The organism is Streptomyces sp. NPDC058051 (assembly GCF_042885475.1).
GTDB lineage: Bacteria > Actinomycetota > Actinomycetes > Streptomycetales > Streptomycetaceae > Streptomyces.
The window spans coordinates 1-56346 of sequence record NZ_JBHVRW010000033.1 but is presented as its reverse complement, the minus strand read 5'-3'; the positions used below and the strand labels follow the sequence as shown (position 1 = coordinate 56346).

Here is a 56346-nt window from a genome sequence, read left to right as displayed (position 1 = left end):
AACGGACAGCCCGGAGCGCGCCTATGTACGGGACACACTCATCGAGCTCAACCTCCCGCTGGTGCGCTACGCCGCGGCGCGGTTCCGGAGCCGCAACGAGCCGATGGAGGACATCGTCCAGGTCGGCACGATCGGCCTGATCAAGGCCATCGACCGGTTCGACTGCGAACGGGGCGTGGAATTCCCGACGTTCGCGATGCCGACCGTCGTCGGGGAGATCAAACGCTTCTTCCGCGACACCTCGTGGTCGGTGCGCGTCCCGCGCCGGCTCCAGGAGCTGCGGCTCGCGCTGACCAAGACCAGCGACGAGCTCGCCCAGAAGCTCGACCGCTCGCCGACCGTGCCCGAACTGGCCAAGGCGCTCGGCGTCTCCGAGGAGGACGTGGTCGACGGACTGGCCGTCGGCAACGCGTACACCGCTTCCTCACTGGACTCCCCCTCGCCCGAGGACGACGGCGGCGAGGGCTCTCTCGCGGACCGGCTCGGATACGAGGACTCGGCACTGGAGGGCGTCGAGTACCGCGAGTCGCTCAAGCCCCTGCTGGCCAAGCTCCCGCCCCGCGAACGCCAGATCATCATGCTGCGGTTCTTCGCCAACATGACGCAGTCGCAGATCGGCGAGGAGGTCGGCATCTCGCAGATGCACGTCTCCCGCCTGCTGACCCGCACGCTCGCACAGCTCAGGGAAGGGCTCATCGCAGACTGACCGCCGTGGAACGCCGCACCGTCACGCGAGGGTTCATATTTGACGGCCCGTCAGCCACACTGGCGCGATGCGACGTCAGATGCTCCACTCGACCGGCCGCCGAGGCACCGTGATCGCCGCCTCGGCGGCCGTGCTGTGTCTGGGCGGTGCGCTGGCCGCCTGCGGCGGCGGGACGGCGAACGACGGATACGTGGCGGTCGGCGCGGCGGGCACGGACGCCGGGAGAGCGCCGTCGGGGGCCGCGGCGCCGTCGGGAGAGGTGACGCTGGTGCCGCTGGACAAGGGTGGTGGGGGCGGCGGGAGCACCGGGGGCCGGGCCGGCGTCGACGGACCCGCGTCGGCTGCCTCCGCCACGGGCGAGGGCCCCGCGGATGCGAGCACCGCGGAGGGCGGGGCCGCCCGGTCGCCCGCAACGGACGGCAAGGGCGGCGCTACCGGCGAGAGCGGCGGCACGGGCCCTTCCACGGCCCCGTCCCCGTCGGCTCCCGGCTCCACGGCCCCCGCGACCCCGTCGGCTCCCGGCTCCGGCGCACCCGCGGGGCCTGCCGTGCTGGTGGCGGGCGCTCCCGAGCGGGCGGCCGCGGACGAGCGCTGGTGCGAGAAGGTGACCGTGGAGTTCCGCAACACCGGAGGATCGCCGGCGTCGTCGGGGACCGTCACCTTCGCCACACACGTCGTCGGCGGGCTGGGGATCGACTGGGCGACCGTGGAGACGTCCGGGCCGCTGCCCGCGCCGATCGACGCGGGAGCGGCCCGGACGAAGACGTACACCGTCTGTGTGGACGCCTGGCGGGTGCCCCTGGGCATGCATGTCGAGACCCGGGAGGTCACCGCCGTATCGGAGTGACAGGTGGAAGCGGAAGGTACGGAGGAATCGGTACGCCGGTCAGCCGAGCGCGAGCCAGGCGACCGCCGCGAGGACGACGACCACCGCGACGACGGTGACGATCACCCCGGTCCTCGGTCCGGACGAGGCGGCCGGCTGCTGCCGACGCTGCGGCTCGCCCTCGTCGACGAAGGCGCGGAACATCTGGGTGCTGCCGGCCGGGTCGTGGTTGCCCTCGGGGCCCTGCGGGGCGTGGGGGTTGTGTGCCATGGGCCAGGACCCTAGCGAACTCGGCGTGGGGGCCCAACCCCCGGGTCGCCGGAGGGCCGTGGCCGAGGGCGGCGGGCCCGCGCGGGCGCTCCGTACCCCTGCGCGCATCGCCCGTGCCCGACCGCCCGGTACCTCCGCTCGTCCACGCGACGGGGCCGTCCGACAAATCAACCCTTATCGAACACTCGACTGCCCCACCTGTGGCACGAGACACACTCGCCGCGATTCACCCCCGCACACGCTGGGGCTTTGACTCAAGCCCTACGGAGCCTTTTGCGTTCCTTTACTCCTGCAAGCCCTTTTTCGTTTGCCTTCAGCAACCAACGGCTTCTATGGTTGCCCTAAGCAACAAGATGAACCGGTGAAATGTCTGGGGGGCCCGTGGCCGTACGAAGTCAGTACGAGGAACTGGCCCGGCAGCTCAGCGCCATCGGGGTCGTCAAGCGAGGACTCGCCCGCACACTGCCCGCCGAATGCCCCGCCGGCTCCGCCGCCGTACTGGCGCTTCTCCGTGAACACGGTGAGATGCGGATCAGCCGACTGGCCGAACTGATGGCCATCGACATGTCTGTGACCAGCCGACATGTCGCCCATGTGGCAGAGCGCGGCTGGATCGAGCGATCCCACGACCCCGCGGACAAGCGGTCCCGGATCCTGCGGCTGACCCCCGCCGGACGCGACCTGCTCAGCGGCCTGAACCAACGGGTCACCGAAATGTTCGTCCACAACCTCTCCGACTGGTCCGACGACGACGTCGGCCGGCTCAACACGCTGCTGGCCCGGCTGCGCGACAGCTTCGCCTGTCGCGGCCCCGGCGGTTGCGCCCCCGGGAAGCACATCGGCGACTGCCGTACCCGGGCCGCCGACAGCGACAGTGACAACGAATCGCACACCCGTACACCCGTGTAACAGAAGCAAAGACAAGGAACTCAATGGCTACGACCACACCGACCGGTGTGCGGGGCGGCCACGCCAAGCACGGGGGATCATCCGATACCTCGTCCGGCGCGCCGATGACACACCGGCAGATCATGGAAGCACTGGCCGGGCTCATGCTCGGCATGTTCGTCGCGATCCTGTCGTCGACCGTCGTCTCCAACGCCCTTCCGGAGATCATCTCCGACCTCGGCGGCGGCCAGAGCGCCTACACCTGGGTCGTCACGGCCTCGCTGCTGGCAATGACCGCCACCACCCCCCTGTGGGGCAAGCTCTCCGACCTGTTCAGCAAGAAGCTGCTGGTCCAGATAGCACTCGTCATCTACGTCGCGGGCTCGGTCGTCGCCGGTCTGTCGACCAGCAGCGGCATGCTGATCGCCTGCCGTGTCGTCCAGGGCATCGGCGTCGGCGGTCTCTCCGCCCTCGCGCAGATCGTGATGGCGGCGATGATCTCCCCGCGCGAGCGCGGGCGCTACAGCGGATACATCGGTGCGGTGTTCGCCGTCGCCACCGTCGGTGGTCCGCTGCTCGGCGGTGTCATCACCGACACCAGCTGGATGGGCTGGCGCTGGTGCTTCTACGTCGGTGTGCCGTTCGCCGTCATCGCGCTGATCGTGCTCCAGAAGACCCTGAAGCTCCCGGTCGTGAAGCGTGACGTCAAGGTCGACTGGTGGGGCGCCTTCTTCATCAGCGCCGCCGTGTCGCTGCTGCTCCTCTGGGTGACCTTCGCGGGCGACAAGTACGACTGGCTCTCCTGGCAGACCGCGGCGATGCTCATCGGCTCGGCCGCGCTCGTGGCGCTCTTCGTCGCCGTCGAGTCCAGGGCCAGCGAGCCGATCATCCCGCTGCGCCTCTTCCGCAACCGCACCATCACGCTGGCGTCGGTGGCCTCGCTGTTCGTCGGTATCGCGATGTTCGCGGGCACCGTCTTCTTCAGCCAGTACTTCCAGCTGGCGCGCGGCAAGTCGCCGACGATGTCCGGCGTCATGACCATCCCGATGATCGTGGGCCTGTTCGTCTCCTCGACGGTCTCCGGCCAGATCATCACCAAGACCGGCCGCTGGAAGGCCTGGCTGGTCAGCGGTGGCTTCCTGGTCACCGCCGGGCTCGGACTGCTGGGCACCATCCGGTACGACACGCAGTACTGGCACATCGCGATCTACATGGCCGTCATGGGTCTCGGCATCGGCATGATGATGCAGAACCTGGTGCTCGCCACGCAGAACCAGGTCGCTCCGTCCGACCTCGGGTCGGCCAGCTCCGTCGTCACCTTCTTCCGTTCCCTCGGCGGTGCGATCGGCGTCTCGGCGCTGGGCGCCGTCATGGCGAACCGCGTCACGCACTACGTCAAGGACGGCCTCGCCGAGCTCGGTCCCAAGGGCGCGGCCTTCGGCCACGGCGGCACCGGCGGCGGGGGCATCCCCGACCTGGACAAGCTGCCCGCGCCGTTCCGTACGGTCGTGGAGAGTGCCTACGGGCACGGTGTCGGCGACGTCTTCCTGTACGCAGCCCCGGCCGCGCTGATCGCCTTCATCGTCACGATCTTCATCAAGGAGGTCGCGTTGAAGACGAACTCCGCGAACGAAACCGCGGCCACGGCCGAGGCCCCCGTCGCGGAGCCGGTCGACGCACTGGTGGCCGTCGGTGCCGCGGCCCCGGCCGTCGCCACTGCCGCCGTCGCTCCGGTCGCGTCGGCCTCGCCGGTCGCCACCCTGGAGGCCCCGGTCACCACCCGGCAGGGCACGGCCGTCCACGGTGTGGTGCGCGGCGCCGACGGCGCACCCGTCGCCCGGGCCGCCGTCACGCTGATCTCGCTGGCCGGCCGACAGCTGGGGCGCTCCGTCGCCCAGGCCGACGGCAGCTACGGTCTGGACGCGCCGGGCACCGGCAGCTACGTCCTGATCGCCTCCGCCGACGGCTTCCAGCCGCAGGCGTCCACCGTGGTCGTCGCCGAGGAACCGCTGGCGTACGACATCCTGCTCTCCGGTACGAGCGGCCTGGCCGGGACCGTGCGGACCGCCGAGACCTCCGCACCGGTCGAGGGCGCCATGGTCATCGTGACCGATGTGCGCGGTGATGTGCTGGCCACCGGCAAGTCCGGCGAGACGGGCGAGTTCACCTTCGGTGAACTGGTCCCCGGTTCGGTGACCGTCGCGGTGAACGCCACCGGGTTCCGTCCGCTGGCGCTGCCGGTGGAGATCGCCGCCCAGGGTGTCACCCGGATCGAGGCCGCGCTGCAGTCCGGTGCGCTGGTGCAGGGCGTCGTGCGGGCCGGTTCCGTCCGGGCCCCGCTGCCGGACGCCCGGGTCACGCTGGTCGACGCGGCGGGCAATGTCGTCGCCACGGCCACGACCGGCCAGGACGGGGCGTACGCCTTCGCCGACCTGGACGCGGGCGAGTACTCGGTCATCGCGACCGGCTACCCGCCGGTGGCCGGCGCGCTCACCGTGGCCGGTCGCGGGGTCGACGGCCACGACATCGAGCTCGCCCACCCCGGCGAGTAACCACAGACCCCTGGCGGGTCGGCGTTTCGAGCGGAGACGCTGTACCGGCCGGTGGAAATGGGCCCCGGTGGCGGGGACGGCAGGCAGGGGACGGCCTGCCGTCCCCGCCCCGGGGCCCGACTCATTGAGTCATGGAGCAAGGAGAGAAAACGGGATGGGACTTCGCGCACAGGTACGGACGCGGGACGGCTGGGCGGTCCAGCACGCGGTCGTGACGGTCACCGACATGACCGGCACACAGGTGCTGCGGGCCGCCGCCGACGAGGACGGGGCGGTGCTGACCGACACCCCCCTGCAGGCCGGCGCGTACACAGTGATCGTCACCGCGGTCGGGTACGCCCCCGCCGCCTCCACCGCGCTCGTCACGGCGAGCGGGCGGGTCGAGGCCGGCACCGTGGTGCTGACCCGCCAGGGCGGTGTGGAGCTCCCGCCGCCGGGCGCCTGGTCGCTGGACCCGGCGCACTGCTCGGTGGCCGCGGTCGCGCAGCACCTGGGCATCTCCAGCGTGCGCGGCCGGTTCACCGAGTTCAGCGGCCGGATCGAGATCGCGGACGACGTGCAGCGGTCCCGGGTCGACGCCGTGATCAGCGCGGCCAGCATCGACACCGGCAACGGCATGCGCGACAAGCACCTGCGCTCGCCGGACTTCCTGGACTCGGACCGGTTCCCGGAGATCACGTACCGCTCCGAAGGGCTGGAGCCGGCCGGTCCCGACCGCTGGACCGTGCACGGCGAGCTGACGATGCACGGTGTCGCGCGCGCCGTCGACCTGGACCTGAGCTACCTGGGCACCGGCCCCGACCCGTGGGGCGGTACGCGCGCGGCGTTCGGCGCCACGGCCGAGCTGCGCCGCGACGACTTCGCGATGAACTACAACCAGGTGGTGCAGGCGGGCATCTCGGCGATCGGAACGACGCTGCGGGTGGAGCTGGACATCCAGGCCGTGCAGGGTGACTCCCTGCCGTCGTAGTCTGCGGACATGGCACCCCACATCGCGACGAACACCGCCGTGGAACTCGACGAGTTGCTCGCTTTCGTACGGCCCAGGCACCGGGCGGTCCTGCTGACCACCCGGTCCGACGGCCGCCCCCAGGGCTCCCCGTTGACCTGCGGCGTCGACGACTCGGGGCGGATCGTCGTCTCGACCTACCCCGAACGGGCCAAGACCCGCAACGCGAAACGGGACGCACGCGTCAGCGTGATCGTCCTGTCCGACGACTGGAACGGGCCGTGGGTACAGATCGACGGCTCGGCCGAGGTGATCGACTCACCGGACTCGGTCGAGCCGCTCGTCGAGTACTTCCGGAACATCTCGGGTGAGCACCCGGACTGGGACGAGTACCGGGCGGCGATGGTGAAGCAGGGGAAGTCGATCATCCGGATCACTCCGGAGCGCTGGGGCCCCCTGGCCACCGGCGGCTTCCCCGCCCGCCTGGCGTCCGACGGCTGACCGCTTCCCGGATGCGTTCCCGGATCCCGTCCCCGATGTCCTCCCCGCCGCGTGAACACGTTCCGGCGCCGGCCCTGCTCGCGCGGGCCCGGCTGCTGGCGGCACCGACGGTGAGCGCCGACGTCGTCCGCGAGCTGGAGCGGATCACCGGCCGCCCCGTGGAACAGGGCTTCTCCGGCACGGCCCCGGAGGAGCCCTTCCTCTGCGTCGGGGCCTCGCTGCCGGACGCGCTGCGGAACGGTCCGCTGGTGTGGTTCCACAGCGTGAACGCCGGCACGGACGCCCTGCTCGCCGCCGGACCGTGGCCGTCCGGTGCGCTGCTCACCCGGACGGTGGGCCGCATGGGGGAGCGGATCGCCCAGTACGTACTGGCCTGGGTCCTCGCCGACTGCCAGTCCGTCCCCGAGTTCGCCGCCCAGCACGCACGGGCCGAGTGGCGCCGTATCCCCTCCGAGCTCGCCGCCGGCCGGACGGCCGTGGTCTACGGGACCGGCCGCATCGGCTCGGTTGTCGCAGCCGCGCTGCGCGGCTGCGGCATCCGGACCGTGGGCGTGGGGCGCGAGGCGCGTACGGCGCCGCCGGCGGGCTTCGACCGGGTCGTCGGGGCGGCCGACGACGCGCGGCCACTCGCCTCCGCGCGATGGGTGGTCTCCACGCTGCCGCTGACCCCCGCCACGGACGGGTTCTTCGGAACGGACCGCTTCGCGGCCATGGGCGGTGCCACCTTCGTCAATGTCGGCCGGGGCGCGACGGTGGACATGCGGGCACTGGAGGCCGCGCTGCGCTCCGGTGCGGTGGGGCGAGCGGTGCTCGACGTACTGCCCGAGGAGCCCGCCCCGCCCGGCGACCCCTGCTGGCGGCTCCCCCGTACGGTGATCACCTCGCACTCGGCGGGCATCACGACGGACGAGGACATCGTCGTCGACTTCGGCGCGTGCTGGGAGGCGGTGACGCGGGGGCGGCTGCCGGAGACGGCGGTGGATGTGGCGCGCGGGTACTGAGGGGGCCGGGGAGGCCGGGCCCTAAGGGCGGTCCCTCATCGCCTCGATGCCCGCGATCAGCAGGTCGAGGGCGAAGGTGAAGTCCCGCTCGCGCATCTCCTCGACCGTGTCGCCGCCCCGCGCGTCCATCAGGTCCTGCGAGGACTCGACGATCCGGCTGAGCCGGGGCTGGGACCGTATGGTGCTCAGCGCCTGCTGGAAGAACTCGTCCTGGCTGATCCCCGACTCCGCGCTGCGCTGGACGAAGTGGGCCTCGATGGTGCCGAATCCGTACACGAACTGGAAGACCGCCGACAGGGCGCCCGTCTGCCGGTGCAGCGGCAGACCCGTCGCCCGGACCACGTCCTGCATGGCGTGCGAGAACAGCATCGAGTGCGGGCCCATGTTGAGGAAGTGACCGGCGAGCGGCGACACCCAGACGTGCCGGACCAGCAGTTCCCGGTAGGAGACGGCGAGTTCGCGCAGCCGGTCGTGCCAGTGCGCGTCCTCGTGAGGAGGCCCGATCTCGCTGTAGACCGAGTCGAGGGCCAGTTCCAGCAGATCGTCCTTGGTGTCCACGTACCAGTAGAGGGACATCGCGGTGACGTTCAGTTCGGCGGCGAGCCGGCGCATGGAGAACTTGGCGAGGCCCTCGGCGTCCAGCAGCCGTACCGTCGCCGCGATGATCCTGTCCCGGCCGAGGCCGGCCGGCTGGTCCGGTCTGCGGGCGCGCGACGGCGTCCGCTCGTCCAGCCACACACTGGTCCTGGCGGGGCTCTTCACACGGTCGGCCGCGGACACCATGGCGCACTCTCCTCGTCTTGCCGGCGGGACGGATCGGATACGTACCCGTGCGCACGAAGCGGACTCATACGGTCCGAGGCGCCCCGCGTCGATGCTATGCCGCCGCCTCCGACCCGGCCGGGCCCACCCGGGCGGACTCGGTCCGCTCCGCCCGGCGCAGAAGCACCGCGGCCAGCAGCCCACCGGCCAGCACCGCCACGGCTCCGACCAGTTGGCTCGTCTCCAGTCCCGAGGCGAAGGCGTCCGCGATCCGCACCCGCTCGCCGGCGTCGGTGGCCGACGCGAGCGCGGCGGGCAACGAGGCGGCCCCGACGGCCGCGGGCACGAGCGTCGCGAACCGCGAGTTGAGCACCGCGCCGAGAACGGCGACGCCCAGGCCGTTGCCGAATTCGGCGAGCGTGCCGTTGACCCCCGCGCCCACGCCCGCCTTCTCCGGCGGAATGGCACTCATGATCGCGTTGGCCATGGCGGGCGCGGCGGTCGCGATGCCGGCGCCCATCACGACCAGGCCGAACAGCATGCCTCCGTAGCCGTCGCCGCCGAGCAGCGCGATCGCGGCGAGACCCGCGGCCAGCAGGCTCATCCCGGCTCCGATGGTGACGGGCGTGCCCAGCTTCGACACCAGCCTGGCCCCCAGTCCGGTGAGGTTGAGCGCGATGACGCTCAGGGCCAGCGGGGCCGTGCGCAGGCCCGCCTCCAGCGGCCCGTATCCGAGGACGAACTGGAGCTGCTGGGTCAGCAGGAACAGCGAGCCGCCCATCCCGAACGCGACCAGGATCGCGCCCGCGACCGCCCCGATGAACTTCTGGTTCCGGAAGAAGTGCATGTCCAGCATCGGATACGGGATGTGCAGCTCCCACAGCACGAACCCGGTGAGGACGGCGACCCCGACGAAGGCGGTCAGCAGCACCCGGCCCGACGTCCAGCCGTGCTCCGGGCCGGAGATGATCGCGTACACGACGGAGGCCATGCCGATGGTGGAGAGCAGCGCGCCGAACAGGTCGGGACGTTCGCCGTGGGGGTTCTTGGACTCCGGGACGAGCCGGACGACGGCGGCCAGACCTACGATCGCGACGGGAATGTTGATCAGGAAGATCGCGCCCCACCAGAAGTGGTCGAGCATCACTCCGCCGATCAGCGGTCCGACGGCGAAGCCGAGCGAACTGACGGTGGACCAGATACCGATCGCCTTGACCCGCTCCGTGTCGTCGAAGATCTGCACGACAACGGCCAGGGTCGTCGTCATCAGCAGCGCACCGCCGATGCCCATGCCCGCCCGGGCGGCGATCAACTGGGCGGAGGACTGGGCCAGTCCCGCCACCAGCGAGCCGGCACCGAACAGGGCGAGCCCCGCGACGAGCATCTTCTTGCGGCCGTAGCGGTCGGCCGAACTGCCCGCCGTGAGCAGCAGACCCGACTGGACCAGCGAATAGGCGTTGATCATCCACTGCACATCGGCGGTGGAGGCGTCCAGCTCCCGGGTGAGGGAGGGGATCGCGACGTTGAGCACGGTGTTGTCGAGCAGCACGGTGAGCTGGGCGAGGCAGATCACTCCGAGGATCAGCCAGCGCTGCGGATGTCTCGGTGGCGGGAGGTGGTTCTGCTCGGCGGCGTTCGCCGTCATGCGGACTCCTGATGCCTTATACGGTGTACGAGGATGAGATGTACACCGTAGAGCCGCCTTCGTGCGGTGCACAGCTCATTTCCGCGCGATACCGTGCTCGCCGCTGATCCGACAAGGACTGGAGTGGTATGTCACTGCGTCGTCGCACGGTGGAAGTACTCGTCACGGCGGGCCTGTTGGGGGCCGCCCTCGCGCCCCCCGCATCGGCCGCCGGAGAGGGGAACACGGTGCCGCTGCGCGTGGCCACGTACAACATCCACGCGGGCGCGGGCATGGACAACGTCTTCGACCTCGACCGCCAGACGGCCGCACTCCGCTCGCTGGACGCCGATGTGATCGGGCTGCAGGAGGTCGACGTCCACTGGGGCACCCGCAGCGAAGGGCGCGATCTGGCGGCCGAGTTGGCCGATCGGCTGGGCATGCACGTCTCGTTCGCCCCGATCTACAGCCTCGATCCGGAGGCGCCGGGCGAGGCCCGGCGCGAGTTCGGGGTCGCGGTGCTGTCCCGGTACCGGATCGTGAGCGCCGAGAACCACGACATCACCCGGCTCTCCACCCAGGATCCGAACCCGGTTCCGGCCCCCGCGCCCGGCTTCGGCGAGGTGGTCCTGCGGGTGAAGGGGCTGCCCGTGCACGTGTACGTGACGCATCTCGACTACCGCGCCGACCCCTCCGTACGCACCGCTCAGGTCGCCGACACCCGCCGGATCATGGCCGAGGACACAGCACCGGGACGGCAGAAGGTGCGGCAGATCCTGCTCGGCGACTTCAACGCGGCACCCGCCGCTCCCGAACTCTCGCCGCTGTGGCGGGAACTGACGGACATCGAGCCCGGCGGGCCGACCTACCCGGCGCAGGATCCGGTGCAGCGGATCGACTACGTGGCGGTGTCGAAGGATTCCGTCCGGGTACGCGACGCGGCGGTGGCCGAGACACTTGCCTCGGACCACCGCCCGGTCGTCGCGGATCTGCTGCTGCGGCGCTGAGCCCGATGTGCCGCGCTTCGGGCGGGTCAGGTCGCCGGGCCCTGTCGGGCCGGACCGCTGAGCCCTGTGTGCGGCTCTTCCGAGCCCTGTGTGCGGGCTCTTCGGCCGGGTCAGGTCGCTGAGCCCTATGTGCCGCTCTTCGGCTGGGTCAGGTCGTAGAAGGTGGAGCTGCCGACCGTGACCTCCTCGAAGTTCTCCTCCACCCAGGAGGAGATCTGGGACGAGGTGCCGCTGTCGCCGCCGCCTCCGCCCATTCCGCCCGCGATGAAGTAGTGGATCCTGCCGTCCTCGACGTACTTCTTGAACTGGGAGAGCGTCGGGGACGGGTCACTCCCGTTGAAGCCGCCGATCGCCATCACCGGGTCCTCGGTGGCGAGTTGGTAGCTCGCGGCGTTCTGCGAACCGATGGCGGCGGCGACCCAGGTGTAGTCCCCGGCGTTCTTCTCCAGCAGTTTCTCGGCCTCGGCGCTGACGGACGAGCCGTTGAGGAGACCGCCCATGCCGCCGCCGGCACCGCCGGGACCGCCGGCTTCGCCCATGCCACCGGGTGCGGTGCCAGTGCCGGTGCCGGTGCCGGGCATGCCTCCGGGCTGCTGCCCGTTCTGCTGATTGCCGCCCTGGCCCTGCCGGCCGGTGGGGCCGCCGCCCTGGCCGCCGGTGGGAGGCTGTCCCATCCCTCCGCCCTGCCGGCCTCCGCCCTGCTGGTTGCCCTGGCCGGGAGGCTGCATGCCACCGGGCATCCCACCGCCGCCGGGGCCACCCCTGCCGCCGCCGGGTCCGCCCATGCCGCCGCCGGACGGGCCGGCCGTGACGATCGATCCCTGGTGCCCGGTGTTCAGCGTACTGAGGGTGTACGCCGCCGGACCCGCCAGCGACGCCGCGCAGCTCACCATCACCACCGCGAACGCCAGCCGGCGCCCGAGACGCGCGACGAGCAGCAGACCCACCGCACCCACCAGCCCGCCGACGAGGACACTCCAGCGCAGCCACGGCAGGTAGTCCGGGGTCCGCCCCAGCAGGACGTACGACCAGAGCGCGGTCACCGCGACGGTGACACCGAGCACTGCGCCGGCCCACCACCTGGCCCGCTCCTCCCACAGCACCGTGGCACCCATGCCGACGAGCGCCGCGAGGTACGGGGCGAGGGCGACCGTGTAGTACTGGTGGAAGATGCCGGCCATGAAGCTGAAGACGAGGGCCGTCATCAGCAGCGAGCCGCCCCAGGCGAGGAACGCCGCGCGAGCGGTGTCGGTCCGCTTCGCCCTCCAGGTCAGCCAGACGCCCGCGACGAGCAGGATCAGCGCGGCGGGCAGCAGCCAGGAGATCTGGCTGCCGATCTCGGAGTTGAACATCCGGCCGATGCCGGTCTCGCCCCACTGCCCGCCGGCCTGGCCACCGCCGCCGCCTCCCCCGCCCACGCTGCCGGTCTCGTCACCGTTGATCCGGCCGAGGCCGTTGTAGCCGAAGGTCAGCTCCAGGAAGGAGTTGTTCTGCGAACCGCCGATGTACGGACGCGACGAGGCGGGCCACAGTTCGACGATCGCCACCCACCAGCCGCCCGCGACGATCATCGCCAGCGCGGAGAGCCCGAGCTGGCCGAACCGTTTGCGCACGGAGACCGGCGCGAACACCGCGTACAGCACGGCCAGCGGCGGCAGGATCAGGAACGCCTGAAGAGTCTTGGACAGGAACGCGAAGCCGACCGCGACACCCGCCCACACCAGCCACTTGGTCCGGCCGTTCTCCATCGCGCGCAGCACGCAGTAGACGGTGACGGTCATCAGCAGCGCCAGCAGCGCGTCCGGGTTGTTGAAGCGGAACATCAGCGCGGCGACGGGCGTGAGCGCGAACACCGCCATCGTGATCAGTCCGGCGGCGGCGTTGAACCGGCGGCGTACGGCCGCGTACAGCACCCCGGCCGTGGCCACCCCCATCAGCACCTGCGGGACCAGGATCGCCCACGAGCTCAGGCCGAAGATCCGCACCGACAGGGCCATCGGCCAGAGCGTGGCCGGCGGCTTGTCGACCGTGATCGCGTTGGCCGCGTCCAGCGAACCGAAGAAGAAGGCTTTCCAGCTCTGGCTGCCCGCCTGGACGGCGGCGCTGTAGAAGGAGTTGGCGTACCCGGAGGCGCTGAGGTTCCACAGATAGGCGAGCCCGATGACCAGCAGCATGACCAGGAAGGCGGGCCGCGCCCAGCGCGGGTCCTCGGGCCTGCCGCGCCACAACCGTCGCGTCGGAGGCATGTGCGGGCGTGCGTGGCCGGCCCCGGCGGAGGGTGTCGGTGGCGGGGGCGCCGGCGCGTCCGGCGGAGCCGGGAGGTGGTCGGGGTGCAGCGTGGTCATCGGACGTTCCCCAGTTCGTGGTGAGTGTCGTCGGCGCGCCCGGCCGGGGCCGGGGCCCCGGGAGCCGTGTGAGCTGTGTGAGCCGTGTGGCTCCCGGCCGGGGCGGGGGCTGCGGAGGCCGTATGAACGGTGTGAGCCGTGTGGCTCCCGGCCGGGGCGGGAGCTCCGGGGCCTGCGGGAGCCGTGTGCCGTCCGGCGGCCCGCTCCGGGAAGACCCAGGCGCGGAAGAGCAGGAACCGCAGCACCGTCGCCGCGAGGTTGGCCGCGATCAGCACGGCGAGTTCCGTGGTGTGCGACGGCGATCCGGACGCCGTTCCCAGAGCGGCCAGCGAGCCGCTGGTCAGGGCCAGACCGATGGCGAAGACGACCAGGCCCTGTGCCTGGTGGCGTACGGCTCCGCCCCGGCCGCGTACGCCGAAGGTGAGCCTCCGGTTGGCCGCCGTATTGGCGACGGCCGACACCAGCAGCGCGCCGCCGTTGGCGAGCTGCGGGCCGACGCCCAGCCGGAAGAGCGAGTACAGCGCGAGATAGAAGAGCGTGGAGAGCGCGCCGACGACACAGAACCCCACGAGCTGCCGGGCCAGGCCGCGCGGCACCCCGCTCAGCGCGCGGTCGCGCGGATCGTCTCCGAAGGGCCTGGCCAGCCGGTCCAGTGGCAGGGCGCCGACCGCCAGCGCCCGGCCCACCCGCCACACGCCCTTCAGGTCCTCGGTCGCGGTCCGCACGATGTGGACGGTGGAGTCGGGATCGTCGACCCAGTCGACCGGCACTTCGTGGATCCGCAGCCCGGCGCGCTCGGCGAGCACCAGCATCTCGGTGTCGAAGAACCATCCCGTGTCCTCGACCATCGGCAGCAGCCGCTGCGCGACCTCGCGCCGGATGGCCTTGAACCCGCACTGTGCGTCGCTGAACCGGGCGGCCAGCGACGAGCGGAGGATGAGGTTGTAGGCGCGCGAGATGAACTCCCGCTTCGATCCGCGCACCACCCGCGAGCTGCGGGCCAGCCGCGAGCCGATCGCCAGGTCCGAGTGGCCCGAGATCAGGGGGGCGACCAGCGGCAGCAGCGCGTTGAGGTCGGTGGAGAGGTCGACGTCCATGTAGGCCAGGACCGGGGCGTCCGAGTGCGTCCAGACGGTGCGCAGCGCCCGTCCTCGGCCCTTCTCCTCCAGCCGGTACGACCGCACCCGGGGCAGCTGAGCCGCGAGCCGGGCCGCCACCTGCGGGGTCCGGTCGGTGCTCGCGTTGTCCGCGACGGTGATCCGGAAGGCGTACGGGAAGGTGCGTGCCAGATGGTCGTGCAGGCGCAGCACACACGGTTCGAGGTCCTTCTCCTCGTTGTAGACGGGTACCACCACATCGAGTACGGGCGCACCTGCCGCATCGACCGCTCCGGCGAGGAGGTGGTCCCGGGCCGGCAGGGTGCTCCAAGGAGTGTCGGTTCGCATGCCATCGACTCTCGGGGGCGCCGCTGTCACGCCGATGTGTTGAGCCTGTCCCCCTGCTGTGAGTGCGGCAGGGCCGGGGAAACCGCGGGCGGATGAGCCGAGGGCACCACGGGCAGATGGACGGCGAACACGGTGTGCCCCGGGACCGAGGACACCTCGACCCGGCCGCCGTGCGCGGCGACGACGGCCTGCACGATGGCGAGCCCGAGCCCGGTGGAACCCGCGTGGCGGGAGCGCGAGGCGTCACCGCGCGCGAACCGTTCGAAGACATGCGGCAGCAACTGGGGCGGGATACCTTGCCCGTTGTCCTGCACCTCCAGCGTCACCCAGGGGTGACCGGCCACGGCGCGCACCCGCACGGTGACGGTGGTGCCGGGCGGGGTGTGCGTACGGGCGTTCGCCAGCAGATTGACCAGGACCTGATGGAGCCGGGTCGAATCCCCGTACACCATCGCGGGCTCGTCCGGCAGTTCGAGACGCCAGTGATGGTCCCCGTGCCCGGCGGCGCGGGCATCGCTCACCGCGTCGACGACGACCGGTGACAGATCGGTGCTCTCCTGACTGAGCGGACGCCCGGCGTCCAGACGGGCGAGCAGCAGCAGGTCCTCCACCATGCCCGTCATCCGCTCCGCCTCGGACTCGATCCGCCCCAGGGCGTGCCGGGTGTCGGGGCCGGTCTCCTCGCGGCCGCGCCGGGTCAGCTCGGCGTATCCCCGGATCGAGGCCAGCGGAGTGCGCAGCTCGTGACTGGCGTCCGCGACGAACTGGCGCACCCGCATCTCGCTCTCCTGCCGCGCCGCCAGCGCCGAGCCGACATGGCCCAGCATCCGGTTGAGTGCGGCGCCCACCTGTCCGACCTCGGTCCGCGGGTCGGCCTCGGCCTCCGGAACCCGTTCCAGGGGAGCCACCTCACCGCTGTGCAGCGGGAGTTCGGAGACCCGGGTGGCGGTCGCGGCGACCCTGCGCAACGGCCTCAGCGCGACACCGACCATGGCGGCGCCCGCGATACCGGCCGCGATCAGGCCGGCACCGGTGACACAGACCTCGACGAGGATCAGCGTGGTGAGGGCGGAGCCCACCTCGGTGGCGGGGATCCCGACGAGGAACGTCGTCCCCTGCGGGCCCGCGACGGCCTCCACCCGGCTGGCACCGAGCCCGGGCAGATCGATGCTCCGCGCCCCGCCGCCGACGGGCGTGTCCGCCGACTCCAGGGCGCTGCGCTGGGCACCGGTCATCGGGTATCCGGTGTCCTCGGCCCCCGGCTCCGGCGTGGTCGAACTCTCCGTGACCACCCGCGACGCGGTGACCGAGCCGTCGTCCGCCACAGCGGCGCCGAAGGCGCCGACGGGCAGCCCGCGCGCGTCGACGAAGGCCAGCGGATCGTCGCTCTGCGGTGCGGCGTCGGGCATCGGCCCCGCACCGCCCCCCGGCGGCTTCGCGGCCCGCATGGCGATGGAGTGCAGCTGGTCGTCGAGCTTGCCGTACATGTAGGTGCGGTAGGCGATGGTGGTGACCGATCCGATCACCGCGGCGACCACGGCGATCAGTGTCACCGCCGAGACCACGAGGCGGGTCCGGAGCGTCCACGGACCCCGCCCGCGCCTGCGCCCGCTCACGTGCCTATTCACCGGGCTTGATGAGGTATCCCGCCCCGCGCCGGGTGTGGATCATCGGCGTCCGTCCGGCGTCGATCTTCTTGCGCAGGTACGAGATGTACAGCTCGACGACGTTCGCCTGACCGCCGAAGTCGTAGTTCCACACCCGGTCCAGGATCTGTGCCTTGCTCAGTACCCGCCGCGGGTTGCGCATCAGGAAGCGGAGCAGTTCGAACTCGGTCGCCGTGAGGTGGATGGACGCCCCGCCCCGGCTCACCTCGTGACTGTCCTCGTCCAGGACCAGATCGCCGACGACGAGCGTCGACTCGCTGCGCACCGCCGCCGTACCGGACCGCCGGATCAGCCCGCGCAGCCGCGCCACGACCTCCTCCAGGCTGAACGGCTTGGTGACGTAGTCGTCGCCGCCCGCCGTCAGCCCGGCGATCCGGTCCTCCACCGCGTCCCGCGCGGTAAGGAACAGGACGGGGACCTCGGAGAGCTCCCGGCGCAGTCTGCCGAGCACGGCGAACCCGTCCGTGTCGGGCAGCATCACGTCGAGGATCACCGCGTCGGGCCGGAAGTCGCGCGCCGTCCGTACGGCACTGGCACCGTCCCCGGCGCTGCGGACCTCCCAGCCCTCGTAACGCAGGGCCATGGAGAGCAGCTCAGCGAGCGGAGCCTCGTCGTCCACCACCAGCACACGGACAGGGCTGCGGTCGGCCCTCAGCAGTTCGTTACGCCCCTGGGGCGAGGTCGTCGTCGTCATGTCTCAACCCTGTGAGGTCGCTCTGAGAGGGCCCTTTCCCGAATCTGTGAATTACCTGAGAATGCGGCCGTCGCGGAGGGAGCTCAGGGAGCTTCACGAAGCTTCGCTGAGGGCTACGGGACAGCCCTTGGGCTTCACGGAACGTCGCCAGGCTCCACGAAGCCTCGCTGGGCTTCACGAAGCCTCGCTGGGCTCACGGAGCTTCGCCGGCCCGTCAGTCCGCGTCCACGCCGAAGAGCGCGCTCGCGTTCCCGTGGCAGACCGCGCGCAGCCAGTCGTCCCCCAACTCCAGCCGTTCCAGCGCGTGCAGCTGATGCGCGTACGGATACGGAATGTTCGGGAAGTCCGTCCCCAGCAGAATCCGGTCCCCGAGCGCCGAAAGCCGCCCCCGCTCGGACACCGGGAACGGTGTGACGTCCTCCGTGAAGTCCGTGAACGCCATCGTCGTGTCGAGCCGCACCTGCGGGTACGTCTCCGCGAGCGCCAGGAACTCCGCGTACTCCGGCATCCCCAGATGCGCCACGATCAGCGGCAGCCGCGGATGCCGGGCGAGCAGCCGGCCGATCGGTTCGGGCCCGGTGAACGCGCCGGGCGCCGGCCCGGAGCCGCAGTGCATCACCACCGGAACCCCAGCCTCCGCGAGCAGCCCCCACACCGCCTCCAGCAGCGGGTCGTTCGCGTCGTACGCGCCGACCTGAAGGTGCGACTTGAAGACCCGTGCCCCCGCCTCCACGGCCTCGCGCACGTACCGCTCCACGCCCTCCTCCGGGAAGAACGTCGCGGTGTGCAGGCACTCCGGCACCCGGCGCGCGAAGTCCGCCGACCAGCCGTTCAGCCAGGCCGCCATCCCGGCCTTGTGCGGATAGAGCATCGAGGTGAACCGGAGCACACCGAACGAGCGCAGCAGCGCGAGGCGTTCGTCCTCGTCGTGGCGGTACGCGATCGGCCACTCCATCCCCGTCAGCGGCCCGGCGGAGTCGAAGTACGCCCAGACCTTGCGGAGGACCCGGTCCGGCATGAAGTGCGTATGGACATCGATGATCCCGGGCAGCCCCAGCCGTTCCCAGAACCGCACGACATCGTCGGCGTCACCCCGCATCACGCACCCCTCTCAGCCGTCAGGGCAGGAATTCACCCGTCATGGCAGGAACTCACCTGTCAGGACCGGACCTCACCTGTCGGGACCGGCCTTCGCGCGTCAGAACCGGACCTCACCCTTCAGGACCGGCCTTCGCGCGTCAGGACCGAATCTCACCCGTCAGGGTCCGACGATCTCAGAACAGCCCGTCCTGCACGCCACCGCCTCCGATGTCGGTCACCGGCACGCCCACTCCCGCGCGCGCGTCGGCACCCACCAGTTCCCATCCGGTCATCAGCCGGGTGTCCAGCACCACGACTCCGTCCGTCACCGTCTCCAGATGCAGATCGGGCCCCGCCGCGGCCACCAGCCGCCCGGCGACCACACCCCCGTCCACCAACTCGGTGACCGCCCGGGTCACCTCGACCACGCCGTCCAGCCCGAACACCCCGGCATGATCGACCGCCTCGAACGGCAGCCGCTCCAGCGTCCGGGGCCACCCGGCCCCCTCCAGCGCCGCGGCCCGCCCGTAGACCTCCGCCACCTCGGCCCGCCGCTCCGCCACCCCCGGCAGCGCCGCGCGCACGGCGCGCTTCCTCGCGTACGGGATCCGGTCCGGCACCCCGAGCGCCGACCTGAGCAGTTCCTCGGTCCGCCGCGCCGCCATCAGCGGCCCCCGGCCCAGCCAGCTGAACACCACGGCCCCCTGCTCCCGCAGCCGCGCCGCCTCCCGCTCCTCGGCGGTGATCCCGGCCTTCACCATCCCCGGCCCGAACCATGCGAGATACACGCGGTACGTCCGGGGGTCGTCGGCGATCGTGTCGGCGGCCACCGAATGCGCCCGGTCGAGCCGCGCACACTCAGGACACCGCGCCCCCGTGCTCCGGCCCGACACCACGGCACTCAGCGGACACGCGTTCCCGCGCGCCCCGACACAGCGCCGCTCCCCCACGGCCCGGAACCCGAGCTCCGTCCCGTAGGCCGGCGCACTCCCCCGTACGGCACGGCCCCGCCGCCACCCCAGCACGGGCGCCCCCTGCGCGTCCGGCCACCGCAGACCGGTGCACTGCCAACCCATGCGCGCACTCCCGTGTTCCGATGCGGGCGGAGAGAATACCGAGAGACTTCCGGAGGATTCCGGGTTCTGCGACCACTGTGCACCCCGCACGAATCGAATCGGCACCCTTCCGGTCCGCAGGGTCCGCAGGGTCCGCAGGGTCCGCAGGTACGGACTGAGCAGCGTTCGGTGCCGCCGTTCCTCCACCACAGAATGGGGGCGGCGCCCGGCTGTCAGTCCCCGCACCTAGGGTGCTCGCATGACCGACTGGACACAGGGCTCCTTCCCCGGGCACGAGGTGAATGTCGTCCTCGCCCGGGGGATCCCCCTCGACACGCTCACCCGAGGTCTTCTCGACCGGCAGCGAGAACCGCTCGCGTCCGGTGAAGCGGACGGGTGGGCGTGGGCGGTGCACGACATGCACAACTGGGACATCGAGGACTACGACGACGTCGAGTACGGCGCCCTGTGCCCCAACGGCGCGGAGATCGTCGTCTTCGTGACCGAGCCGTGCAGCGTCAAAGGGTTCCCGCCCGCGTTCGAGTACTACCGGGACGGACGTCTGATCCTCCGCTTCAACTTCGAAGACCTCGGCCAACGGGTGGGTGCGAATCCGGACTACCTGTCTCCCGAACTCCTGGCCGCGGACCTCATCGGCCCGCGCGCGGGATGCGGGCAGGGAGACGACCCCGGTCACGACTGTTTCGACGACCACGGCGGCTGCGACGACCGCGACGACCGCGACGACGAGCGTCTGGTGAAGGTGATCACCGACTACTTCGCCCTGCCCTCGCCGCCCCTGTCACCGGGGGCAGCGATATGAGTTGGGCGGCCCCGAACACGTTCGTCACCTTCTGCAAGGGCCTGACCTTGCCCACCCTGTCGGCCCGCTTCGCCGAAGCGGGGCGCCCTGCCCTCACCACCGGCGAATCCTCCGGCTGGATCTGGGCAACACACGCGGCCCACGGCACCGCGGACGGGGAGTCCGCCTGGAGGCTGGCGCGCGACCTCACCGGCTGTAGCCGTGCGGACCGCGCAGTCGCCCCGGACCGCGTCGAGAGCGTGTTCCTGGCCTCCACGCCCGCGTGCGCGTGCCCGCACGGGCAGAACTACATGGTCCCCCACTGCGCCGAGCACCCGTTCCAGTTCACCTACAGCCGCGGCGGGTTCGAGATGACGTACTTCAACCTCGGCCGACGCCGCGAATCACGGCGGGCCGGGGCCATGCCGGATCTGCTCATACCCGAGCTGCTGGACGCCGGGATCGTCGGCCGGAACACTCCGGAGTACGACACCGACCCCGACTTCAACGCCTCCGGCGCCCGCACGGTGCGGCTCATCGCCGACCACTTCGGGCTTCCCTCACCACCGCTCGGCCTCGGGCCCGTGAACTCATCGGGGTGACGGCGACAGCGCCGGTGGAGTACGTATCCCGTCGCCCCTCTGCGCCCCACTGTCAGTGGCCTTCACCACCATGGAGCCATGGCGAACCCGAACCTGAACACCGGCTCCATCTGGCGGCTCCACCACGGCGACCGAACGATCGCCAGGCTGACCGTGACCGGCGCGGACATGCCCTGGCTCCACTCCGAAGTCGAGACACTGCCCGGCTTCGACGCGTTCCGCCCTCTCTTCACCGAGCAGACGCAGGCCATCGACGCGGAGGACTGGGAGCGAGCCGACGCCTGCTACTCCCGGATCCGCAGTGCACTCACCATGACGTTCCCCGACGGCAGCCCCGTCGCCGAGTTCATGCTCCACGTGCACGACGACAGCACGGCCGACTGGCGCTGGCACGACAAACCCTTTGACGCACAGGAGTGAACCGGCGGCGGCTGTGGTTGCGGTACTTCGCCGCTGTACGCCCCCGAAACGCAAGAGGCCCGGACTCTCGTCCGGGCCTCTCACCTGCTGCACACTCGGCAGAATTCGAACCTGCAACCTTCTGATCCGTAGGCGGGTGCACGGCTCCCTCGCCTCCACGCGACCGAGACCGTACGTGCGAACAGCCGGTGGTCCCCGTAGCCCGGCGTCCGGGGAGATGCGTGGACGTTGATGTCATCCGTTGATGTCACGGTCCCGTTGCCGGGCGAGCTACGGCACCGGAACTCTCCCGTTTGCGCTTCGCTGCGGTACTCAGCCGCGACCGATCACCTGCCTGTGGTCGTGCTCGTCGTGGTGACAGTGTTCGTTGCGTTCGATGGTGGTGGGGTCGGTGGCGGTATGGGTGGTGGTGTCGCCGCCTCCGGTGACGGTGGCGGTATTCGTGACGTGGCGTTTTGCGTGGCAGGAGATCTTGACCTTGAGGGTGATGGGCGGGTAACTGCTGCCTGCTACCAGGAGGTCGCTGCGGTCGCAGGTGAGGGTGGTCCGGGTGCAGTTCCATCCGGTGCCGGTCATGCTGAGGGCGGTGAGTCCTGGCGGGAGGGTGTCGTGCACGGTGACGGCGCTGCTGTCGGTGGGGCCAGGTCCGGTGTTGCCGACGGTGATGGTGTAGGTCGCCTGTTTGCCCTGGATGAATTTCCCGGTGTGGGTTTTGGTGATGGCCAGGGTGGGCGGTGGCAGCGTGTAGGAGATGATCACTTGGCCGTTGTTGTTCGCCGTCCCGATCGTGGAAAGCGCAATGGACGTGCCGGTGCCCGACGGGGTCGTGAAGCTGCTGCCCCCACCGCCTCCGCCCCCACCCGCCGAGGTGCCTCTGTTGTTGACGGCGCCGCTGCCGCCGCCCCCGCCGGCGAAGTACCCGCCTCCACCGCCCCCACCGGCCCCGGTTCGGGTGGCGGCGCAGCCGCCGTCGATGCTGCCCCCGGTGCCGCCGGTACCGACCGTGGCACCGGAGAACCCGCCTCCCGCCCCACCGTTGGTGGCGATACAAGGCGGGGCGGAGCCGGCGGCCCCGGGGGCACCCCCGGTACTGGTGCTGGTGCTGCCACCGCCCCCACCCTGCCCCGGCGAAGCCCCAGGGCCGGTGGCACTTCCTGCGGTACCGCCGGTGGCATCCGGCGTTGTCCCGCCGTTGCCTCCATTCCCTCCCGTAGAACCCTGTCCGGTGCCGCCGGCGGCACCGCCGCCCCCGGCGACCACCAGCAAGGAGCCACCCGTGCTGACGCTGGACGCCCCTCCCCCACCCGGACCTTCCGCCTGAAAACCAGTGACCGAGATGCCCCCGCCCGGGGCACCGCCGTTGAACCCGCCGGCACCCCCCGTCGCGGTGCCGTTGCAGCCTTTGCCACCGGTGCCGCCGACGTTGACGGTGAACGTTGTCGGGGCGGTGGTCTGCGGGAGGGTGGTCACCACCCTCGCCCCCGACCCGCCCGTCCCCGTGACGGAACAGGGGGTGCCGGTGTTGTCGGCGCCACCGGCGCCGTCCGCGGTGATGGTCACCGTCGCACCCGTCGGAACCGTCAGGGTCTGCGAAGCGCCGGTGAAGATGAAGGTCTGCGACGGATCAGTCCCCGGCTCCCGCACCAGTGCGGCGGCTGCGGGGGTCGGTGCGATGCCGGACAACGCCATACACAGTGCCGCTACCACCCCTGCCCGCCGCCACCTCTCACGAGTGTCGACGCCCGTCCGGGCTTGGCCTCGTCCCGCCCCCACCACAGAGAGAGGTTCTTTCGGGGCGTGATGTCTGATCACCGGTGTCTCCTGACTTCCTGGCTTGAGGTGAGGCTTCTTTCCGCCGTGTGGCAGCGCGGCCGGTCAGAACCATCGATCACTCATTGCTAATGCGTGATTACCTGGCAGGCTCAGATCTGGTGACGTGTCATCCGGGTCGGGGGTTCGATCGGCTCGGGCTCCACCCGAATGGCTGACGCCAGGTCAGGGCGGTTCAGTCCGGTGCGGCTGTGGAGGTCATCCGGCTCGACCGGCTCTCCCGCTCCGTGCTGCATCTGGTGGCCTTCGGCGCCGACCTGCGCGAGCGCGGGATCGGGCTGCACGTCATCGAGCAGGGCATCGACACCTCCACGACGGAGAGCCGGGCGATGTTCGGGGTGCTGTTCGTGCTGTTCGTGCTGTTCGTGCTGGCCGAGCCGGCCGAGCTCCAGCGTGAACTGATCCGTAGGCGGGTGCACCATATTGGACTGGCCAGTCACTCCCGGAAGACGTACCGACCGGGAGCGGATACCCATGCGCGCCTGTGTGCCGACGTACGCGGACGTTGATCACGATGACGCTCGACACCTACGCGCACGTCATACAGACGACGCCGAGGACCGCCGCCGGCCGGATGGACGACGCCTCGGGACTCGACAGCATCGACCCGGACGAGGGGATGGGGCCCGAGGAACGACCTGCTGAGTAATCGGCCCGGCGGAGTACGTTGATGTCACCCGCTGATGCCAGAAGCCCCTCGGGATGATCCCGAGGGGCTTCTGAGCTGTGTGCACTCGGCAGGATTCGAACCTGCAACCTTCTGATCCGTAGTCAGATGCTCTATCCGTTAAGCTACGAGTGCTCGCCTTCGGCGTGAGCCTCTGGCGTTGCTTCCCGGTTTTTTTCTTCCCGGTCGGCGTTGCGGGAACAACATTACATGACCTGCGCCGTAGCGCGAAATCCATTAGCCAAACCCACTCTGACCTGCGGAAACACCATGATCGGCGGCTGCCTGGGCGCGCCGCCGGACCGACGTGGGGGCGGTCGGCGGATGAGGCGGGTCCGGATACGACTGAAGCCCCGTGCCAGTGGCACGGGGCTTCAGTCGTGAAGCGGAGGCGGAGGGATTTGAACCCTCGATGGGCTTTAAGACCCAAACCGCATTAGCAGTGCGGCGCCATAGACCGGACTAGGCGACGCCTCCAGCACACCCCGCGCGAGCGCGAGAGGTGCGTGCAGATGATGACACAACTGAGTGTTGCGTCACCAATCGCTGCCTACGGTACTAGGCAGTCGGCCACGAGGGCAAAGCGCCTGCCGTTGCGCAACGCCGTGGCGTGCGGAGCGTTAGTGAGGAAGGGGGTGCCGTGCCCCCCGCCCGTCCCCTCCCCCTCAGCCGAAGTGCACGAGCACAGGAGCCCGTATGTTGCGCCGCCTCGCCCTCACCGCCGTCGCGTCTCTCGCCGCGCTGTCCGCCGCCGTACCGGTCGCGAGCGCGGCCACCGGCCCCCTCCTTCCCCTGCCGCTGCCGCTGCCCCTGCTGAACGGGGACGAGGCCCGTACCCGGCTCACGGTCACGGTCTCGGGCGCGGGGGATCCCTCGGCCGAGGGCGTCTTCGAGCTGACGTGCGGACCGGCGGGCGGCAGCCACCCGGCGGCGCGGCAGGCCTGCGACCGGCTGGAGGAGCTGGCGGGCGAGGGCGCGGACCCGTTCGCGCCGGTGCCGAAGGACGCGATGTGCACCCAGCAGTTCGGCGGGCCGGCCACCGCCCGGGTCACCGGAACCTGGCGGGGGACAAGGATCGACGCGGTCTTCGACCGGACCAACGGCTGTGCGATCGCGCGCTGGAACGGTCTGCGGCCGGTGCTCCCCAACGTCCGATGAGCAGGGGCTCGCACCCCTGCCCAGGGCCTACCGGACGACGTGTCACAGGCGGGGGTCGTACACCGTATGTACAGAACCTTGGTGAGAGCTCCCCCTCATCCAACGCCGATGCCCCTCCCCTGCCTTTAGACTCCTTCCGTGACAGCCTGCGGTCCGAGGGGCAAGATGGGGCCTGCTGTCGGCAAGGTGCGGTAATCAGGGAGGAAGCGTCGTCGTGAGCAGCAGGCCATCCCGAGGCGCTGCTCGCCTCGCAGCCATACTCGATGCACTCCCTGACGGGCTGCTGCTCGTCAACTGCAACGGCACGGTCGTCAACGCCAACACGATCGCGCTGGAAATGTTCGAGACGCCGGGCACCGCACTCGTCGGGCGCGGGCTTCTCGACCTGCTGCCGGAGTTCGACTCCAAGCTGATCCCGGGGTCGATGCGGCGCCCCGACACCGCCGACCCCCGCGGCCGTACGAAGCCGACGCGGATGACCGCACGGCGGACCGACGGCACCGAGTACCCGGTCGAGGTCACCAGTGCCAGCCTGGAGGACGGGCAGGCCGCGTACAACGACTTCCAGAGCAGTTACACCGGCAGCTACACGGGTGACGAGCTGCTGATGCTCGTCGTGCGGGATCTGTCCGGCACCGTCGACACCGAGGCCGAACTCGCCCGTTCGCAGCGGCAGACCGAGATGATCCTGCGGGCGGCGGCCGAGGGCGTCGTCGGTACGGACACGGACGGCCGGGTCGTTCTGGTCAACCCCGCCGCCGCGCAGATCCTCGGGTTCCGCGCCAGCGACCTGGGCGGCCAGGAACTGCATCCGCTGATCCTGCACTCGCGGGCGGAGGGCGAGCCGTTCCCGTACGAGGAGTCGCCGCTCGCCGACACCCTCAGGTCCGGCCGCAAGCACCGGGTGCGCGGACAGGTCCTGTGGTCCAAGAGCGGGAAGCGGGTACCGGTCGACCTGACCACCGCGCCGGTCAGGGACGGGGACCAGTTGGTCGGCGCGGTCATGACGTTCACCGATCGCAGGCCGCACGAGGAACTCGGCGAGAAGCACAGGGCCGAGGTCGCCGAACTGACCGCGGACCACACCGCCGAGATCACCGGACTGACGGAACAGCACAGCACGGAGCTGGCGGACCGGGCCGAGCGGTACACCGCCGAACTGGAGGCGCAGGCCGAACAGCTGGCGGCGCTGACCGCCCGGCACGCGCAGCTCACCGCCGTACTCGGCGAGTCGCTGCGCGGGCCGCTGGAGGAGCTGCGCGGCGAACTCTCCACGCTCGCCGCCGACCCGGCCGGCCAGCTGTGGCCGGAGGCCAACCAGATCCTGCACCACCTGGCCGCGGGCTACGCCCGGATGACGACGCTCGTCGACAACGTGCTCGGCTACCAGCGTCTGGACGCCGGTGCGGAGCAATTGTCCAAGGCCGTCGTGCTGCTCGACTCGGTCGTGACGGCCGGCATCGACGCAGCCGTCGAGCTGATCGGTCCCGGGCGCGCCCAGTTCGCGGTGCACGCGCCGCCGATCGAGGCCGAGGTGGACGCGGCCCGGCTGGTGACGGCGCTCGCCCATCTGGTCGCGGATGTCGCCGGGGTCGACTCGACCGGCAAGACGCGCGTGGTGCCGGGCGGTGGCTACGTCGACTCGACGGTCGTCGTCGCGGCGGCGCAGCGCGGTGAGGTCGTACGGATCGAGGTGCGCGGGCCGTTCGCCGGCGGAGACCCGGTGCACGAGCCGATCGTGCGCGGGATCGTGGAAGCCCACGGTGGCCTGCTCCAGACGCACGAGATGCCGGGGATGAGCGGCAGCGCGTACGTGCTCGAAGTGCCGTTGGGCACGGGTTCGGGAACGGTGATGCCACCGGCGCCCGAGCCGGCGCCCGAACCCGTGCCGGAGCCGGTGACCGGGCAGGGCGCGCCGGGAGGCGGGCGTCGACGGGCACGACGGGCGTCCACGGACGCGTTCCTGGAGAGCCCGGTGGGTGGTTCGGAGGACGGCGACGGTGACACAGCCGCGGCCGAGCCGACGGGGCGGCGCCGGGCGCGTCGGGAGCCCGTACCGCCGGGTTCGCAGGAGACGCAGGGTGCGCAGAACGCGCACGAGATCATTCCGGCCCAGCAGGGCGAGGGGTCGGGACGCAGGCGCGGTCGGCCGAGTCCTGCCGAGTCCGGTGCGCAACAGTCGCTTCCGGCCCAGCCGGCCCCGTTGCCCGGGCAACAGTCGCTTCCGGCCCCGCTGCCCCAGCTCCCCGAGCAGAGCCAGGGGCAGCGGCCCGGGCCCGCTGTCGAGCAGCAGGGGCCGCGGCAGGCGTTGGCGCTGCCCGCGTCGGCACCGTCCGAAGGGGCGGTGGTGACGGCGGCCGAAGGCGCCAAGGGCGGCGGCGGCCGGCCGCAGCGCGGGCAGACCGTGCCGCCGCAGGGCGTTCCGGCCGAGGCGCCGGTGCCCGCGGGCGGACAACGGGCGCGCCAGGGCGGCGAGAACCAGCTGGCCCTGCCTGCCTCCTCCTCCGCTTCCTCCGCTTCCGGCTCCTCCGCTTCTTCCGCTTCCGCTTCCGCTTCCGCTTCCGCTTCCGAGAGTTTTCCGCAGGCCGGTGACGGCCCGGCGTCGGGGTCGGGGTCGGGATCCCATCCGACCGGGCGACGGGCACGGCGGGCGCTGGCGGGCGCGCAGGAGCGTTCCGCGCAGGCCGAGCCGACCGGGCCCCGTGCCGCGTTCGCGCTCCCGCCCGCTGCTGCCGACCGGACCGCCGACACGGACGCCTCACTGCCCGGACGCCACGACGCCGTACGCGTCGCGCCGGGTGACGACCACACACCGGCCCAGGCGCACCCCGCACCGACCGGGCGGCGCCGGGCACGTCACGTCGACGCTCCTCAGCAGGCCGGTCAGGCCGTCGGACAGCCTGCGGACGCGGAGCAGCAGCTGCCCCCGCGGTCCGGCGACTGGGCGGAGAACGGCACCTCGGGAGCGGGCCTGACCGCGCTGACCGCGCCGGGTGAGCAGACCGGCGACCGTGCGGACGGCCGCTCCGAAGGCCGGGGCGTCGCGCAGCCCGGCAGTCGGTCGGCCGACGGTCCGGATTGGCCCGCCGCCGGACACACCACGCACACGACCGGCACCACCGCCGTCGCAGGCGCCACCACCGATGGCGCGGAGAGCCGCCCGCGGGACGTCGCACCCGTGGCGGACACGCGCAGGCAGCCGCTGCCCGCGGAGGCTCCGGTGCCCGGCGGCTCGTCCGACTCGACGCAGGGACGCGCGTTCAGCGTGCGGACGCTCGGCCAGGGCGTGCCGTTCGCCCAGCACATCGCGCATCAGCAGAACCAGACGCTCGGCGGAGCGGGACGGCGTCGCAAACTCGCCGCCCCGCCGGAGGGCGAGCGCCTGCCGCAGCCCGCGCCGCCCCAGGCCGCCGCGTCCCAGCCCGGCGCCGCACAGGGCCACGGTCCCGGTTCGGGTTCGGGGCAGTTGCTCCCCACTCCTGAGGCCGAAGGACGCGCGTACGCCATAGGGGCGCCCGACGAGGGCGCCGAGGGACCGGAGCCGCTGGACGGACCGGGGGGAGCGGTCGAGGTCGCCAACCGTCCGTCGCCGCAGCCGGTCGACGACGAACTCCCTCCGGAGCCGCTGGACAACCCGCGTCGGCTGCTCGTCTGGCCCGCGCCCGACGTCTCCACCCAGCAGGCGCTGAGCGACCGCGGCTACCGGCCGGTGATCGTGCACTCGCGCGAGGAGGTCGACGCCCAGATCGCGGCGTTCCCCGCCGCGCTCTTCGTGGATCCGCTCACCGGTCCGATCACCCGCAAGGCGTTGCAGTCGCTGCGTCAGGCCGCGGTGGCGGCCGAGGTCCCGGTGCTGGTGACGGCCGGTCTGGGGCAGGCGTCGCGGGAGGCCGCGTACGGTGCCGACCCCGCCGTGCTTCTCAAGGCGCTCGCTCCGCGCGACAGCGAACAGCATCCTCCGCGCGTGCTGTTGATCGAGGAGCACGAAGAGATCGCGCTGGCACTGACGGACACGCTGGAACGCCGCGGCATGCAGATCGCCCGGGCCTCCACGGACAACGAGGCGGTGACCCTCGCCACCCGGATGCGGCCCAACCTGGTGGTGATGGACCTGATGCAGGTACGCCGCCGCCGCGCCGGGATCGTCGACTGGCTGCGCGCCAACGGCCAGCTGAACCGCACCCCGCTGGTCGTCTACACCTCCGCCGACATGACCGGGTCGGAACTGCCGAAGCTCAGCTCGGGCGAGACCGTCCTCTTCCTGGCCGAGCGTTCCACCAGCGACGAGGTGCAGTCACGCATCGTCGATCTCCTCGCGAAGATCGGCACGAACTGACACCTGCGGCTCCGTACGGACGCGTACGGAGCCGTGCGCATCCGTACGGAGCCGTTCCAGGACGTACGGACGGGGCGAGCACCCGCAGAAGGACGGTGAGGGCGGTACGGGACTCCCGATACCGCCCTCACCGCTTCCTGCTCCCCGACCGGGCCAGGTCGGAGCGGGTCAGGTCAGAGCGGGTCAGAGCTGGGTGACGTCCAGCGCGCCCTCCGCGTACTGCTTGCGGATCACCTTCTTGTCGAACTTGCCGACGCTCGTCTTCGGAACCGCCGCGATGACCGTCCAGCGCTCCGGAAGCTGCCACTTGGCGATACCGGACTCGGCGAGGAAGTGCCTCAGCACCTCGTACTCGGTGGTGGCGCCGTCCTTGAGGACGACGGTGGCGAGCGGACGCTCGCCCCACTTGTCGTCCGGGACGGCGACGACCGCCGCCTCGGACACATCGGGGTGCGCCATGAGGGCGTTCTCCAGCTCGACGCTGGAGATCCACTCGCCGCCGGACTTGATGACGTCCTTGGCCCGGTCGGTGAGGGTGAGGAAACCTTCCTCGCTGATCACTCCGACGTCACCGGTCTTCAGCCAGCCGTCCTCGCTGAACTTGTCCACCGGGCGCAGGGCCTCGCCGTCCGCGCCGCCGTAGTAGGCCGCGGCGATCCAGGGGCCGCGCACCTCCAGCTCACCGGCCGACTCGTTGTCCCACGGCAGGTGCTCGCCGCCGGGGCCGACCAGGCGTGCCTCGACGCCGGCCGGGAAACGGCCCTGGGTGATCCGGTAGGGCCACTCCTGCTCCTCGGTCAGCCCCGCGGGCGGGTTGGCCATGGTGCCGAGCGGCGAGGTCTCCGTCATGCCCCAGGCGTGGCAGAGGCGGACACCGAGCTTGTCGTACGCCTCCATCAGGGAGGGCGGACAGGCGGCGCCGCCGATGGTGACGCGTGCCATGGAGGTCAGGTCGCGCGGGTTGGCGGTGACCTCGGCGAGCAGCCCCTGCCAGATGGTGGGCACGGCGGCGGCGTGGCTCGGCCTCTCGCGCTCGATCATGTCGGCGAGCGGGGCGGGCTGCAGGAAGCGGTCGGGCATGAGCATGTTGACGCCGGACATGAACGTCGCGTGCGGCAGGCCCCATGCGTTCACATGGAACTGGGGGACGACCACCAGCGTGGTGTCCTTGTCGGTCAGGCCCATCGACTCGGCCATGTTGACCTGCATGGAGTGCAGATAGATGGAGCGATGGGAGTAGACGACGCCCTTGGGGTCACCGGTGGTGCCGGAGGTGTAGCACATGGCGGCGGCCTGGCGTTCGTCGAGCTCGGGCCAGTCGTAGCCGGTCGGCCGGCCGGCGATCAGCTCCTCGTAGTCGTGCACGTGGGGCGCGGCGCCGTCGAGGACGGAACGGTCGCCCGGACCCGTGACGATCACATGCTCGATCGACGGCAGGTGGGGGAGGAGGGGCGCGAGCAGCGGCAGCAGGGTGCCGTTGACGATGACGACCTTGTCGTCGGCGTGCCGGACGATCCAGATCAACTGCTCAGCGGGGAGCCGGACGTTCAGCGTGTGGAGCACCGCGCCCATCGAGGGGATCGCGAGATACGCCTCGACGTGCTCGGCGTTGTTCCACATGAGGGTACTGATCCGCTGGTCGCCGACGGCACCGAGCTCGTCGCGCAGCGCGTTCGCCAGCTGCGTGGCCCGCCGACCGATCTCGGCGAAACTGCGCCGCTGCGGCTCGGGCTCGCCGGTCCAGGTCGTGACCTGGGACTTCCCGTGAATGGTCATCCCGTGTTCGAGGATGCGGGTGACAGTCAGCGGTACGTCCTGCATGGTGCTCAGCACGGCGTCCTCCCGGTGGGCGCTACGCGGCAGTAGGGTTCCGCTGATTCTGCGCACATACCGTTCGGTATGTCACTAGCCCCGAGAGTACGAATCGGTATCGTCCGGCAGAATCGGACCGTCTGCGCGCTGCCGCCCTTCGTGGTGTCAGCCGCGGTGTTCGCGGTGTTCGCGGTGTTCGCGGTGTTCGCGGTGTTCGCCGCAGCGTCCGTGGCGTCATCGCACGGGAGCCAGCTCCGGATCCTCCCTGAGCTTGCCGAGTGCCCGGGACACCGCGCTCTTCACTGTGCCGACGGACACGCCGAGCACCTCGGCCGTCTGGACCTCGCTCAGATCCTCGTAGTACCGCAGGACCACCATCGCCCGCTGCCGGGCCGGGAGCTTCAGCACGGCACGCCACATCGCGTCGTGCAGGGTCTGCTGCTCGGCCGGGTCGGAGACCGACGACGCCTCCTGCTCGGGCAGCTCGTCACAGGCGAACTCGTCGACCTTGCGCTTGCGCCACTGCGAGGTCCGGGTGTTCAGCAGGGCCCGGCGGACGTAGCCGTCGAGCGCCCGGTGGTCCTCGATCCGCTCCCAGGCGACGTACGTCTTGGTGAGCGCGGTCTGCAGCAGATCCTCGGCATCGCTCGGGTTCGCGGTGAGCGAGCGCGCGGCACGCAGCAGCACGGGCCCTCGTGCGCGTACGAACGAGGAGAACGACGGATACGGAGCGTATGGAGCCCGCGAGGCGTACGGCGCGCGCGCGGCGTGTGCGGTGGTGCCGGTGGCATGCGAAGCGGTGCGCGTGGCATGCGAGGTGCGTGCGGCGCGCGAGCCGTGCGATACGTGTCCGGTGATGGCAGCTCCCCCGGAGGTGCCTGTGCAGACTGGCGTGGTCATGACTCCACGCTAGGAGCGGGAGCCGCCCCGGGAATCGGCCCCAGGTCCCGAAATCGCGTCCCCCTCAAGGTGTAGGGGTGGGGCTGGCCTCACCTCCTGTAGGTGGAGCCATCACCCTCGGGGCTCAGGGTCGCCCTGCCCCGGTCCCCGACCTGGCCCCGGCCCCGGCCCCGGCCCCAGCCCCGGCCCCGACGGCACCCCCGGCGCACCACCACCACAGCGCCGGCTGCACCCTGGGCGCACCACCACCCGCCCACGGCTCGGACGGCACCCCGGGCGCACCCCCACCCGCCCCGCTCAGGCGTCCGTCCCGCTCAGGCATCCGTCCCGAGTATCAGTCCGGAGGTGGGTACGCCCGTACCCGCCGTGACCAGGGTCCTGGCCGCCTCCGGCAGTTGGTTCACCGACGTGCCCCGGATCTGTCGGACCGCCTCCGCGATGCCGTTCATCCCGTGCAGATACGCCTCCCCCAGCTGCCCGCCGTGCGTGTTCAGGGGCAGCGCGTCGGCCGCGACGAAGTCGGCACCCTCGCCCGGTGCGCAGAAACCGAACTCCTCCAGCTGCATCAGGACGAACGGCGTGAAGTGGTCGTAGAGGATGGCCACATCGATGTCGGAGGGGGAGAGGCCGGAGGTCCGCCAGAGCTGCCGCGCGACCACCCCCATCTCCGGCAGACCGGTCAGGTCGTCGCGGTAGAAGCTGGTCATCTGCTCCTGCGCCCGCCCGGCCCCCTGGGCAGCGGCGACGATCACGGCGGGCGGCCGTCGCAGATCCCGGGCCCGCTCCACGCCGGTGACGACGATCGCCTGCCCGCCGTCGGTCTCCTGACAGCAGTCGAGCAGCCGCAGGGGTTCGACGATCCAGCGTGACGCGGCATGGTCGGCCAGGGTGATCGGCTTCCCGTAGAAGTACGCCGCGGGGTTCCGGGCGGCGTGGCGCCGGTCGGTGACCGCGACATGGCCGAAGACGTCCGGGGTCAGCCCGTAGGTATGCAGATAGCGCTGGGCGGCCATGGCGACCCAGGAGGCCGGCGTGAGCAGCCCGAAGGGGAGGTTCCAGCCGAGCGCCGTGCCCTCCGCGGTGGGTTCCCGGCGCTGCACCCCGGAGCCGAATCTGCGTCCGGAACGCTCGTTGAACGCGCGGTAGCAGACCACGACGTCGGCCACCCCGCTCGCCACGGCGAGGGCCGCCTGCTGGACGGTGGCGCAGGCTGCCCCGCCGCCGTAATGGACACGGGAGAAGAACGACAGCTCGCCGATACCGGCCGCCTGGGCGACGGTGACCTCGGGACTTGTGTCCATGGTGAAGGTGACCAGGCCGTCGACATCGGCGGGGGCCAGCCCGGCGTCGTCGAGGGCGGATCGCACCGCCTCGACGGCCAGTTCGAGTTCGCTGCGCCCGGAGTCCTTGGAGAACTCGGTCGCGCCGATCCCCACGACCGCCGCCCTGCCGCCGAGCGAATCAGCCCTGCGCAGGCTCATGCCGCCCCCTCCGGAACGCTGACGGTCACCGTGCCGGTGACATGCCGGCCGAGACGGTTGGTCCCGATGACGGACACCTCGGCCGTTCCGTCGCCCGCGAGAGCGGTGACCGTGCCGCTGAGCACCATGGTGTCCCCGGGACGGTTGGGCGCGCCCAGCCTGATGGCGACCTTGCGGAGCACGGCCGACGGGCCCAAGCGGTCGGTGACATACCTGCCGACCAGGCCGTTGGTCGTCAGAATGTTCATGAAGATGTCCGGGGCCCCCTTCGCCCGGGCGAGCTCCGCGTCATGGTGCACATCCTGGTAGTCGCGGGAGGCGATGGCACCCGCCACGATCAGGGTGCGGGTCACCTCGATCTGCAGCGGCGCCAACTCCTCACCGACCCTCACTCCGGTCCCGCCTTCCACCGCTCCGGCCCCTTCGTCGTTCACTCCGGCCCCTTCTTCGTTCACTCCGGCCCCTCCTGCCTCCACTCCTGCTCCTCCTGCCTCCGCTCCGGCCCCTCCTCCGCCAGCAACTGGCCGAGCTCCTGCAGCACTTCGCTGCCGCACCCGAGGTAGGAATCGAGCTGACGCCCCCAGAGGAAGTGGCGGTGCACGGGATGGCTGAGGTCCGCACCCGTTCCGCCGTGCAGGTGCTGTCCGGCGTGCACCACCCGCTTCCCGGCCTCCGACGCCCACCAGGCGGCGGTCAGCGCCTGCGGTCCGTACGGCAGCCCCGTGTCGTACCGCCAGGCGGCCTCGTACGCGGTGACGCGTATCGCCTCGGTGTCCATGTGGGCGTCGGCGGCGCGCAGCAGCACCGCCTGTTTGGTGGAGAGCGGGCGCCCGAACTGTTTCCGGGTATTCGTGTGGGCGACGGCCCGGGCCAGCGAACCGGCGCACACCCCGGCCTGCAACCCGGCGAACGCGGTCCGGCTCACGGCCAGCATCGCCTCGTACGCCCCGGCGCCCCCGATCCGCTCCCCGGGAGCCCGGTCCAGGACGAGCCGCGCCGCCGACCATGGCGCCGTGGTCTCCACCGGCTCCGTCGCCACTCCGGGATCGGCGGTCCGTACGATCCACAGGTCCCGGGCGGAGTCCGCGACCAGGACGAGGTCCGCGTCCCGCAGCCACGGCACGTACGACACGCTTCCGCTCAAGCCCCCCTCGCCGTCCGCCCGTCGCACGCCCCCGCTCAAGCCCCCCTCGCCGTCCGCCCGTCGCACGCCTCCGCTCAAGCACCCCTCGCCGTCCGCCCGTATCCCAGCGCGTGCCGGGAAGGCCCCGGTGGCCACCACGGTGCCGTCCCGCAGCGGAGGCAGCAGCCGCTCCCGCTGAGCGTCCGTGCCGTGCCCGGCGACGGCGAGCAGCCCGTACACGCAGCTCGCCGCGAACGGCACCTGCGCCGTCGCCCTGCCCTGCTCCTCCAGGAGGAGCACCAGGCCCAGGAGTCCGATCTCCTCGACGGCCGCGGTCAGTCCGGCCGCACAAAGCTCCTTCCACAGCTCGGCGTCCGTCCCCGTGCCGACCGCGGCCAGGCGCTCGTGCGTCGAAAGGTCCCCGAAGATCCGCTCCGCGAGGCCCTGCGCCGCGGCCTGCTCCTCCGTGGGTGCGAAGTCCATGTCAGCCCTCGCCACCCCGGAAGACCGGAAGCTCCAACTCCGGGTCGGTGCGAAGGAATTCCAGGCGTACCGGCATGCCCGTCCGTACCTTGTCGTACGGCACGCCGACCACGTTGCTGACCATCCGCACCCCCTCCGCCAGCTCGATCAGCGCCACCGCGTACGGCCCGCCCTCCTCGGAGGTGCCGAAGGCAGGAAAGGGTGGGTGATGCATCACGACATGGCTGAAGACGGTGCCCTCGCCACTCGCCTCGGCCGTGTCCCACTCCCCGCTGCCGCACGCGTTGCAGCCGGGCAGCCAGGGAAAGCGGAGCGTCGCGCACGCGCCGCACCGCTGGATCAGCAGCCTGTGCTCGGCGACGCCCTGCCAGAACCCGGCGTTGTCCCGGTTGATCACCGGCCGCGGGCGCAGGCTCCGGCCGGGACGGGACGCCACCGGCTTCATCGCGACCGGCGCGTACTTGAGGATGCGGAAGCGGTGCGTCCCGGCGGGCTCTCCCTCGGCCTGGACGTCCATCCGCGTCGTCACGAAGTAGCCCGTTCCCAGCCGGGTGGTCTTCCGCTCCGAGACCGACTCGATCACCGCGTCGAACGTGATCCGGTCGCCGGGCCGCAGCGGACGCACATACTCCTGTTCGCAGTCGGTCGCGACCACCGAGGTGTATCCCGCTCCGTCGAGCAGGCCGAACAGCTCCTCGTAGGCCCGGGAGCGGTCGGTGTGCCCGGACAGGCCGCCCATCGTCCACGCCTGCAGCATCGTCGGCGGGGCGACCGCTTCCGGGCCCGTGTAGGCGGGGTGGTTATCCCCCATCGCCTCGCACCAGTGCCTGATCATCGCCTCGTTGACCAGGTCCTTGCCGACGCCCGCGGTCGCGGCGGCACACCCCTGGAACGCTTTGAGCCGCTCATGGAGCGCGTCGGGCTCGTCCTGCGCTTCCCGTTCCTCGTGTTCTTCGCGCTCTTCCCGTTCCTCGCGTTCCTCGTGTTGCTCGCGTTCCTCGTGCTGTTCGCGCTCTTCGCGTCCTTTCCGCTCTTCCCGTTCCTCGCGCTCTTCCTGTTCTTCTTCGTCCCGCGCGTGCGTCACCGCTTTCCCCTCGTCATGCCGAGCCGCATCGTCGCGACGATCTCCCGTTGCACCTCGCTCACTCCGCCCCCAAAGGTGTTGATCTGCGCCGCCCTGTTCATCCGCTCCAGCTCCCCGTCCCCGAAGCAGCCGGGCGAACCGCCCCGGACCATCCCGGACTCGCCCGTGATCTCCTGGCAGATCCGGTAGACCTCGACGGCGCTCTCGGTTCCCACGAACTTCACTCCGCTCGCCTCGCCCGGGGCGAGCGAACCCGTGCCGACATCCCCCACCAGGCGCCAGTTGAGCAGGCGCGTCACCGCCAGCCGTGCATACGCCTCGGCCAGCCGGGCCCGTACCCACGGCTCGTCCACCGGACGCCGGCCCGTCACCGGGTCGGGAGTGCGAGCGAAGACGAGTGCCGCCTCGTAGAAGTCCTCGGCCTGCATCCCGATGGCCGCGAGAGCCACCCGCTCATGGTTCAACTGGTTGGTGATCAGCCCCCAGCCGCCGTTCTCCGTGCCGACGAGGTGCCCGACGGGCACGCGTATCGCGTCGTAGTAGGTGACGGTCGTGGTCAGTCCACCCACGGTCTCGATCGGCGTCCAGGCGAATCCGGGGGCATCCGTCGGGACGAGAACGATCGAGATGCCTTGATGCTTGGGCGCTTCCGGATCCGTGCGGCAGGCGAGCCATATCCAGTCGGCGTTCTGCGCGTTGCTGGTGAAGATCTTCTGCCCGTCGATCACCCAGGAATCGCCGTCCCGCACGGCCCTGGTACGCAGCGCGGCAAGGTCCGTACCGGCCTCCGGCTCGCTGTAGCCGATGGCGAAGACGACGTCGCCGCTGAGGATCCTGGGCAGGAAGTACGCCTTCTGCTCCCGCGTCCCGTACTTCATCAGTGTGGGCCCGACGGTATTGAGGGTGACCATCGAGACGGGCGCCCCGGCCCGGTATGCCTCGTCGAAGAAGACGAACTGCTCGTCGGGGCCTCGGCCCTGGCCGCCGTACTCGACGGGCCAGCCGAGTCCGAGCATCCCGTCCGCGCCGATCCGGCGCAGCAGTCGGCGTTGCTCGGCCGGATCCTCGGCACCGGGCCCTGCCGTCGCGTCCCGCCCGGGCATCACTGTGCGGAAGTACGTGCGGAGGTCGGCGCGCAGCTGGCGCTGACGCTCCGTCTGGGCGAGGTGCACGGTGGCTGCCTCCCGGACACGGACGTACGGATCAGGGTTTCTGACTGTCCGTCAGATATCGGTGCGCTGTCAAGGTCGGCGACACCCGACTCCACGTCCGACCCCTCCGACCCCGACCCCCCGACCCCCCGACCCCCACCCCCCGACAACACGAAACGGCCTGTGCGGGAGCACCGAAGTGCCCCCGCACAGGCCGCGCTTCAACCAGCCGTGGCCCGACCCCCCGACCGGCCGCGGATCACCAGAGTGGGGTGAAGTGCACCGCGACGTTGTCGCTGTTCTGGTGGATCACGGTGAACGCCGACCCGTTCACCTGCGCGGAATTGCTCTGGTTCGACGCTCCGGAGCCGACGGCCTGCTGCTGCGACGTGGACGAAATGCCGGAGTTGTTGCCACCGACGCCGCTGCCGGCGACCGTCGCAACGGCCGCGTTCGATCCGTCGTTCGCGAACGAGCCGTTGTCGGCCTGGGCCACACCGCCGAAGAGCGCGGCGGCGAGAGGCAGGGCTGCCACAGCGGCGAGGGCACGAGCGGTACGGATGCTTGCCATGTCAATTCCTCCAGGAACCGAAAGACGGCTTGTCCCGAGGCAGTCGGCCGACCGCCTCGGTATGGGTCACGACGTCGCGGAACCAAAGCTGCCCACCGGCCCCCCGGCAAACCGCCCGGGTGCCCCGGTTCCCCCGCACGTATGAGGAACGCCCGATAAACCCCCTCACGCCCCGAAGCACCAGCACACCCCGTTCCCCCGCCCCCTTGCCCATCCTCCTCCCCACCCTCTTCCGCCCTCTTCTGCCACGGTCCGTCACGCTCCAGGCCGCTCGCCCCTTGCCGCCCAAGGGGAGAAGCGTTCCGGCACCCGCCCGACCGACACCCCGCCCCCTTCCCTTCGTCGAACGCATGTACGAAAATAGAGTCATGGCCATCCGCGACCGGCAGACCGCCACTCTGGCCCTCGCCCACGCACTCGCCGCAGCCGAGCGCGGGCTCCCCGTCATCCCCCTCTCCGCGAGCAAGCTCCCCGCCCTGCCCTCCCCGCACCGGCACGAAGACCGGCCGGCCGCCTGCCGGGGCACCTGCGGCCTTCCCGGACACGGTGTCCACGACGCCACCACCGACCCCGCCGCCCTACGCGCCCTCTTCGCCGCCGCGCCCTGGGCCACCGGCTACGGCATCGCCTGCGGCAGGCCCCCGCACCACCTCATCGGCATCGATCTGGACATCGACACCACCGGCCGCAACGACTCCACCACCTCCCTCCGACGGCTGGCCCTGCTCCACCTGTTCACCATCCCGCCGACCACCACGGTCCTCACGCCGAGCGGCGGCCGCCACATCTGGCTGACCGGCCCGCCCGGTGTTCCCGTACCGAACTCCGCGAGCCGGCTCGCCCCCGGCATCGACATCCGCGGCGCCGGCGGCTACCTGGTGGGCCCCGGTTCGGTCACCGCATATGGCACCTACCGGCTCGCCCCGGGCACCGCCGACCTCCCGCCGGCCCCCTGCCCCCGCGCACTCCTCCACCTGCTCACGCCCCCCGCACGCCCTCACCACCCGACCGACCGACCCGGCCAGGACCAGGACCGGGACCGGGACCGGGACCGGGACCAGAACCAGGGCCGGGGCTTGGTCCGGTTCGTCCTCGCGGCACGCGAGGGCCAGCGCAACACGCGGCTCTTCTGGGCAGCCTGCCGCGCCTACGAACACGGCTTCGGGGACGCCCTGGCGGACGCCCTCACCCACGCCGCCGTCCACACCGGCCTCACCGAACGCGAAGCCCGCGCCACCATCGCCTCGGCGGCCCGCCTCAGCAGAAGCCGTCCAAACGGACCGGAGACGGCCCCGTAAACCGGACAACCCACACCTCGGACAGCACCACACGCCGACATTGGCCGTTTTTGGTCTCTCATGGAGCGCGTGGAGCGCGTACGTATTGGTTCCCATACGTGCGCAGAGCCGAATACGGACGCGGAACCGATACGGGGGAACTCATGGAGAACACCGGGGCCGCGGGAGCCCCACAGCCCATGCCGCCGCCACCCCCTTCCGGAACCGGCGTCGACCTGAGGGTGAGCAGACGCCTGCTGTGGGTGGGAGAGGCGGCCTATCCCCTGCACAACATCACTCGGGTCCACACCTTCGAACTCAGGCCCAAGCGCATGGAAGCCTTCATGAGCTTCCTGAAATGGCTCGGCGCCACGTTCGTGGCGTTCGTCGTGCTTCAAACGGCCAACGACAACTCATCGTTCGACGGCGGAAGCTCGAACGATTCAGCGGGCGCATTGTGGTTCCTCGCCCTCGCGATCGCGATCGGTCTGGTCGTACATCTGGTGAAGGACTTGGCCGCGCCATCCGAACACGTACTGGCCGTCGAGACGACCAGCGCCTCCAGCGCACTGGTCACCCTGCCCAATCCGGACCAACTGCGCCAGCTCGTCCACTACCTCGTCCACGCCATCGAGAACCCCGAGGCCGAGTTCCAGGTGCGCGTGGAGCGCGTACTGGTCAATCCGAAGAACTACCACTTCGGTGACAACGTGAATATGTACGGAGGAATGTTCAACACGGGGGTAAGCAAGTGAGCAACGGCGACTCCTACCACTACGGCAACAACATCCACGGCGACAACGTCCACATATACGGCGGTACGGGCCACACGGGCATCGTCAAACACCAGCACCAGTCCCCGGAACTCTTGGAGGCGATAGGGGATTTGGTGCGGCTGCTCCAGGGACTACGCGGCGAGCTCGCGCCCCCGAGCGCGCAGGTCATCGACGACTCCCTGCCTGCGATCGCCTCCGGCACGAGCGCTCCGCAGGAGCGGCACCGCGCCCTGATCGCCGTGGCCACCATCGCCGCGACCGTCGGAGCGCTCGGCCAGCCGGTCGCCGACGCGGTCGACAAGGTCCTGGGGCTGCTGGGCGCACGGTAGGACGGTGCTCGGCAGCCCGGCACCCGACCTGCCGCAACGCCCCTCCGCAGCCTCCGCCGGACTACCGCCTACCTGTTGCTGTCCTCTGCGAGCGTGTGAGCGACGAGGGCATTGGCATGACCGTGCCCGAGTCCGTGTTCGGCCTTGAGCCAGGAGACCAGCTCCATGTGCTTGCTCAGGGACGAGGCGCGGATGATGCCCTTCCAATCCGCAATGGGACGGCCGTACTTCTTCTCAATCGAAGGAAAGTAGCTGGCAGGGCCTTTCACTGCTTCGGTCATTCGGCGGTATCCCATCCGTGTGTACGAAGTGCTCCCGGGCCGACGGTGCCTCTTCCGGCTCCGCCCGGTCACACATACGACTGCACAAGAGCACGGAACTCATCGCTCTACAACGAAATCAGACGGCATCGAGTCCACGTCCTCGACTGCCGTGGTTGCCTCAGAAGGCCGTTGCGGTAGGACAGCCCTGTGCTCCACGCCCTGCGTATCGCGAACAAGAGCGGCCGGAACACCGCAGAGCCACCGAACACGGCGGGAAGGCGGAACCGACCGGATTCGAACCGATGTCCTCGCGATTTTGGAGACCGCGCGCGACGACCTCTGCGCTACGGCTCCGCCCCCTCCGCCATCCTAAGGAGTCTCGCTACGGCAGGAGTCTCGCGACGACCGGGCCCGGTCTTTCACGTCCGCACCACGCCCACATCTCACGTCCCCGGGTTCCCGTCGGATGGTGTCGTGATGCGGTGCCCTCACCGGCGGCGGCTGCCGCTGGGCCTGGCACGGGAAACGCGGGAGAGGTCGGCCTCGGGATGCGCAGACAGTGCCGTTCACTGCCGGCTGACTGTCCGCGCACGACGGCGGTCACCACTACGGCCTGCTCAACGACCTGGAGTACGGCACCGCGCTGTGGTTCCGGTGGGGCGAGGCCGACGGTGAAACTGGTCGTGTTGCCGGACTGCCAGGCGGTCAGCCCCGGATCCGACGGGGAGGGTTGCTGATCGATGCGAGACAGGCCGCATGCAGAAGGGGCGCCCCCATGTCAGGGACGCCCCTTCCGACCAGCGCACGCACCGGCCTTCTGTGGTGGGTGTGGGATTTGAACCCACGGTGACTCGCGCCACGACGGTTTTCAAGAGAGTGCTGGGGCTGCGTCTCAGATGTGGCTGACCTGCTCGTTCCCGGCTCCCGGGATCCAGCAGCACCTCCCGCGGTCCACACCTGGTCCACTGGTCGATTAGAAGCGCGAGTCAGGTGCTGACACAGGGGTGGCGCCGGAGCGGTCCAACGCACCCACGCTTTGACCTGGCTCAAGCTCGGTTGAGCGTGGTGGGTCTCCGCGCCACGCGCGCCGCGCAGCGTGCCAGGAGTCGAAGACTCCAGGCAGTTGATCAAGCAGGCCCTTGGCGGCAAACAGCGCCACGCTGGCCACACCTGAGCCGGCTAGAACCCAAAGCGTGAGGGTTACCTCCACTACGTCCATGCCCCTTTCCGCGTCTGACAACGCGTCCGTTGATGCACTCCTCCCAGGGAAGCTGTGCAGGGCAGCTGTCCACCAGTACCTCGGACGTTTCTGCCGAACCCCGGACAGTCGGCGCGCCGCAACCTAGTCTGAGACGAACTGATCTGGACAGTTCCGGCTGCTACTGGACGACCCTGGACACCCGGCAATGTCGGACACGAAACGGGGGTAGGCGATGGACGACGACTCTCTCGCGAAACAGCTGGGCCGCTTGCGCGTTCGAGCCGGCAACCCCTCACTGCGGGACCTAGAGAGGCTCACCGATCGCCAAGGCCGACGAATGAGCCGCGCCTCAATTCAGGATAAATTCTCCGGCAGCAGCGCTCTAAAAATGGTTCAGGTACTGGCTCTGGTTCAGGCGTGCACCGACTACGCCCGTTCGATCGGCGCTCCACTTCCCCCTGCGGATGTCGATGAGCAAGCATGGCGAGAAAAAGCGGCGCACCCTCCCAAGCCTCGAATTCAGCCCACCTCAAAAGCGGAGCACGGCAGCGCCGAGAACCAGAAGAAGACCACACTGCCTGAACTTGAATCGCTAATTTCCCCACTCATAAACGCCGGCATGGAAGATATCGCACACATCGCAACCGAGGGGATAAACCGCCCCCTAGAAACCTGGCTACCCACCGTACTCGTGGCACTTGGTAACGCGCAGATGGACTTCCAGGGGTTTCTGAACCTAGCTGTCCACGAGCCAGTCCAACAGACGGTTCGAATCCTCACTTCAATCACCGAAGAAGAGGCGGAAAACGTCGCCAACCGATACTTTGCAATGTGTCTGCTAGCTAAACCTGCTGTCGAGATTCCGAAGTTTCTCGTCGCACTACGTCGACATGACGGGGAGAGCAGCTACTGGTACGCAGACAATTTCATTGACGCACTCGCAGGCAAGGGCGAGTGGCCGGGGAGTACCAGGTCAGACCTGGCCGACACCCTGCGAGCGCTACGCGCAGCCACGCTAAAGGACGACGCCAACAAACTCGCTGAGGCTATCGGAATGCACTCATGGCCGCGAGTCGCACTGGCAACCGCCGGAGCATTCCCTGACAATTTCCTAAGCGATCGAGAACTTATCTTGCATTCGGCACAAAAAGGTGGACCGAAGCGACTATTGCGGTTGATTTCCTGCCTGAGAGAAGAAGAGATCCCAGGCATCGACCCACGCAAAGAACTGGAATCTCTACTGATATCCGTTCCCCAGGGTAAGCGCGCAGACTTCTCTCACGTTCTCAGTGACGCAGGAATGCACCCTGAGGCCCAAAGACTGCTGGAACTGGCGAACGAGGTTCCTTTCTAGTTTCAGGTCGCGCACAATTGAGATCGAGACCCAAAGACGGCATGCAGCCGCCCATCAGCCTTGGAGACGCGCACATAGCAGCACACCGGCATTTATGCGCGGGTTCTACCGCCGTGTTCCTTGGCATACGAGTATGCCGCCCAGGCAAGTGACACGGAAAGCACCCTCTGCCCGAATGGTCTCGTTGACCCGCTCCCGCGCGCGCTCGATCGTCTCCCGGAACGGAACGCCCATCTTGTCGGCCCAGGCTTCGTACGAGGCCAGGTGCGCGACGACCGGTTCAGCGTCGGTCACCTCGATCACACCGGGAAGGGAGATCGTGCGGATCTCGCCGAAGACCGTACCGAGGATCGCTGGCGCGTCCTCCAGGGTGAAGCGGGCGGACAACTGCACTCGGGCTGGGCCCTCCTGGATGCCCAGCACATCGCCCGCAGCCCGGCGCCAAAGGTGCTCCAGTTCCCGCTTGTCGGTCTGACTGTTCGTGGAGACGATCGCGATGCCGCCGGGTGCCAGTACACGGCCCAACTCCCGCACGGCCTGGGACTGGTCCTCAACGTGGTACAGCATGTGCAGCGCAAGAACCGCGCCGAGGACTCCATCCGCGATGGGCAGCTGTTGGACGTCCGCGACGACGGCTCCCGGAATGGCGCCGAGGATGCCGTGAGAGACATCCATGGGCAGCACGTTCAGGTCGGGACGGTCCTCTCGTAGCCGGGCGACGAACTTCCCGTTACCGCAACCCACGTCCGCGACCGCACCGCGTATGCCGGTCAGTTCGTTCACGACGATGCCCGGAAGGTCGTGGCTCGGGGTCTGCCATTGGTAGAGGGACTGACGGGCGGCCAGGTGCTGACCCGTGCCGTACGCCTTGGTGGAAAGAAGGCTGCGATCGGTGACCAAATGATCATGCGTGGGCTGGGCGGTCATCGGGGCTCCGTAGGGTTGCTGGCGAAAGCGGGCCGGACGGCCACCTCGTGAATGTGCGCGCGGAGATCGACTGCCGACTGTGCGCCACGGTACGGCTCGCTTCCGAGGAGCGCGGCCAGGTTGCGAAGCCTGATGGTGATACTCGCCGTGTAGCCCTCGGCGCCGAACACCTCCGAGAGCTTCGCACCGGCTCCCTCGACGTCACCGCTGGCAAGGTAGGCCGTGGCCAGGTCCAGATGGGCGGCCTGTAGATCGCCGGGGGAGCGGTCGCCTTCCGGCCCGGCCTGGTACAGCTCCACGGCACGATTGGACGCGCTTATAGCGTGCCGGATCTGCTCGTCGCCCCCGACGGCCAACAGGGTGGTCCCGGCGTAGGCCCACTGCTTGGCCTCGGGGAACGAGAAGACCCCAGGCAACTCGTCGGGTTCCGCATCACCTCGTGCCTCATGGGCCAGTGCAAGTACCCTCAGCGCACTGTGGTTGTCCCCTTCGGCTGCGCGGGCCCGTGCCTCCAAGCTCAGCAGCCGAGCCTTGATCGTTCCCGTACCAGGGCCTCGGCCCTCGCTCTGCCCGGCCTGCGCAAGGTCTCCTGCCCGCCGGTAGTCCCCTGCCCAGTAAGCGGCCAGTGACTGGAACGACCGTGCCCATGCGCGTAACGGTGAGTGCTCCGAGATCTCCGCGCACTGCACCACAGTGCGGACATGTGTAGCTGCGGCGGAGCGGTCCCCCAGGTCAAGCGACACATGGGCCGCAAGACCGGATAGCCACCCCGCAACCACGTACAGGTGACGGGTCTGACTGGGGTGCTGTCGGCCCTCCAGCAACTGGAACACTCCACCCTGAGCTGTGCGAATCTCCGGGATCAGAAGAGGCAGGGGCCGGCTGACGAAGTCCCGGGCAAGTCGGTCAACATCAGCATCGAACTGCTCCAGTACGAGCGTGTTGACGTTGGTCTCCGCCGCGTGACGAGCGAGCCTGGCAGAGAGTTCCGTATCGGCGGCTGAGGATCGGGCATCTTCGTCCGCCCCCGGTAGTCCGGCGATCAGCGGTTCGACGGCTGAGGCCGGTACCTCGGCCGGTTGGCGGGGTGTGACCGTCAGGCTGGGTGGCGTCTCCCAGGAGCGTCGGGCAAGTCCGAGCATGTGTCCGGGGATGCGTAGCCCGTCAGAGATCCGTTCGATCACGTCCATGTGCAGCAACTGCCGCCGTCCGGCGATCACCTCGCCCACGCGGCTCGGGGTCAGGTCGCAGCGTCGCGCGATCATGGACGGATAAATGCCTGCTCGTGCCTTGACCAGCTGGAAGATGCGGCCGAAGTCTCTGACCTGGCATGCATCGATCATGACTGGGTCCGTGAGCAGGCTGACCGGGAGTTCCTTCGGGCGAGATGGCTCGGGCATCGGGCACGCTCCGGCATGAGGACTACGGATCGCTGCACTTGGTCAACCGAGGGTGATGTTATCCAAGTTGGGTAATCCGCTTGGCCTTTCTGGCCGGGCCCACGGATCGCGATGCTCCTGGCCATGGCGAACGGACAGGACAACGTACGGATGACGTTGCGGGTCTCCCGCGACTCCGGCCAGACGTGGGGGCCTCTCACGGAGGTACGCGTGGGCGAGGACTCGGTGGTCCCGGAGAGTCCGGGACGCTACCCGCCGTGCGTCTGCTCCCGGTGCTCGCAGCAGGCCCGGATTGCCCTCGCGTCCTTCCGGATGGTGTCGTGATGAGTTGCGCGCACTGGCGCCGGGTGCCCCTCGACCTGGCACGGGAAGCGCGGGAGAAGTCGGCCGCCACATACATCGACAGGGCGGTGCAGTGCCAGCTGTCCGCGCACGACGAGGGTGAGCACTTCGGTCTCCTCACCGACGCCGGGGCGTACGGGACCGCGCTGTGGCTCCGCTGGCACGGGACGGACGAGGCGGAACTTGTCGTGCTGTCGGACTGCCCGGTGGTCGCCCCGGGGCCCGACGGTGAGGGCTGCTGTCTGTTCGCCGACCACGCCAAGCAGCACACCTGGGAAGACGCCCTGGAGGAGGTCTCGTGCACCGGCTGATTGCGAGTCCGCACAAGACCCGGCGCCCTAGCTCGCCTCGCAACGAACAGTGCGGGGACTGCGGTGGTAGCGGCGCCAACTCGTCCGGAAAGACCGGAAGGACCTGCGGTACCTGTAACGGCCTGGGCGAGATCCACTGCCGCGCCGGCCGCCAGGAGTCCCCTGTGCTGTCCCGCTCCGTGATCCGGAAGGAGGGCCACCGATGGCCCACGCTCTGATCGCCTCCCCGTTCCTCGACGGACACCTTCTCCTCAAGCAGGGAGCGAGGGCCGGCGCCCGAATCTCCGCCGACCACTTCGAGGGCCTGCGTCAGGCCGCCGCCGACGGTGAGTCGCTTCCTGCCTGGGCGGTGCAGACGGCCGCCGATGTGTGGGGCCTGGACCTGGGCGGCCGACCCGCGCAGGGCACAGTGCTGGTGCGCGAACCGTCCCCGTACGGCTACTGCCGCGCCTCCTGGGAGATCAACCTCGGCTGCAACTTCGGCTGCAAGCACTGCTACCTCGGCGAGCGACCCTTCTCCGGCCTCGGCTGGGAGGGCAAGGTGCGGCTGCTGGACATCATGCGCGAGGCCGGTGTCCTCTGGCTCCAGATCACCGGCGGCGAGCCCACCATGGACCCGGACTTCCAGGGTGCTTACCGGTACGCCTGGCAGGCCGGGATGATGCTCACCATCTCCACCGACGGCTCGCTGCTCTGGCGGCCGGACCTCCTCAAGCTCTTCCGGGACTGCCCGCCCTACCGGCTGGTGACCGAAGGCATCGACGGCCTCACCCGGCTCGGCGCCATCGCCGACCGCCTCATGCTTCGCACCGGAGGGTGCGAGGGCTGCGCCCTGTCCGGCACCTGCCGGGTCTGCCGCCCCCTGGCCAAGCACTACCAGGAGGCCAAGGCGCCGCTGCACAGCTACTGCCAGCACGGAGACAAGGAGAATGCCTCATGACCCCGCCCGTACCGGTGACCATCCTCCCCGGCCCGCCGGACTCGGCCCGCCGCGCGGCCCCGCCTGTCGCGACCGTGTCGATCACTGCCGTCCAGGACCTCGACGTGATCGTGGAGAGCGCGGAGTGCTCCTGCGACGCCGGCGACGACAACCCCCACTGACCGACCTCATCCGGTCAACTCCGTTCAGGCCCCGGCGCGCTCGCGTCGGGGCCTGAACCCTGACCGGCACACCGTTAGGGTGCCGCTCATGTTCTTCCGCTGGGACTGGCTCCGGCCCGTATTGACCGCGCCTATCGTGCCGACCCTCGGGCCCGTCCGTCCCGATGCCCTGACCGTCAGCATGTTCGAGGACATCCTGCGAGCGGCCGACACCGGGGACTACCTGCCCTACGACAAGGACCGGCGTTGGGGAGGTGACAAGGATGAGAACGTCCTCCGCGAGGACGTGGTTCACCAGCCCGAGCACACTCTCATTCCCACGCTGACCCGGCGCGGACGCGGCACTGTGAAGGTCTTCGCCTACGGGCTCCGCGACAGTGTCGTGGAGGAGGCCGCCGAGCTGGCCGCGAAGCTCGCCGCCACGCACGACGTGGCGGGCGCCCGGGTCGTACGACCCCTCGGTCCCGAGACCGCACACCCGCACGGCACCCGCATCCATCTGAAGGACTTCACCACCGGCCCCTGCCCCGACCCCGACGGCCCGGTCCGGCCCGTCACCGACTGGCCCGCCTCCGTGCAGGAGACATTCGCCCCCTTCGCCGAAGCCATGGCCGCCGATGGCCTGGCCTTCCTCCACACCCATATGCAGGCCGACCGATGCGGCCCGGTCCTCGCCGCCGCCATCGAAGACCGCATCGTGGGCGCAATCGGCCCCATGGAAGTGCGCCCCGACGCGATCGGACGCCCTCAGCTCCTCCCCCAGTACTTCGCCGTCCTGCCCGAAACCCGGGGCCAGGGCCTCGGACGCGTCCTGTGGCGGGCCGCCATGCACTGGGGCCAGAGCCACGGCGCCGCCTACCAGCTCCTCCAGACCGAGGTCGACGGCCCCTCAGACCGGCTGTGTCAGGCCGAAGGACTCACCTCCCTCGGCTTCACGCACACCACGTCCGCATAGCTCCAGGCCGCGCCACCTTCTCTGGTCGGCGAGAAGGAGGCGCTCTGATGGCGAAGCAGCAGAAGCGAGCCTCGGACCGGTTCACGGTCCCAGGCTCGCTCGTTTGCTGTGGTGGTGAGAACACACCGTTTGTGCGTCGGGAATCCACCTCCTGGCGATGGCGAGGAAGGCGGCGATCGCACCCGCGATCGTGACGACAAGGGTCACGCCGGCAACCGCGACTGTGAGCGGGGTCGCGAGCGAGGGATGCGCGATAGTCACGTAGAGCAGGCCGGCTCCGATGATGAGGATGACGAGGACGAAGAGCAGGATCAGGAGAGGGAGCAGGGCCGCGGCAGGCCTGCGGGAGCCGGGTAGGACTGTTGGGGCTGGGCGGCAGGCACCTGGGTGGAGTTGCTGTTGGTCATGGCACGAGCATCGTTGCGATCGCCGGGAGATCCTGCCCGCCAAAATCGAGGGTGTTCTCCGGACGACCGCGACGGTGCCGAACGCGGGCTTGCGAGATAGTGGCCGTATGGCATTCGGGATGCGGTTCGGTGAGATCGAGATGGACCTCACCGAGACCGGCGTCACCCTGCGGAATCTCTACGGGTGGCCGGGGTGGGTGACAGAGGTCGACATCGACTGGTCGACCTGGAGCGCGCGCACCGTCCGGGACGTCCCGCCCCCTCGAACCCGGAGCAACGCCCGACGACCGACCGACGACCCCGAACTGGTCCGGCGCATAAGAAAGGCAGCTGAGGCAGCCAAGGAACTCCCTCGCAGCTCGATCTGGGTGGTCTCCCCGGCCCTTCCCACGCCGCACAAGAAAAAGACGGACGGCGTGCAGCTGCGAGCCGCCACCATCGCCACGATGTACAACTACGCGCGCAATCTCGGGCTCTCCCCGAAGCGCGCCATCTCGGAGGTCTACGACCTCCCTCTGGTGGAAGCCGAGGGTGAGCGCGCGCAGTTACCCGCCACCTGATGCGCACGTGGCGGTCCACGCCTGGTCCACACACGGTGATCCATAGCGGCACACGGGCGGTTCAGGGTGAGACAGGCCCCATGACGAAGGGGTGCCCCTGGTCGGGACACCCCTTGTGATCAGTACGTTCTCTGACCTGGCGGTGGGTGTGGGATTTGAACCCACGGTGACATCGCTGCCACGACGGTTTTCAAGACCGTTCCCTTAGGCCGCTCGGGCAACCCACCTCGGCCCCGCCCACCAGGGGTGGGACGGGGTACAGAGTACCGGCTGGGCGCCTCGGGAACCGAAGCGTGACCACAGGTTGACCACAGGTGGCCGGACTGACCATGAAGCCGACCCTCTATGAGTCTCCCACTTCGCCGGTCCGGCCTCCGGGTCAGGACTCAAGGAGCCGGATCTCCAGAAGGTGAGTCGTCAGGGCCCCGCGTGTACCTGGCACGCCCACAGGCTGGGCGTCTGGGGATAGGTGTCGCGCAGGGTGTGTACAGCGCGGTGCAGGGCCTCGGCCGTGCGGGCGACATCGAGTGTGCCGTCGCCGCTGTTCAGGGTGTCGTACACGCTGAGCGCCACTTCCGCCCCGATCAGGTCGTCGACGTGCCACAGGGAGCCGACGACATGGGGGAAGCCGGCCATCTGGAAGGCGCTGACGATGTGGACGGCCTCGTCGGCGAGTTCGGGGCTGGTGCGCAGAGTGCCGCAGGCGGACAGGTAGGCGAGCCGGACCGACGGCAGCCGCAGTCGGGCCAGGTCGCGGACGGTCAGCGGGCGTTCGGTGTGGTCGTGCAGGACGAGCCGACTGCCGGAGGCACGTTCCAGGTCGCCCAGGGCGTGGCAGGCGAAGTGGGCGTAGGCGTGGCGGGGCAGGGCCGAGACGACCGCGGAGTGTGTGGCGGTGGCGTCCGCCAGCAGCGTGGCTCGGGGGAGCAGGCGGGCCAGGCTGTCGGCCTCGCGGCGTGCGCCGGGGAGCGGGGCCTGTCCGGTGGCCTGCGCAACGCTGACTACGAGGGTTCCGGTGCCCGCCGGGCGGGCAGCGCGTCGGCGGGCGTGGTGCAGGGCACGCAGAGTCGGCGTGTACGAGGAGACCACGCGGTCAAGGGCGCCCGGAGCGGCGCCTGCGGGGGCCGCCGCGTGCAGCGGCAGCGTGCCCAGGAGGCCGCCGGGCGACCACCACACGCGGGTTGCCGCGGGGAGGCGGTCGAGGACCGGGCCGGTGACCGCCTGCCACAGCCAGGCAAGCGTTTCCCGTACGTCCTGCTGCGCGCGCTGCGACTGCTTGCGGGAGGTTCCGGGTGCCTCGATGCGGATCAGCGCGTCCTGGAAGATCTGCCGACGTGTTGCCGTCGACCGTGGGTCGAGGCCCGGGAGCGGTACGGCGTCGATGGATTGCTCGGTGACGACCAGGGCGTCGCTGCCGTACGGAGAGACGTTGACCAGGACCACCGGGCCCGCGGCGGCCGTCGCGCACAGCTCGCGTTCGCCCCAGTCCCGCATCGGACGCAGCAGGCCCAGTTCGGGGTGCTCGGCGCGGATCCGGGCGGTGAGGTCGTGCCACTCGGCGGCCAGTCGCTGCCGAAGGTCGGCGCGGGCATCGTCGGGGCGGGGCGGTCCCTCTTCCAGGAACCCCTGGCTGTCGGTCGCCGTGTCGAGGGCCTCCCGAAGTTCCTCGAAGCGGTCGGCGAGGTCCGGGGCGGCCTCCCGGAGCCGGGTCAGATCGCTGTCGGCGTCGAAGGCGTGGGAGAGGATCACGCCCCTGGCCTGTTCGAGCAGACCGACCGCGAGCCCGGGCCGGCCGCAGCGCACCGCGCAGGCAGCGGCGGCGGCGCCCAGCCCGACGGTGCGGCTCAGCAGCAACTCCTGGTCGTCGCGGACGAGATGGCGGGGCGCCACAGAGTGCAGCAGGTCGACCGCCACGACGTAGCCGTCCAGGGCGCCGTCCCAGTCACCCAGTTCCGCCCGGACGTCACCCCAGGCCCGTGCGGCGTCCAGGCGCAGGGCGGGCGCGCACTGCTGCTCCAGGGCCGCCTCCTGGAACCGCTGGGCCGCTTCGACCAGATCGGTCGGGCTGCGACGGCGGCGGGGCCCCACGTGGCGCAGAGCGCGGCCGAGGTTTGCCAGGCGCTGTGTGCGCGTGGGGTGGCCGGGCGGGGTGGCCTCGACCGCCCGGCGGTACAGCGCGACCACCTCGTCCCGGCCGGCCGACGACAGCAGGGTGCGGGGGCTCAGGAGCCGTGCGCTCGCGGCCATCGTGAGGGCACCCGGCAGGTCGGGGGAGTTCACGGACAGCGCCGCGATCACCGCATCGGTCAGCTCGCGCGCCTCCCCGGCGTCGTCGAACCGCGACGTCTGCGAGACACGGCCCATCAGGGCGACGGCGAGGTTGTGGCGGCGTCGGGTCAGCATCGGGTCTCCCTCCGGGGTGAGGTCGAGCGACTCCCTCAAGAGACCTATTGCCTCGTTGAGTTGGGCAACCGGGTCGGGGGCACGCTCGAAGCCCGCCATGAGGCTGAGCCCGGTCGAGCTCAGCAGCGCCCTCCGGTGCGCGGGGCCCATACCGGGCAGCGCGGCGGCTCGGCGCCGGCACTCCTGGGCCTCCCGCAGGTCGTCGCCGTCCTCGGTCAGCCGGTGCCGCAGACTCAACGCGGCGCCGAGGTTGAGCAGCCGCAGTCCGAGCGACCCGTGTCCGTCCCGGGTGAGTGCCACCGACTCCCGATGAGCCAGCACTGCCTCGTTCACCTCCTGCGGCTTTCCCGAGCGTTGATAGCAAGCGATCAGCACCACGCCGAGGTCGTCGAGCGCCGCGGGGCGGTCTGGATGACCCGGCCGCATGAGCGCCTCGGCGTGCCGCAGCTGGCGCTGGGCCTCGTCCAGATCCGCCCCGTTCGCTCTCGGGTCGCGTAGGTAGCGGTTGTACAGGGTCATCGCGGGAGCGATGAGCGGCAGTTGCGGGCCGTCCGCTGTCCGGGGGAAGGCGGGCGTTCGGTCGATGAGGTCGAGCGCCGCGTCCAGATCGGCCTGGGAGCCGGTCGCGACGGAGCGGGCGCGCAGGGCGTTGCCCAGTGCATTGTGCAGGGCGGCGGTCTCTCCCGGATTCTTTGCCGCCCGCAGCGCCTCGGTGAACACGGCGATCGCCTCGTTCAGATCCTCCAGGCGGCCGGTGTGCTGCGACCTGAGGATGAGCGCCGTGCCCAGGTCGTGGCCCGCCGCCGCGGGCCCCTTCAGATGGCCGGCGAAGGCACGGCGGCACACGTCCACCACCTCGTCGAACTCCTCGGGCGTCCCACCCTCCACCTGCCGCAACAGCAACAGCGCTCTCCCCAAGGCGCAGATGCAGTGGGGCAGATGCGGGTTCCCGGGCGCCAGTTGGGCCGGTACGTCCCGCGCGATGCCCACCGCCTCGTGCAGGTCCTCGGCATCGTGGGAGTCCCCGTAGCGGCTCAGGAGCAGGCGGCCCAGACCGTCGAGGACCAGGAGCCGTTCGGGGGAGTCGGCCGGGATCCGCCTGAGAGAGCTGCGGACGAACCGGACCGGATCCGCGTCCGTCAGGTCCCCGAACGGCCACGTCGTCCCCGCGAGGGTCACGATGCCGGTCACACCTCTGAGCCGGCTCGGGAACCAGGGGTCGTACTCCGGCGTCGCGAGGACGGCGAGGCTGCCGAGCCCGATCGCGGTGGCGAGCTGAGCGTCGCGCGAGGGCGTCAGGGTGGCCACCAGCACGGCCATCTCGTGGAGCCGGCGGTCGTCCTCGGAGGCGTCCGGCGGCGGGGTGTGCTGCCGTCCCTCCGCCACGATCCTGAGCGCGGAAACCAGGGCCGCCCACTCGTTGGGCCCGTCCGCGTTCGCCGGGTCGGGGTGCGTGGCAGGGTCGTTTGACGCGTAGCCCGCCGCCAACTCCGGTGGCACCAGCCCCGGATCGGCGACCCACACCGGGTAGAGCAGTGCCCCGGACATGTACCCGTGGACGACGCCGCCATTGCCCGGGTCAGCCATCGCACGGGCGACGCAGAGCCAGCCGGCCGCGTGTCGGGCCTCCATGTCGGTACTCAGGTCGCAGGTCCGTAGCAGTCCACGGAGTTCGGCATCCGCGAAGGGACCGAACACCACGTCCGCGTCCACACCCCCGTCCGCTGTCTCGGCCCGGCCGAGGCGCACGCGAACCGCCTCAAGAAACCACTCCCGGTCGTATCTCACGCCTTCGCCCCCCCCCAGCCGTCGCCTCCGACTGCGCGTCAACTCCCCCTCAACTCTGCCTGATCTACGGCACACTGGGACCATGACGGCATCTCCCGACTTACCCCAGCCCGACCGCAGGGCGGTAGCGGCACTGTGCGCGCTGCTCGGCTCGTCGGAGGACCTGCGGCAGCACGGGGTCCGGGAGACGGCCGAGCGGGCCCGGGACTTGCTGCGGTCAGGCGCGGGCTCCGACGAACTCGCCACCTGTTTACAGGCCCTGGACATGCTGCTGCGCCAGACAGGGGACGCACGCGGGCTGGTCAACGAGTCCCGGGGCGGGGAAGTCCCCGGCATCACGCCCCACATCAAGGTGGCCATATGCCCGGGACCGGCCCAGTGCACCCGCGTCGAGCGAGCCCGCGACCTGCTCCCTGCCCCGCACTGCGCCGTCAACGACACCCGCATGCGCAAGGGCCGACTGGGCCCCGCACAGTGACCCCGCCCGCATGAACCCTCTCCTCGCCACCCTGGGCGGCAAACTCACCGAACGCTGGCTGAACCTGCTGGTCCTCCCCGGCGCCCTCTTCCTCGCCGCCACAGCCGTCGGCACCACCCTGGGCCACCGCCACTGGAACGACATCGACCGGCTGCGCACCACCCTGGACGACCTCGCCGCCCGCCCCGTCCTCGACCGCACCGGGACCGCCACGCTCCTGGTCGCCCTCGTCCTGCTCACCGCGACCGCGGTCTCACTCTCCGCGCAGTTCCTCGGCGGCGTGATCGAGCGGTACTGGCTGCGCTTCGCCCGCGACCCGCTGTCGCACGCCCTCGTCGACCGGCGCAGGCGGAAGTGGAGGCGACGGGAGCAGGAGCTCAATGCGGCCTACCCCGTCGTTCGCATCGATGCCGAGGACGGCGACACGGTGCCGACCCGGGCCCAGCCCTTTGCGCGGATCCAGGCCCTCACCGACGCCCGCAACCACGTAGCGCTGCGCGAGCCCACCCGCCCCACCTGGTACGGCGACCGCATGCAGGCGACGGCAGACCGCGTAGAGGCCGCCTACGGCGTGGACCTCGCCGCTCTCTGGCCCCGCCTGTGGCTGATCCTTCCCGAACCCGCCGTACGCCACATCCAGTCGGCACACAACTCCTTCAGCGTCGCCGCCCGCCTCGCCGCCTGGGCCGTGGGCTACGCCCTGCTCGCCTGCTGGTGGTGGCCTGCCGCTCTGGTCGCCGTCGGCTGCGCGGCGGTCGCCCGCTCCCGCGCCCGCGACGCCCTGGCCGCGCTCGCCGGGCTCATCGAGGCCGCCGTCGATGTCCACGGCCGGGAACTGGCCGGGCGGGTCGGTCTGATCGGGACGGATTCGGCGGGGCTGCTCGGCCATGAGGCGGGGGACCGGATGTCGGAGCTGTTCAGAAAGGCCGAGTGAGGGCGCAGGTGACATCTGTGGCCGCAGGCCCAGGTGCCTCTGTGTCGCCCGGGCCTGGATCAGCAGAGTGACGCGCTCGCCCTGAACTCCATCGGGCTGACCACAGGTTGAACACACGCGCTGATCCACAGTGGGACCGGGTGGGACACGGTGGGACAGTCGGCGTGACGAAGGGGCTGCCGATCTGCTCGGCAGCCCCTCTCACGTGCAGCTTTATCAGCTGGGGAAAGTTTCCGTTGTTGGCCCGAATCTCCCCGCGAAGCTGATCGCGGATTTCAAGACCCGTTCCCTCGGGCCGCTCGGGCAACCCACGGTGGCGGTGGTGGCGGTGGTGGTGGCGGTGGCGGCGGTGGTGGCGGCGGTGGTGGCGGCGGTGGTGGCGGCAGCGAACCGGGATGATGACAGTCTGGTGCTCGTCGCGAGGGGAGACGCGTGGTGATGAAGGTGGGGTCGGCGCGTTCTGTCGCGGCCGAATGGGTCGCCCGGTATGCACGGCCCGATGCGGGTTTTCGCGGTGCGTACTTCAGCGGCTCGACGGTCGGACTCCCCGCCGATGCCTGGCTGGCGCCCTCCTCCGATGTCGACATCGTCATCGTCACCGCTCAGGACGGCCCACCGGCCAAACCGGGCAAGCTCCGATACCGCGACACGCTGCTGGAAGTCAGCTACGTTCCTTGGTCGCAGCTCGCGTCCGCCGAAGAGGTTCTCGCCTCGTATCACCTGGCCGGCAGTTTCCGCACCGACACGGTCATCGAGGACCCCACCGGCCATCTGCACAGACTTCAGGCGCACGTCTCAGGCAGCTTCGCCGCCCGGCCCTGGGTCCGCCGCAGATGCCTGGACGCCCGTCACCGGATCGAAACCCGGCTCGCGGCGATCGATACCTCGGCGCCATTCCACGAGCAGGTGCTTTCCTGGCTGTTCCCCACCGGTGTGACGACTCACGTGCTCCTGGTCGCCGCCCTGCGCAACCCCACCGTGCGCCTGCGCTACCTGGCTGCCCGCGAGGTCCTCACCGGCTACGGCAGCCTCGGCCTCTACCCGGAACTTCTGGATCTCCTCGGCTGCCGGAACCTGCCCGCACACCGCGTCCAGCACCATCTGCGCGCGCTCACCCACACATTCGACGCCACCACCGGCGTCGCCGAGACACCGTTCTTCTTCAGCAGCGACATCACCCCGGCCGCACGGCCGATCGCGATCGACGGCAGCCAGGACCTCATCGACCGCGGCGCCCCTCACGAAGCCGTCTTCTGGATCATCGCGACCTTCGCCCGCTGCCACACCATCCTGGCCGCGGACGCCCCCGGACTCCACGACGCCCTCGCCCCGGCATTCCACGCGGCCGTCACCGACCTCGGCATCAGCTCCACCGGGGATCTCCTCCACCGCGCGGAAGAGGTGACCCGCTTCCTGCCCCGCCTCTGGCGAACCGCCGAGTACATCCTGGCGAACAACCCGGACATCAGCGAGTAGAGGAAGCACGGCATCCCCTCTGCCACCGACCGACCGACCGAGCGGTGTCGGATACGGTCCCGGCGTCGGTCCGGTCCCGGCGTGAATCCGGTCCCGGCTGACCCACTGCCTCCCGAATCGCCGCCGAATCACCGCCGGTCCGACGCTGGACCACCGCCGGTTCAGCGCCGAATCACCGCCGGTCCGACGCTGGACCAGCGCCGAATCACCGCTGAGCCGGCGCTGAACCGGCTCCGAAACGCCGGCGCTCGGCGCGCGGGTGGGCTCACCCG

50 protein-coding genes, 4 tRNA genes and 1 pseudogene (1 of these 55 only partly in view) are annotated in these 56346 nt (G+C 70.4%); 29 read left to right on the top strand and 26 right to left on the bottom strand.

What is annotated here, in order from left to right:
• Together ACFVUT_RS33805 and ACFVUT_RS33800 are read left to right on the top strand one after the other, a co-directional pair.
• Positions 1-706 carry the 3' portion of an RNA polymerase sigma factor SigF gene (locus ACFVUT_RS33805; protein ID WP_389650977.1) on the top strand. 167 nt of this gene lie to the left of the window's left edge, so the window shows 706 of its 873 coding nt (coding positions 168-873); its start codon lies beyond the left edge, outside the window; the stop codon is at positions 704-706.
• Between the two features lie 67 nt (positions 707-773).
• A complete protein-coding gene (locus tag ACFVUT_RS33800; protein ID WP_389650974.1) occupies positions 774-1553 on the top strand; it encodes a hypothetical protein in 780 nt (259 codons plus the stop codon).
• Positions 1554-1592: 39 nt separating this feature from the next.
• On the opposite strand, the gene ACFVUT_RS33795 is transcribed toward ACFVUT_RS33800, so the two are convergent.
• A complete protein-coding gene (locus ACFVUT_RS33795) occupies positions 1593-1802 on the bottom strand; it encodes a hypothetical protein (RefSeq protein ID WP_389650971.1) in 210 nt (69 codons plus the stop codon).
• A gap of 381 nt (positions 1803-2183) precedes the next feature.
• On the opposite strand from ACFVUT_RS33795, the gene ACFVUT_RS33790 reads away from it, so the two are divergent.
• From ACFVUT_RS33790 to ACFVUT_RS33770, 5 genes are all read left to right on the top strand, one after another.
• Positions 2184-2711: a MarR family winged helix-turn-helix transcriptional regulator gene (locus ACFVUT_RS33790; RefSeq protein ID WP_389650969.1), complete on the top strand. Its 528-nt coding sequence runs from the start codon at positions 2184-2186 to the stop codon at positions 2709-2711.
• 23 nt (positions 2712-2734) lie between these two features.
• Positions 2735-5242, top strand: a complete 2508-nt coding sequence (locus tag ACFVUT_RS33785; protein ID WP_389650966.1) for an MFS transporter — start codon at positions 2735-2737, stop codon at positions 5240-5242.
• A 154-nt stretch (positions 5243-5396) separates the two neighbouring features.
• Positions 5397-6212, top strand: coding sequence for a YceI family protein (locus ACFVUT_RS33780; RefSeq protein ID WP_389650964.1), 816 nt, complete (start codon positions 5397-5399; stop codon positions 6210-6212).
• 9 nt (positions 6213-6221) lie between these two features.
• Positions 6222-6692 (top strand): PPOX class F420-dependent oxidoreductase, encoded by a 471-nt coding sequence (locus ACFVUT_RS33775; protein ID WP_389650961.1) that lies wholly within the window; start codon positions 6222-6224, stop codon positions 6690-6692.
• A 35-nt stretch (positions 6693-6727) separates the two neighbouring features.
• Positions 6728-7693: an NAD(P)-dependent oxidoreductase gene (locus ACFVUT_RS33770; RefSeq protein ID WP_389650959.1), complete on the top strand. Its 966-nt coding sequence runs from the start codon at positions 6728-6730 to the stop codon at positions 7691-7693.
• Positions 7694-7714: 21 nt separating this feature from the next.
• Here ACFVUT_RS33770 and ACFVUT_RS33765 read toward each other — a convergent pair whose 3' ends face one another.
• Positions 7715-8476, bottom strand: a complete 762-nt coding sequence (locus ACFVUT_RS33765) for a TetR/AcrR family transcriptional regulator (RefSeq protein ID WP_389650956.1) — start codon at positions 8474-8476, stop codon at positions 7715-7717.
• 94 nt (positions 8477-8570) lie between these two features.
• A complete protein-coding gene (locus tag ACFVUT_RS33760) occupies positions 8571-10100 on the bottom strand; it encodes an MFS transporter (protein ID WP_389650953.1) in 1530 nt (509 codons plus the stop codon).
• Between the two features lie 128 nt (positions 10101-10228).
• On the opposite strand from ACFVUT_RS33760, the gene ACFVUT_RS33755 reads away from it, so the two are divergent.
• Positions 10229-11086 (top strand): endonuclease/exonuclease/phosphatase family protein, encoded by an 858-nt coding sequence (locus tag ACFVUT_RS33755; protein WP_389650951.1) that lies wholly within the window; start codon positions 10229-10231, stop codon positions 11084-11086.
• 125 nt (positions 11087-11211) lie between these two features.
• Here ACFVUT_RS33755 and ACFVUT_RS33750 read toward each other — a convergent pair whose 3' ends face one another.
• The 6 genes from ACFVUT_RS33750 to ACFVUT_RS33725 form a co-directional block, all read right to left on the bottom strand.
• A complete protein-coding gene (locus ACFVUT_RS33750; protein ID WP_389650948.1) occupies positions 11212-13431 on the bottom strand; it encodes a glycosyltransferase family 39 protein in 2220 nt (739 codons plus the stop codon).
• On the bottom strand, positions 13428-14876 hold the full coding sequence (locus ACFVUT_RS33745; protein WP_389650945.1) for a glycosyltransferase: 1449 nt from the start codon (positions 14874-14876) through the stop codon (positions 13428-13430). Before ACFVUT_RS33745 ends, ACFVUT_RS33750 begins: the two co-directional genes overlap by 4 nt.
• 26 nt (positions 14877-14902) lie before the next feature.
• On the bottom strand, positions 14903-16492 hold the full coding sequence (locus ACFVUT_RS33740) for an ATP-binding protein (protein ID WP_389650942.1): 1590 nt from the start codon (positions 16490-16492) through the stop codon (positions 14903-14905).
• A gap of 4 nt (positions 16493-16496) precedes the next feature.
• Positions 16497-17237 (bottom strand): response regulator transcription factor, encoded by a 741-nt coding sequence (locus ACFVUT_RS33735; protein ID WP_389650940.1) that lies wholly within the window; start codon positions 17235-17237, stop codon positions 16497-16499.
• A gap of 214 nt (positions 17238-17451) precedes the next feature.
• Positions 17452-18336, bottom strand: a complete 885-nt coding sequence (locus ACFVUT_RS33730) for an amidohydrolase family protein (RefSeq protein WP_389650937.1) — start codon at positions 18334-18336, stop codon at positions 17452-17454.
• A gap of 175 nt (positions 18337-18511) precedes the next feature.
• Positions 18512-19393: a DUF2797 domain-containing protein gene (locus ACFVUT_RS33725; RefSeq protein ID WP_389650934.1), complete on the bottom strand. Its 882-nt coding sequence runs from the start codon at positions 19391-19393 to the stop codon at positions 18512-18514.
• Positions 19394-19631: 238 nt separating this feature from the next.
• On the opposite strand from ACFVUT_RS33725, the gene ACFVUT_RS33720 reads away from it, so the two are divergent.
• The 3 genes from ACFVUT_RS33720 to ACFVUT_RS33710 all read left to right on the top strand — a co-directional run bounded on the left by ACFVUT_RS33720 (position 19632) and on the right by ACFVUT_RS33710 (position 21196).
• Positions 19632-20195: a hypothetical protein gene (locus ACFVUT_RS33720; RefSeq protein ID WP_389650931.1), complete on the top strand. Its 564-nt coding sequence runs from the start codon at positions 19632-19634 to the stop codon at positions 20193-20195.
• Positions 20192-20776 carry a hypothetical protein gene (locus tag ACFVUT_RS33715; protein WP_389650928.1) on the top strand — a complete coding sequence of 195 codons (585 nt, stop codon included), beginning with the start codon at positions 20192-20194 and terminating at the stop codon, positions 20774-20776. Before ACFVUT_RS33720 ends, ACFVUT_RS33715 begins: the two co-directional genes overlap by 4 nt.
• Before the next feature lie 78 nt (positions 20777-20854).
• Positions 20855-21196, top strand: a complete 342-nt coding sequence (locus ACFVUT_RS33710; protein ID WP_389650926.1) for a hypothetical protein — start codon at positions 20855-20857, stop codon at positions 21194-21196.
• A gap of 312 nt (positions 21197-21508) precedes the next feature.
• Here ACFVUT_RS33710 and ACFVUT_RS33705 read toward each other — a convergent pair whose 3' ends face one another.
• Positions 21509-22879, bottom strand: a complete 1371-nt coding sequence (locus ACFVUT_RS33705) for a hypothetical protein (RefSeq protein WP_389650923.1) — start codon at positions 22877-22879, stop codon at positions 21509-21511.
• A 326-nt stretch (positions 22880-23205) separates the two neighbouring features.
• Here ACFVUT_RS33705 and ACFVUT_RS33700 point away from each other — a divergent pair.
• A pseudogene (locus ACFVUT_RS33700) lies at positions 23206-23535 on the top strand (recombinase family protein); the annotation flags it as partial.
• 5 nt (positions 23536-23540) lie between these two features.
• Positions 23541-23675, top strand: coding sequence for a hypothetical protein (locus ACFVUT_RS33695; RefSeq protein ID WP_389650920.1), 135 nt, complete (start codon positions 23541-23543; stop codon positions 23673-23675).
• 80 nt (positions 23676-23755) lie between these two features.
• On the opposite strand, the gene ACFVUT_RS33690 is transcribed toward ACFVUT_RS33695, so the two are convergent.
• A tRNA-Arg gene (locus tag ACFVUT_RS33690) sits at positions 23756-23828 on the bottom strand.
• 251 nt (positions 23829-24079) lie between these two features.
• Positions 24080-24170: transfer RNA gene (locus tag ACFVUT_RS33685), tRNA-Ser, on the bottom strand.
• 219 nt (positions 24171-24389) lie between these two features.
• Here ACFVUT_RS33685 and ACFVUT_RS33680 point away from each other — a divergent pair.
• Entirely contained in the window at positions 24390-24851 is a 462-nt protein-coding gene (locus ACFVUT_RS33680) for an SSI family serine proteinase inhibitor (protein WP_389650917.1), read from the top strand.
• A 214-nt stretch (positions 24852-25065) separates the two neighbouring features.
• A complete protein-coding gene (locus tag ACFVUT_RS33675) occupies positions 25066-29187 on the top strand; it encodes a PAS domain-containing protein (RefSeq protein ID WP_389650914.1) in 4122 nt (1373 codons plus the stop codon).
• Positions 29188-29370: 183 nt separating this feature from the next.
• Here the strand turns inward: ACFVUT_RS33675 and ACFVUT_RS33670 are convergent, their stop codons facing one another.
• The 8 genes from ACFVUT_RS33670 to ACFVUT_RS33635 all read right to left on the bottom strand — a co-directional run bounded on the left by ACFVUT_RS33670 (position 29371) and on the right by ACFVUT_RS33635 (position 37792).
• The gene (locus ACFVUT_RS33670; protein ID WP_389650911.1) at positions 29371-31020 is read right to left on the bottom strand and encodes a long-chain fatty acid--CoA ligase; all 1650 of its coding nucleotides are present in this window, start codon (positions 31018-31020) and stop codon (positions 29371-29373) included.
• 213 nt (positions 31021-31233) lie between these two features.
• Complete coding sequence (locus tag ACFVUT_RS33665) at positions 31234-31899, bottom strand: SigE family RNA polymerase sigma factor (protein ID WP_389650907.1); 666 nt, start codon at positions 31897-31899, stop codon at positions 31234-31236.
• A gap of 314 nt (positions 31900-32213) precedes the next feature.
• Entirely contained in the window at positions 32214-33380 is a 1167-nt protein-coding gene (locus tag ACFVUT_RS33660) for a lipid-transfer protein (protein ID WP_389650904.1), read from the bottom strand.
• Positions 33377-33772, bottom strand: a complete 396-nt coding sequence (locus tag ACFVUT_RS33655; RefSeq protein ID WP_389651066.1) for a MaoC family dehydratase — start codon at positions 33770-33772, stop codon at positions 33377-33379. Before ACFVUT_RS33655 ends, ACFVUT_RS33660 begins: the two co-directional genes overlap by 4 nt.
• A 59-nt stretch (positions 33773-33831) precedes the next feature.
• Positions 33832-34986: an acyl-CoA dehydrogenase family protein gene (locus ACFVUT_RS33650; protein WP_389650901.1), complete on the bottom strand. Its 1155-nt coding sequence runs from the start codon at positions 34984-34986 to the stop codon at positions 33832-33834.
• Position 34987: 1 nt separating this feature from the next.
• The gene (locus ACFVUT_RS33645) at positions 34988-36070 is read right to left on the bottom strand and encodes a bifunctional MaoC family dehydratase N-terminal/OB-fold nucleic acid binding domain-containing protein (protein ID WP_389650898.1); all 1083 of its coding nucleotides are present in this window, start codon (positions 36068-36070) and stop codon (positions 34988-34990) included.
• Positions 36067-37242, bottom strand: coding sequence for an acyl-CoA dehydrogenase family protein (locus tag ACFVUT_RS33640; protein ID WP_389650895.1), 1176 nt, complete (start codon positions 37240-37242; stop codon positions 36067-36069). The genes ACFVUT_RS33645 and ACFVUT_RS33640 overlap by 4 nt, the downstream gene beginning before the upstream one ends.
• Positions 37243-37480: 238 nt before the next feature.
• Positions 37481-37792, bottom strand: a complete 312-nt coding sequence (locus ACFVUT_RS33635; RefSeq protein WP_389650892.1) for a hypothetical protein — start codon at positions 37790-37792, stop codon at positions 37481-37483.
• Positions 37793-38160: 368 nt separating this feature from the next.
• On the opposite strand from ACFVUT_RS33635, the gene ACFVUT_RS33630 reads away from it, so the two are divergent.
• From ACFVUT_RS33630 to ACFVUT_RS33620, 3 genes are all read left to right on the top strand, one after another.
• Positions 38161-39090: a bifunctional DNA primase/polymerase gene (locus tag ACFVUT_RS33630; RefSeq protein WP_389650890.1), complete on the top strand. Its 930-nt coding sequence runs from the start codon at positions 38161-38163 to the stop codon at positions 39088-39090.
• 143 nt (positions 39091-39233) lie between these two features.
• Positions 39234-39824: a DUF6232 family protein gene (locus ACFVUT_RS33625; protein WP_389650887.1), complete on the top strand. Its 591-nt coding sequence runs from the start codon at positions 39234-39236 to the stop codon at positions 39822-39824.
• Positions 39821-40174: a hypothetical protein gene (locus ACFVUT_RS33620; RefSeq protein ID WP_389650884.1), complete on the top strand. Its 354-nt coding sequence runs from the start codon at positions 39821-39823 to the stop codon at positions 40172-40174. The genes ACFVUT_RS33625 and ACFVUT_RS33620 overlap by 4 nt, the downstream gene beginning before the upstream one ends.
• 68 nt (positions 40175-40242) lie before the next feature.
• On the opposite strand, the gene ACFVUT_RS33615 is transcribed toward ACFVUT_RS33620, so the two are convergent.
• Both ACFVUT_RS33615 and ACFVUT_RS33610 read right to left on the bottom strand, forming a co-directional pair.
• The gene (locus ACFVUT_RS33615) at positions 40243-40455 is read right to left on the bottom strand and encodes a DUF4287 domain-containing protein (RefSeq protein ID WP_389650881.1); all 213 of its coding nucleotides are present in this window, start codon (positions 40453-40455) and stop codon (positions 40243-40245) included.
• A 261-nt stretch (positions 40456-40716) separates the two neighbouring features.
• A tRNA-Trp gene (locus ACFVUT_RS33610) sits at positions 40717-40791 on the bottom strand.
• Positions 40792-41870: 1079 nt separating this feature from the next.
• Between ACFVUT_RS33610 and ACFVUT_RS33605 the strand changes: the two genes are divergently transcribed.
• Positions 41871-42992 carry a hypothetical protein gene (locus ACFVUT_RS33605; RefSeq protein WP_389650878.1) on the top strand — a complete coding sequence of 374 codons (1122 nt, stop codon included), beginning with the start codon at positions 41871-41873 and terminating at the stop codon, positions 42990-42992.
• A 105-nt stretch (positions 42993-43097) separates the two neighbouring features.
• Here ACFVUT_RS33605 and ACFVUT_RS33600 read toward each other — a convergent pair whose 3' ends face one another.
• Positions 43098-43919 (bottom strand): class I SAM-dependent methyltransferase, encoded by an 822-nt coding sequence (locus ACFVUT_RS33600; protein WP_389650876.1) that lies wholly within the window; start codon positions 43917-43919, stop codon positions 43098-43100.
• A complete protein-coding gene (locus ACFVUT_RS33595; RefSeq protein WP_389650874.1) occupies positions 43916-45319 on the bottom strand; it encodes an XRE family transcriptional regulator in 1404 nt (467 codons plus the stop codon). Before ACFVUT_RS33595 ends, ACFVUT_RS33600 begins: the two co-directional genes overlap by 4 nt.
• 123 nt (positions 45320-45442) lie before the next feature.
• Between ACFVUT_RS33595 and ACFVUT_RS33590 the strand changes: the two genes are divergently transcribed.
• From ACFVUT_RS33590 to ACFVUT_RS33565, 6 genes are all read left to right on the top strand, one after another.
• The gene (locus ACFVUT_RS33590; RefSeq protein WP_389650872.1) at positions 45443-45643 is read left to right on the top strand and encodes a hypothetical protein; all 201 of its coding nucleotides are present in this window, start codon (positions 45443-45445) and stop codon (positions 45641-45643) included.
• Positions 45643-45972 carry a hypothetical protein gene (locus tag ACFVUT_RS33585; RefSeq protein WP_389650869.1) on the top strand — a complete coding sequence of 110 codons (330 nt, stop codon included), beginning with the start codon at positions 45643-45645 and terminating at the stop codon, positions 45970-45972. Before ACFVUT_RS33590 ends, ACFVUT_RS33585 begins: the two co-directional genes overlap by 1 nt.
• Before the next feature lie 202 nt (positions 45973-46174).
• Positions 46175-46912, top strand: coding sequence for a radical SAM protein (locus ACFVUT_RS33580; RefSeq protein WP_389650866.1), 738 nt, complete (start codon positions 46175-46177; stop codon positions 46910-46912).
• Positions 46909-47073 carry a hypothetical protein gene (locus ACFVUT_RS33575; protein ID WP_389650864.1) on the top strand — a complete coding sequence of 55 codons (165 nt, stop codon included), beginning with the start codon at positions 46909-46911 and terminating at the stop codon, positions 47071-47073. Before ACFVUT_RS33580 ends, ACFVUT_RS33575 begins: the two co-directional genes overlap by 4 nt.
• An 88-nt stretch (positions 47074-47161) precedes the next feature.
• Entirely contained in the window at positions 47162-48028 is an 867-nt protein-coding gene (locus tag ACFVUT_RS33570; protein WP_389650861.1) for a GNAT family N-acetyltransferase, read from the top strand.
• Positions 48029-48542: 514 nt separating this feature from the next.
• Positions 48543-48995 (top strand): hypothetical protein, encoded by a 453-nt coding sequence (locus ACFVUT_RS33565; protein ID WP_389650858.1) that lies wholly within the window; start codon positions 48543-48545, stop codon positions 48993-48995.
• Positions 48996-49132: 137 nt separating this feature from the next.
• Here ACFVUT_RS33565 and ACFVUT_RS33560 read toward each other — a convergent pair.
• Positions 49133-49222 (bottom strand) — tRNA-Ser (locus tag ACFVUT_RS33560).
• Between the two features lie 190 nt (positions 49223-49412).
• Positions 49413-53186 carry a CHAT domain-containing protein gene (locus tag ACFVUT_RS33555; protein ID WP_389650855.1) on the bottom strand — a complete coding sequence of 1258 codons (3774 nt, stop codon included), beginning with the start codon at positions 53184-53186 and terminating at the stop codon, positions 49413-49415.
• An 82-nt stretch (positions 53187-53268) separates the two neighbouring features.
• Here ACFVUT_RS33555 and ACFVUT_RS33550 point away from each other — a divergent pair, with 82 nt between their 5' ends.
• From ACFVUT_RS33550 to ACFVUT_RS33535, 4 genes are all read left to right on the top strand, one after another.
• A complete protein-coding gene (locus ACFVUT_RS33550) occupies positions 53269-53664 on the top strand; it encodes a hypothetical protein (protein WP_389650853.1) in 396 nt (131 codons plus the stop codon).
• A gap of 10 nt (positions 53665-53674) precedes the next feature.
• A complete protein-coding gene (locus tag ACFVUT_RS33545; RefSeq protein WP_389650850.1) occupies positions 53675-54598 on the top strand; it encodes a hypothetical protein in 924 nt (307 codons plus the stop codon).
• Positions 54599-54803: 205 nt separating this feature from the next.
• Positions 54804-55037 (top strand): hypothetical protein, encoded by a 234-nt coding sequence (locus tag ACFVUT_RS33540; RefSeq protein ID WP_389650847.1) that lies wholly within the window; start codon positions 54804-54806, stop codon positions 55035-55037.
• The gene (locus ACFVUT_RS33535; RefSeq protein WP_389651063.1) at positions 55037-56074 is read left to right on the top strand and encodes a hypothetical protein; all 1038 of its coding nucleotides are present in this window, start codon (positions 55037-55039) and stop codon (positions 56072-56074) included. The genes ACFVUT_RS33540 and ACFVUT_RS33535 overlap by 1 nt, the downstream gene beginning before the upstream one ends.
• Positions 56075-56346 lie beyond the last annotated feature (272 nt).

Bases quoted from the DNA above. Each gene is read 5' to 3' on its own strand.
- ACFVUT_RS33745 (WP_389650945.1), bottom strand. From the start codon at position 14,876: ATGCGAACCGACACTCCTTGGAGCACCCTGCCGGCCCGGGACCACCTC.
- ACFVUT_RS33715 (WP_389650928.1), top strand. From the start codon at position 20,192: ATGAGTTGGGCGGCCCCGAACACGTTCGTCACCTTCTGCAAGGGCCTG.
- ACFVUT_RS33650 (WP_389650901.1), bottom strand. From the start codon at position 34,986: ATGGACTTCGCACCCACGGAGGAGCAGGCCGCGGCGCAGGGCCTCGCG.
- ACFVUT_RS33730 (WP_389650937.1), bottom strand. From the start codon at position 18,336: ATGCGGGGTGACGCCGACGATGTCGTGCGGTTCTGGGAACGGCTGGGG.
- ACFVUT_RS33600 (WP_389650876.1), bottom strand. From the start codon at position 43,919: ATGACCGCCCAGCCCACGCATGATCATTTGGTCACCGATCGCAGCCTT.
- ACFVUT_RS33605 (WP_389650878.1), top strand. From the start codon at position 41,871: ATGGACGACGACTCTCTCGCGAAACAGCTGGGCCGCTTGCGCGTTCGA.
- ACFVUT_RS33775 (WP_389650961.1), top strand. From the start codon at position 6,222: ATGGCACCCCACATCGCGACGAACACCGCCGTGGAACTCGACGAGTTG.
- ACFVUT_RS33580 (WP_389650866.1), top strand. From the start codon at position 46,175: ATGGCCCACGCTCTGATCGCCTCCCCGTTCCTCGACGGACACCTTCTC.
- ACFVUT_RS33770 (WP_389650959.1), top strand. From the start codon at position 6,728: ATGTCCTCCCCGCCGCGTGAACACGTTCCGGCGCCGGCCCTGCTCGCG.
- ACFVUT_RS33545 (WP_389650850.1), top strand. From the start codon at position 53,675: ATGAACCCTCTCCTCGCCACCCTGGGCGGCAAACTCACCGAACGCTGG.
- ACFVUT_RS33635 (WP_389650892.1), bottom strand. From the start codon at position 37,792: ATGGCAAGCATCCGTACCGCTCGTGCCCTCGCCGCTGTGGCAGCCCTG.
- ACFVUT_RS33750 (WP_389650948.1), bottom strand. From the start codon at position 13,431: ATGACCACGCTGCACCCCGACCACCTCCCGGCTCCGCCGGACGCGCCG.
- ACFVUT_RS33615 (WP_389650881.1), bottom strand. From the start codon at position 40,455: ATGACCGAAGCAGTGAAAGGCCCTGCCAGCTACTTTCCTTCGATTGAG.
- ACFVUT_RS33665 (WP_389650907.1), bottom strand. From the start codon at position 31,899: ATGACCACGCCAGTCTGCACAGGCACCTCCGGGGGAGCTGCCATCACC.
- ACFVUT_RS33565 (WP_389650858.1), top strand. From the start codon at position 48,543: ATGGCATTCGGGATGCGGTTCGGTGAGATCGAGATGGACCTCACCGAG.
- ACFVUT_RS33660 (WP_389650904.1), bottom strand. From the start codon at position 33,380: ATGAGCCTGCGCAGGGCTGATTCGCTCGGCGGCAGGGCGGCGGTCGTG.
- ACFVUT_RS33590 (WP_389650872.1), top strand. From the start codon at position 45,443: ATGGCGAACGGACAGGACAACGTACGGATGACGTTGCGGGTCTCCCGC.
- ACFVUT_RS33780 (WP_389650964.1), top strand. From the start codon at position 5,397: ATGGGACTTCGCGCACAGGTACGGACGCGGGACGGCTGGGCGGTCCAG.
- ACFVUT_RS33735 (WP_389650940.1), bottom strand. From the start codon at position 17,237: ATGACGACGACGACCTCGCCCCAGGGGCGTAACGAACTGCTGAGGGCC.
- ACFVUT_RS33785 (WP_389650966.1), top strand. From the start codon at position 2,735: ATGGCTACGACCACACCGACCGGTGTGCGGGGCGGCCACGCCAAGCAC.
- ACFVUT_RS33710 (WP_389650926.1), top strand. From the start codon at position 20,855: ATGGCGAACCCGAACCTGAACACCGGCTCCATCTGGCGGCTCCACCAC.
- ACFVUT_RS33680 (WP_389650917.1), top strand. From the start codon at position 24,390: ATGTTGCGCCGCCTCGCCCTCACCGCCGTCGCGTCTCTCGCCGCGCTG.
- ACFVUT_RS33765 (WP_389650956.1), bottom strand. From the start codon at position 8,476: ATGGTGTCCGCGGCCGACCGTGTGAAGAGCCCCGCCAGGACCAGTGTG.
- ACFVUT_RS33535 (WP_389651063.1), top strand. From the start codon at position 55,037: ATGAAGGTGGGGTCGGCGCGTTCTGTCGCGGCCGAATGGGTCGCCCGG.
- ACFVUT_RS33760 (WP_389650953.1), bottom strand. From the start codon at position 10,100: ATGACGGCGAACGCCGCCGAGCAGAACCACCTCCCGCCACCGAGACAT.
- ACFVUT_RS33570 (WP_389650861.1), top strand. From the start codon at position 47,162: ATGTTCTTCCGCTGGGACTGGCTCCGGCCCGTATTGACCGCGCCTATC.
- ACFVUT_RS33595 (WP_389650874.1), bottom strand. From the start codon at position 45,319: ATGCCCGAGCCATCTCGCCCGAAGGAACTCCCGGTCAGCCTGCTCACG.
- ACFVUT_RS33725 (WP_389650934.1), bottom strand. From the start codon at position 19,393: ATGGGTTGGCAGTGCACCGGTCTGCGGTGGCCGGACGCGCAGGGGGCG.
- ACFVUT_RS33585 (WP_389650869.1), top strand. From the start codon at position 45,643: ATGAGTTGCGCGCACTGGCGCCGGGTGCCCCTCGACCTGGCACGGGAA.
- ACFVUT_RS33625 (WP_389650887.1), top strand. From the start codon at position 39,234: ATGGAGAACACCGGGGCCGCGGGAGCCCCACAGCCCATGCCGCCGCCA.
- ACFVUT_RS33630 (WP_389650890.1), top strand. From the start codon at position 38,161: ATGGCCATCCGCGACCGGCAGACCGCCACTCTGGCCCTCGCCCACGCA.
- ACFVUT_RS33550 (WP_389650853.1), top strand. From the start codon at position 53,269: ATGACGGCATCTCCCGACTTACCCCAGCCCGACCGCAGGGCGGTAGCG.
- ACFVUT_RS33695 (WP_389650920.1), top strand. From the start codon at position 23,541: ATGACGCTCGACACCTACGCGCACGTCATACAGACGACGCCGAGGACC.
- ACFVUT_RS33755 (WP_389650951.1), top strand. From the start codon at position 10,229: ATGTCACTGCGTCGTCGCACGGTGGAAGTACTCGTCACGGCGGGCCTG.
- ACFVUT_RS33575 (WP_389650864.1), top strand. From the start codon at position 46,909: ATGACCCCGCCCGTACCGGTGACCATCCTCCCCGGCCCGCCGGACTCG.
- ACFVUT_RS33800 (WP_389650974.1), top strand. From the start codon at position 774: ATGCGACGTCAGATGCTCCACTCGACCGGCCGCCGAGGCACCGTGATC.
- ACFVUT_RS33720 (WP_389650931.1), top strand. From the start codon at position 19,632: ATGACCGACTGGACACAGGGCTCCTTCCCCGGGCACGAGGTGAATGTC.
- ACFVUT_RS33795 (WP_389650971.1), bottom strand. From the start codon at position 1,802: ATGGCACACAACCCCCACGCCCCGCAGGGCCCCGAGGGCAACCACGAC.